Annotated in this window: 60 protein-coding genes (2 of these 60 only partly in view); 23 read left to right on the top strand and 37 right to left on the bottom strand. The window is 56.1% G+C overall.

Annotation, left to right across the window (positions count from 1 at the left end; all coding sequences use genetic code 11):
* Positions 1–104: the 5' end (the start) of a glycosyltransferase gene (locus ACIOYV_RS19770; protein ID WP_401326242.1), read on the bottom strand. 598 nt of this gene lie to the left of the window's left edge; only the first 104 of its 702 coding nucleotides appear in the window; the start codon lies at positions 102–104; the stop codon falls past the left edge of the window.
* Positions 105–291: 187 nt separating this feature from the next.
* On the opposite strand from ACIOYV_RS19770, the gene ACIOYV_RS19765 reads away from it, so the two are divergent.
* The 3 genes from ACIOYV_RS19765 to ACIOYV_RS19755 all read left to right on the top strand — a co-directional run bounded on the left by ACIOYV_RS19765 (position 292) and on the right by ACIOYV_RS19755 (position 2682).
* Positions 292–1515, top strand: a complete 1224-nt coding sequence (locus tag ACIOYV_RS19765) for a zinc-dependent alcohol dehydrogenase (protein ID WP_093543579.1) — start codon at positions 292–294, stop codon at positions 1513–1515.
* 341 nt (positions 1516–1856) lie between these two features.
* The gene (locus ACIOYV_RS19760) at positions 1857–2114 is read left to right on the top strand and encodes a hypothetical protein (RefSeq protein WP_093543576.1); all 258 of its coding nucleotides are present in this window, start codon (positions 1857–1859) and stop codon (positions 2112–2114) included.
* Between the two features lie 37 nt (positions 2115–2151).
* Positions 2152–2682, top strand: a complete 531-nt coding sequence (locus ACIOYV_RS19755) for a cupin (protein ID WP_093543574.1) — start codon at positions 2152–2154, stop codon at positions 2680–2682.
* A gap of 10 nt (positions 2683–2692) precedes the next feature.
* On the opposite strand, the gene cydB is transcribed toward ACIOYV_RS19755, so the two are convergent.
* The 11 genes from cydB to ACIOYV_RS19700 form a co-directional block, all read right to left on the bottom strand.
* A complete protein-coding gene (gene cydB, locus ACIOYV_RS19750; protein WP_401326238.1) occupies positions 2693–3694 on the bottom strand; it encodes a cytochrome d ubiquinol oxidase subunit II in 1002 nt (333 codons plus the stop codon).
* Positions 3691–5082: a cytochrome ubiquinol oxidase subunit I gene (locus ACIOYV_RS19745; RefSeq protein ID WP_401326235.1), complete on the bottom strand. Its 1392-nt coding sequence runs from the start codon at positions 5080–5082 to the stop codon at positions 3691–3693. Before ACIOYV_RS19745 ends, cydB begins: the two co-directional genes overlap by 4 nt.
* A 173-nt stretch (positions 5083–5255) precedes the next feature.
* Entirely contained in the window at positions 5256–5489 is a 234-nt protein-coding gene (locus ACIOYV_RS19740; protein WP_401326232.1) for a DUF2934 domain-containing protein, read from the bottom strand.
* 166 nt (positions 5490–5655) lie between these two features.
* The gene (locus tag ACIOYV_RS19735; RefSeq protein ID WP_093543565.1) at positions 5656–6156 is read right to left on the bottom strand and encodes a ferritin-like domain-containing protein; all 501 of its coding nucleotides are present in this window, start codon (positions 6154–6156) and stop codon (positions 5656–5658) included.
* A 152-nt stretch (positions 6157–6308) separates the two neighbouring features.
* Positions 6309–7238: a ZIP family metal transporter gene (locus ACIOYV_RS19730; protein ID WP_401326229.1), complete on the bottom strand. Its 930-nt coding sequence runs from the start codon at positions 7236–7238 to the stop codon at positions 6309–6311.
* Between the two features lie 221 nt (positions 7239–7459).
* Complete coding sequence (locus ACIOYV_RS19725; protein ID WP_401326226.1) at positions 7460–8344, bottom strand: manganese catalase family protein; 885 nt, start codon at positions 8342–8344, stop codon at positions 7460–7462.
* Positions 8345–8473: 129 nt separating this feature from the next.
* Positions 8474–8701, bottom strand: a complete 228-nt coding sequence (locus ACIOYV_RS19720) for a PLD nuclease N-terminal domain-containing protein (RefSeq protein ID WP_093543558.1) — start codon at positions 8699–8701, stop codon at positions 8474–8476.
* A 91-nt stretch (positions 8702–8792) separates the two neighbouring features.
* Positions 8793–9239 carry a DUF421 domain-containing protein gene (locus tag ACIOYV_RS19715; protein ID WP_093543555.1) on the bottom strand — a complete coding sequence of 149 codons (447 nt, stop codon included), beginning with the start codon at positions 9237–9239 and terminating at the stop codon, positions 8793–8795.
* 7 nt (positions 9240–9246) lie between these two features.
* Entirely contained in the window at positions 9247–9765 is a 519-nt protein-coding gene (locus ACIOYV_RS19710) for a hypothetical protein (RefSeq protein WP_401326223.1), read from the bottom strand.
* A complete protein-coding gene (locus tag ACIOYV_RS19705) occupies positions 9765–10271 on the bottom strand; it encodes a CinA family protein (protein ID WP_093543550.1) in 507 nt (168 codons plus the stop codon). Before ACIOYV_RS19705 ends, ACIOYV_RS19710 begins: the two co-directional genes overlap by 1 nt.
* 13 nt (positions 10272–10284) lie before the next feature.
* Complete coding sequence (locus tag ACIOYV_RS19700) at positions 10285–10533, bottom strand: hypothetical protein (RefSeq protein ID WP_093543547.1); 249 nt, start codon at positions 10531–10533, stop codon at positions 10285–10287.
* A gap of 360 nt (positions 10534–10893) precedes the next feature.
* Here ACIOYV_RS19700 and ACIOYV_RS19695 point away from each other — a divergent pair, with 360 nt between their 5' ends.
* From ACIOYV_RS19695 to ACIOYV_RS19680, 4 genes are all read left to right on the top strand, one after another.
* A complete protein-coding gene (locus ACIOYV_RS19695) occupies positions 10894–11391 on the top strand; it encodes a short chain dehydrogenase (RefSeq protein ID WP_401326219.1) in 498 nt (165 codons plus the stop codon).
* 55 nt (positions 11392–11446) lie between these two features.
* A complete protein-coding gene (locus ACIOYV_RS19690) occupies positions 11447–11767 on the top strand; it encodes a hypothetical protein (protein ID WP_401326216.1) in 321 nt (106 codons plus the stop codon).
* A 254-nt stretch (positions 11768–12021) separates the two neighbouring features.
* Positions 12022–12204 (top strand): hypothetical protein, encoded by a 183-nt coding sequence (locus tag ACIOYV_RS19685; protein WP_093543540.1) that lies wholly within the window; start codon positions 12022–12024, stop codon positions 12202–12204.
* 86 nt (positions 12205–12290) lie between these two features.
* Positions 12291–12965 (top strand): HAD family hydrolase, encoded by a 675-nt coding sequence (locus ACIOYV_RS19680; RefSeq protein WP_401326213.1) that lies wholly within the window; start codon positions 12291–12293, stop codon positions 12963–12965.
* A gap of 113 nt (positions 12966–13078) precedes the next feature.
* On the opposite strand, the gene ACIOYV_RS19675 is transcribed toward ACIOYV_RS19680, so the two are convergent.
* The 5 genes from ACIOYV_RS19675 to ACIOYV_RS19655 form a co-directional block, all read right to left on the bottom strand.
* Positions 13079–14344 carry an APC family permease gene (locus ACIOYV_RS19675; protein WP_401326318.1) on the bottom strand — a complete coding sequence of 422 codons (1266 nt, stop codon included), beginning with the start codon at positions 14342–14344 and terminating at the stop codon, positions 13079–13081.
* Between the two features lie 217 nt (positions 14345–14561).
* A complete protein-coding gene (locus ACIOYV_RS19670; protein ID WP_401326327.1) occupies positions 14562–14975 on the bottom strand; it encodes a hypothetical protein in 414 nt (137 codons plus the stop codon).
* A complete protein-coding gene (locus ACIOYV_RS19665) occupies positions 14899–15282 on the bottom strand; it encodes a hypothetical protein (protein WP_401326210.1) in 384 nt (127 codons plus the stop codon). The genes ACIOYV_RS19670 and ACIOYV_RS19665 overlap by 77 nt, the downstream gene beginning before the upstream one ends.
* Before the next feature lie 90 nt (positions 15283–15372).
* Positions 15373–15795, bottom strand: a complete 423-nt coding sequence (locus ACIOYV_RS19660) for a hypothetical protein (protein ID WP_401326207.1) — start codon at positions 15793–15795, stop codon at positions 15373–15375.
* 65 nt (positions 15796–15860) lie between these two features.
* Positions 15861–16226, bottom strand: coding sequence for a DUF6957 family protein (locus tag ACIOYV_RS19655; RefSeq protein ID WP_401326315.1), 366 nt, complete (start codon positions 16224–16226; stop codon positions 15861–15863).
* Between the two features lie 253 nt (positions 16227–16479).
* On the opposite strand from ACIOYV_RS19655, the gene ACIOYV_RS19650 reads away from it, so the two are divergent.
* Positions 16480–16962, top strand: coding sequence for a helix-turn-helix domain-containing protein (locus tag ACIOYV_RS19650; RefSeq protein ID WP_401326205.1), 483 nt, complete (start codon positions 16480–16482; stop codon positions 16960–16962).
* A 412-nt stretch (positions 16963–17374) separates the two neighbouring features.
* Here ACIOYV_RS19650 and ACIOYV_RS19645 read toward each other — a convergent pair whose 3' ends face one another.
* Positions 17375–17842 carry a hypothetical protein gene (locus ACIOYV_RS19645; RefSeq protein ID WP_401326202.1) on the bottom strand — a complete coding sequence of 156 codons (468 nt, stop codon included), beginning with the start codon at positions 17840–17842 and terminating at the stop codon, positions 17375–17377.
* Between the two features lie 468 nt (positions 17843–18310).
* Between ACIOYV_RS19645 and ACIOYV_RS19640 the strand changes: the two genes are divergently transcribed.
* Complete coding sequence (locus ACIOYV_RS19640; RefSeq protein WP_401326199.1) at positions 18311–18646, top strand: hypothetical protein; 336 nt, start codon at positions 18311–18313, stop codon at positions 18644–18646.
* 118 nt (positions 18647–18764) lie between these two features.
* The gene (locus tag ACIOYV_RS19635) at positions 18765–19316 is read left to right on the top strand and encodes an arsinothricin resistance N-acetyltransferase ArsN1 family B (protein WP_401326196.1); all 552 of its coding nucleotides are present in this window, start codon (positions 18765–18767) and stop codon (positions 19314–19316) included.
* 25 nt (positions 19317–19341) lie between these two features.
* On the opposite strand, the gene ACIOYV_RS19630 is transcribed toward ACIOYV_RS19635, so the two are convergent.
* The 7 genes from ACIOYV_RS19630 to ACIOYV_RS19600 are packed head-to-tail and all read right to left on the bottom strand — an operon-like array spanning position 19342 to position 24219.
* Positions 19342–20415, bottom strand: coding sequence for an ArsO family NAD(P)H-dependent flavin-containing monooxygenase (locus ACIOYV_RS19630; RefSeq protein WP_401326193.1), 1074 nt, complete (start codon positions 20413–20415; stop codon positions 19342–19344).
* A gap of 29 nt (positions 20416–20444) precedes the next feature.
* On the bottom strand, positions 20445–20867 hold the full coding sequence (gene arsC, locus ACIOYV_RS19625) for an arsenate reductase (glutaredoxin) (RefSeq protein ID WP_401326190.1): 423 nt from the start codon (positions 20865–20867) through the stop codon (positions 20445–20447).
* Between the two features lie 20 nt (positions 20868–20887).
* Complete coding sequence (gene arsH, locus ACIOYV_RS19620; RefSeq protein WP_401326187.1) at positions 20888–21601, bottom strand: arsenical resistance protein ArsH; 714 nt, start codon at positions 21599–21601, stop codon at positions 20888–20890.
* 47 nt (positions 21602–21648) lie between these two features.
* A complete protein-coding gene (locus tag ACIOYV_RS19615; RefSeq protein WP_401326184.1) occupies positions 21649–22119 on the bottom strand; it encodes an arsenate reductase ArsC in 471 nt (156 codons plus the stop codon).
* 16 nt (positions 22120–22135) lie between these two features.
* The gene (locus ACIOYV_RS19610; RefSeq protein ID WP_007247284.1) at positions 22136–23419 is read right to left on the bottom strand and encodes an arsenic transporter; all 1284 of its coding nucleotides are present in this window, start codon (positions 23417–23419) and stop codon (positions 22136–22138) included.
* 24 nt (positions 23420–23443) lie between these two features.
* Positions 23444–23800 carry a metalloregulator ArsR/SmtB family transcription factor gene (locus ACIOYV_RS19605; RefSeq protein WP_060708143.1) on the bottom strand — a complete coding sequence of 119 codons (357 nt, stop codon included), beginning with the start codon at positions 23798–23800 and terminating at the stop codon, positions 23444–23446.
* Positions 23797–24219, bottom strand: coding sequence for an arsenate reductase ArsC (locus tag ACIOYV_RS19600; protein ID WP_401326180.1), 423 nt, complete (start codon positions 24217–24219; stop codon positions 23797–23799). Before ACIOYV_RS19600 ends, ACIOYV_RS19605 begins: the two co-directional genes overlap by 4 nt.
* 141 nt (positions 24220–24360) lie before the next feature.
* On the opposite strand from ACIOYV_RS19600, the gene arsN2 reads away from it, so the two are divergent.
* Positions 24361–24813 (top strand): arsenic resistance N-acetyltransferase ArsN2, encoded by a 453-nt coding sequence (gene arsN2 / locus ACIOYV_RS19595; protein WP_401326177.1) that lies wholly within the window; start codon positions 24361–24363, stop codon positions 24811–24813.
* Positions 24814–25241: 428 nt separating this feature from the next.
* On the opposite strand, the gene ACIOYV_RS19590 is transcribed toward arsN2, so the two are convergent.
* The gene (locus ACIOYV_RS19590; protein ID WP_401326174.1) at positions 25242–26108 is read right to left on the bottom strand and encodes a DNA adenine methylase; all 867 of its coding nucleotides are present in this window, start codon (positions 26106–26108) and stop codon (positions 25242–25244) included.
* Between the two features lie 62 nt (positions 26109–26170).
* A complete protein-coding gene (locus tag ACIOYV_RS19585; RefSeq protein WP_401326171.1) occupies positions 26171–27742 on the bottom strand; it encodes a hypothetical protein in 1572 nt (523 codons plus the stop codon).
* Between the two features lie 753 nt (positions 27743–28495).
* Here ACIOYV_RS19585 and ACIOYV_RS19580 point away from each other — a divergent pair.
* On the top strand, positions 28496–28915 hold the full coding sequence (locus ACIOYV_RS19580; RefSeq protein WP_401326168.1) for a transcriptional regulator: 420 nt from the start codon (positions 28496–28498) through the stop codon (positions 28913–28915).
* A 64-nt stretch (positions 28916–28979) separates the two neighbouring features.
* Here ACIOYV_RS19580 and ACIOYV_RS19575 read toward each other — a convergent pair whose 3' ends face one another.
* Positions 28980–31331, bottom strand: a complete 2352-nt coding sequence (locus tag ACIOYV_RS19575) for a glucose/quinate/shikimate family membrane-bound PQQ-dependent dehydrogenase (RefSeq protein WP_401326165.1) — start codon at positions 31329–31331, stop codon at positions 28980–28982.
* 182 nt (positions 31332–31513) lie between these two features.
* Here ACIOYV_RS19575 and ACIOYV_RS19570 point away from each other — a divergent pair, with 182 nt between their 5' ends.
* The 10 genes from ACIOYV_RS19570 (at position 31514) to ACIOYV_RS19525 (ending at position 42432) form a co-directional block, all read left to right on the top strand.
* Positions 31514–31975, top strand: a complete 462-nt coding sequence (locus ACIOYV_RS19570) for an Lrp/AsnC family transcriptional regulator (protein ID WP_265041271.1) — start codon at positions 31514–31516, stop codon at positions 31973–31975.
* A 177-nt stretch (positions 31976–32152) separates the two neighbouring features.
* Positions 32153–33835 carry a flavin monoamine oxidase family protein gene (locus ACIOYV_RS19565; RefSeq protein WP_401326162.1) on the top strand — a complete coding sequence of 561 codons (1683 nt, stop codon included), beginning with the start codon at positions 32153–32155 and terminating at the stop codon, positions 33833–33835.
* A gap of 12 nt (positions 33836–33847) precedes the next feature.
* Positions 33848–34642 (top strand): carbon-nitrogen hydrolase family protein, encoded by a 795-nt coding sequence (locus ACIOYV_RS19560; RefSeq protein WP_163911249.1) that lies wholly within the window; start codon positions 33848–33850, stop codon positions 34640–34642.
* A gap of 48 nt (positions 34643–34690) precedes the next feature.
* Complete coding sequence (pqqF, locus tag ACIOYV_RS19555; RefSeq protein WP_401326160.1) at positions 34691–37123, top strand: pyrroloquinoline quinone biosynthesis protein PqqF; 2433 nt, start codon at positions 34691–34693, stop codon at positions 37121–37123.
* Between the two features lie 157 nt (positions 37124–37280).
* On the top strand, positions 37281–37355 hold the full coding sequence (gene pqqA, locus ACIOYV_RS19550) for a pyrroloquinoline quinone precursor peptide PqqA (protein WP_009045898.1): 75 nt from the start codon (positions 37281–37283) through the stop codon (positions 37353–37355).
* Positions 37356–37428: 73 nt separating this feature from the next.
* Complete coding sequence (gene pqqB / locus ACIOYV_RS19545; protein WP_054044159.1) at positions 37429–38340, top strand: pyrroloquinoline quinone biosynthesis protein PqqB; 912 nt, start codon at positions 37429–37431, stop codon at positions 38338–38340.
* A gap of 128 nt (positions 38341–38468) precedes the next feature.
* Positions 38469–39221 carry a pyrroloquinoline-quinone synthase PqqC gene (pqqC, locus tag ACIOYV_RS19540; RefSeq protein WP_054044160.1) on the top strand — a complete coding sequence of 251 codons (753 nt, stop codon included), beginning with the start codon at positions 38469–38471 and terminating at the stop codon, positions 39219–39221.
* Complete coding sequence (pqqD, locus tag ACIOYV_RS19535) at positions 39218–39493, top strand: pyrroloquinoline quinone biosynthesis peptide chaperone PqqD (protein ID WP_054044161.1); 276 nt, start codon at positions 39218–39220, stop codon at positions 39491–39493. The genes pqqC and pqqD overlap by 4 nt, the downstream gene beginning before the upstream one ends.
* 4 nt (positions 39494–39497) lie before the next feature.
* Positions 39498–40640, top strand: a complete 1143-nt coding sequence (gene pqqE / locus ACIOYV_RS19530; RefSeq protein WP_401326312.1) for a pyrroloquinoline quinone biosynthesis protein PqqE — start codon at positions 39498–39500, stop codon at positions 40638–40640.
* Positions 40606–42432 carry a prolyl oligopeptidase family serine peptidase gene (locus ACIOYV_RS19525; protein WP_401326155.1) on the top strand — a complete coding sequence of 609 codons (1827 nt, stop codon included), beginning with the start codon at positions 40606–40608 and terminating at the stop codon, positions 42430–42432. Before pqqE ends, ACIOYV_RS19525 begins: the two co-directional genes overlap by 35 nt.
* Before the next feature lie 134 nt (positions 42433–42566).
* Here the strand turns inward: ACIOYV_RS19525 and ACIOYV_RS19520 are convergent, their stop codons facing one another.
* The 4 genes from ACIOYV_RS19520 to ACIOYV_RS19505 all read right to left on the bottom strand — a co-directional run bounded on the left by ACIOYV_RS19520 (position 42567) and on the right by ACIOYV_RS19505 (position 45014).
* Entirely contained in the window at positions 42567–42725 is a 159-nt protein-coding gene (locus ACIOYV_RS19520; RefSeq protein WP_007904205.1) for a YqaE/Pmp3 family membrane protein, read from the bottom strand.
* An 83-nt stretch (positions 42726–42808) separates the two neighbouring features.
* Complete coding sequence (locus ACIOYV_RS19515; RefSeq protein ID WP_401326152.1) at positions 42809–43129, bottom strand: helix-turn-helix domain-containing protein; 321 nt, start codon at positions 43127–43129, stop codon at positions 42809–42811.
* On the bottom strand, positions 43122–43478 hold the full coding sequence (locus tag ACIOYV_RS19510; RefSeq protein ID WP_401326309.1) for a type II toxin-antitoxin system RelE/ParE family toxin: 357 nt from the start codon (positions 43476–43478) through the stop codon (positions 43122–43124). The genes ACIOYV_RS19515 and ACIOYV_RS19510 overlap by 8 nt, the downstream gene beginning before the upstream one ends.
* A gap of 252 nt (positions 43479–43730) precedes the next feature.
* Positions 43731–45014: an aspartate aminotransferase family protein gene (locus ACIOYV_RS19505; protein WP_401326150.1), complete on the bottom strand. Its 1284-nt coding sequence runs from the start codon at positions 45012–45014 to the stop codon at positions 43731–43733.
* Positions 45015–45183: 169 nt separating this feature from the next.
* Between ACIOYV_RS19505 and ACIOYV_RS19500 the strand changes: the two genes are divergently transcribed.
* Positions 45184–46104, top strand: a complete 921-nt coding sequence (locus ACIOYV_RS19500; RefSeq protein ID WP_401326147.1) for a LysR family transcriptional regulator — start codon at positions 45184–45186, stop codon at positions 46102–46104.
* Between the two features lie 227 nt (positions 46105–46331).
* Here the strand turns inward: ACIOYV_RS19500 and ACIOYV_RS19495 are convergent, their stop codons facing one another.
* The 5 genes from ACIOYV_RS19495 to ACIOYV_RS19475 all read right to left on the bottom strand — a co-directional run.
* Entirely contained in the window at positions 46332–47789 is a 1458-nt protein-coding gene (locus ACIOYV_RS19495) for an acyl-CoA dehydrogenase C-terminal domain-containing protein (protein ID WP_401326144.1), read from the bottom strand.
* A gap of 251 nt (positions 47790–48040) precedes the next feature.
* A complete protein-coding gene (locus ACIOYV_RS19490; RefSeq protein WP_401326141.1) occupies positions 48041–49837 on the bottom strand; it encodes an acyl-CoA dehydrogenase C-terminal domain-containing protein in 1797 nt (598 codons plus the stop codon).
* Between the two features lie 90 nt (positions 49838–49927).
* Positions 49928–51214 (bottom strand): GGDEF domain-containing protein, encoded by a 1287-nt coding sequence (locus ACIOYV_RS19485; protein ID WP_163911231.1) that lies wholly within the window; start codon positions 51212–51214, stop codon positions 49928–49930.
* A gap of 315 nt (positions 51215–51529) precedes the next feature.
* The gene (locus ACIOYV_RS19480; RefSeq protein ID WP_401326137.1) at positions 51530–53638 is read right to left on the bottom strand and encodes a cytochrome-c peroxidase; all 2109 of its coding nucleotides are present in this window, start codon (positions 53636–53638) and stop codon (positions 51530–51532) included.
* A 228-nt stretch (positions 53639–53866) separates the two neighbouring features.
* Positions 53867–54543 carry the end of a phenylacyl-CoA dehydrogenase gene (locus tag ACIOYV_RS19475; protein WP_054044171.1) on the bottom strand. It continues 1129 nt past the right edge of the window, so 677 of the gene's 1806 nt are visible here — the last part of the coding sequence; the start codon falls outside the window, past its right edge; it ends in the stop codon at positions 53867–53869.

Here is a 54543-nt window from a genome sequence, read left to right as displayed (position 1 = left end):
GGCTGGCCCGTCAATGCAGGATGCTCAGCGGCGAACAGAACAGATGTTAGGCACGCAGTGATGTGGTGCTCTTCATTGCGGGCAGGTATTACAACACCGATCATTAACGTCACCTCCGACTACCTGAGTTACTGGCTCCTGCAGTCGACCTACTTGCGCTCCATTAGGTTTAAAAAATTACGAGCTCGCCTACACAAGCGACCGCTAGTCATTTTCGTCGATTTCACTCTGAACTTACTTTCTTCGATCCTCCTCTCCCACTTACCATCCAGCTGAAGTAGGTAAGACGTTATGAGAGCACTCACCTATCACGGCGCGCACAGCGTCAAAGTCGACACGGTTCCCGATCCGGTTATCGAAGAAAGTGATGACATTATTCTTCGAGTTACCGCGACGGCGATATGCGGATCCGACCTCCATCTCTATCGAGGAAAGATTCCAACTGTCGAGCATGGCGATATCTTCGGGCATGAGTTCATGGGGATCGTCGAAGAGGCGGGATCTGCGGTCACCGCCGTACAACCAGGCGACCGCGTGGTAATTCCATTTGTAATCGCCTGCGGCAGCTGTTTCTTCTGCGCGATGGATCTGTTTGCGGCCTGCGAAACAACAAATACGGGGCGCGGAGCGATCATAAATAAAAAGGCGATACCACCAGGAGCCGCGCTGTTCGGCTTCAGTCATATGTACGGCGGTGTGCCTGGCGGGCAAGCCGAATACGTGCGCGTACCGAAAGCCAACACCGGGCCGTTCAAAGTGCCGGGGACGCTGTCGGATGAAAAGGTTCTTTTCCTTTCAGACATCCTTCCAACTGCTTATCAGGCTGTAACGAACGCAGGGATTGGTAACGGTTCAAGCATCGCCATCTACGGTGCAGGCCCCGTCGGATTGTTGAGCGCGGCGTGTGCAAGGATGCTCGGTGCCGACCAAATTTTTATGGTCGATCACCATCCTTACCGCTTGGCTTACGCGCAGAAAACATATGGTGTAATTCCGATCAACTTCGATGAGGACGACGATCCTGCAGATACGATCATTCGGCAAACCAAAGGAATGCGGGGAGTTGATGGCGTAGTGGATGCGGTTGGGTTTGAAGCAAAAGGTAGTACGACGGAAACCGTTCTCGCGACACTCAAGCTTGAGGGAAGTAGCGGTAAAGCTTTACGCCAGTGTATCGCTGCAGTCAGACGCGGGGGCGTTGTAAGCGTACCAGGCGTCTATTCTGGGTTCATTCATGGCTTCCTTTTCGGTGACGCTTTCGACAAGGGGCTGACCTTCAAAATGGGTCAAACCCATGTGCATCGCTTCCTACCTGAGCTCCTCGATCACATCGAGACAGGTCGTCTCTCACCGGAAGTCATCATCAGCCATCGCATGTCACTGGAACAGGCCGCCGAGGGATATAAGATTTTCGATAAAAAAGAGGAGGATTGCCGAAAGGTGATTCTGACTCCCGGAACAAATCATGTAGTTGAACCGGAGATCGATGCAAGCACGACCGCCATGACTAACTAGAGCTCATAGAGCATCAAGGATGAGACTCTCCGGGACTTCATCGGGGGTCTCGTCTTGGCGTTTGTGGTTAGTTTAAAGTGAAAGTCATCGCCTCCACGCGATCAGTCCGTCTCATGTTGTTTCATGACGCCTGACGAATTTCTACCAATCTAACGCCATCGATTGAACCCTACTCCGCTGGTTCAATGGCCCCTGCGTGACAGCAATCGCATCCTTAGAGACGGCATCAAGCAAGGAACCATCACTCCATGGCGTTGAACTCATCTGTCGTGGGTGTCGTCTAGCACACAAATGAAGCACAAAAATGATGCTTGAAATACTTGGCGTCAGAGGACATATCCATGACCAAGCGCGCACGTTTGAATTACTTAAACGACACCCTTTTCGGCCCCATCGCCAAAACTATTGATTGCGACGTACTCATCACTCCCATCACGCCAGGTGCCTTCCAGGTGCAGGTGCTATCCCCAGTACCTGATGATCTACACAAGGCTCACTCCTTGACCATGACTCTCTCTTCGGGAGAACGCTTGAACGGTACGGTGGCCCACGCCCGCACATTGGATAATGCTGATTTGGAGTTGCAGATCGATGTATGAAATTCCATTGCCACATCAGGGTTTCGGAGATCCTTGAATGAACAAACTGCGAGCTGAGACAGCTACCGTGCAAACCCTGATGTTTGAACGCAACCAATGGGTTCCCAACAACCCGCGCCTGCCGGTACTCATTTACCCCAACGCGATTGCAATTCAGGGCGATGACCCGGCTGCGCTGTTCGAGCAAACCTTCATCGCCAATGGCTGGCCATCACAATGGCGATATGGGATTTACAGCTACCACCACTACCATACCGAAGGTCATGAAGTGCTTGGCATCGCCAGCGGTCGAGCTCGACTGATGCTGGGCGGCCCGGGTGGTCATGTACTTGAAGTCACAGCAGGCGATGTGTTGCTACTGCCTGCCGGCACCGGCCATTGCAATTTAGATTCAAGTGAAGATTTTCTAGTCGTCGGTGCCTATCCGCCGGGCCAGCGTGCAGATATCTGCCGCGAACCCCCTACTAAGGCACAACTGGCGAACATCGACACGCTGTTGTTTCCCGACCAGGATCCAGTGCAAGGCTCGCAAGGCGCCCTACACCGGTATTGGGCTGGCCAAGGTTGAGATATTCCAGTCAATCACGAATGGCGCGAACCTTTCCGCTGAACACTCTGAAGCCGTAGGTGTTGTAGAGGAGCGTCACCGGGATCAGCACGGCGAACCCGACCAGCATAAAAAACTGACTGGTGGGACTTGAGGCTGCTTCTTGCAAGGTCAGGTTAGGCGGGACAATCAATGGAAAGAGTGCTGCGATCATCAATGCGAATGCAAAGATGAAAATCCCCAGCGCGGCGAATAGCGGCAGATATTGCCGGCGGCTTCGAAAGCTCAAGGTGAAGCTGATCAGCAATGCAGCGAGCAATATTGCCGCTGGCGACCAGACAAGCCTATTTGAAAACCGATGCACATATTGAGCATCCAGCGTCGCTGTCCAGATCACCAACACGGCCAAAAGTATCATGGTCACGATGGCCAACGCCTTTGCCTGCCGACCTGACCGATATTGCAGATCCTCTACAGTGCGCCAATACAGCCAGCACGCGCCTAACCATGTATAGCCCACGACAAGCACCGCGCCACAATACAACGGAAACAAGCCCAACCATTCCCAGCCGTTACCGCTGTACTGCCCGTCTTGATTAGGTACGCCTTGAACTAGCGTTCCCAACACAATTCCCTGAGTTGCCCCAGCTAGCAGTGAACCGATCAGCAGCAACCCATCGACCATGCGCTTCATACGATAGCTTTTCGAGTAATCGCGAAATTCCAGCGCGACCGCGCGAAGAATCAACGCCAGAAACATAGTGATAAACGGCCAATAAAGCGCCGGCAGCAGGACGGCATAAGCCAGCGGAAACAACGCCAGCAGACCGCCACCACCGAGCACTAGCCACGTTTCGTTAGCGTCCCAAATCGGAAGGATAGTCACCGCCATGGCACGTCGGTGCTTGCTGCAACGAGTAAGGCCCAGCAGCACCCCCACACCAAGATCAGTGCCATCCAACAGCACGTAGTTCAATACCGAAAACCCCAGCGCCGCAGCTGACAGTAGTGTTGTCCAGTCATTGTCCATCATCGATGTTCGCCCTCAGGATCACCCGTCTCGTCGGCCAAAGAGGGTTGAGGCCCAGGCTCGTCTTCGTGAGGTGGCTCCCGCAAAAGTCGCAGCAGTACCCAGAAACCCACGCCGAAGATCACCAGATAAAACGCCAAAATTGTCCACGTTGCTCCTACCACCTGCTGACGAGACACCGAAGACAGACTGTCAGCAGTTCGCATCAATCCATAGACAGTAAAGGGCTGACGGCCAACCTCTGTCACAACCCAACCACTTAGCATTGCCAGAAATCCAGCAGGCGCCATCAGCACACTCCCTCGGAGCATCCAACGCGCAGAGTACAAGCGATGCCGCCAGCGTAATACCAGACTGGTTAACCCCTGCCCCAGCATCAACAGCCCCAATCCGACCATGACACGGAAAGCGAAGAACACGGGTGGCACAGGTGGTATGTCCTCAGGCGGGAATTCATCAAGCGCTTTAATAGTGCCGCGCAGGTCGTGCCGCAAGTACAACGACGCTACGCGCGGAATCGCTACTTCCCAATGGTTGCGTCGCTCAGCCATATCTGGAATGGCGAATAAACGTAATGGTTCACCCTCTTCTTCCGCCGGTCGTGTCCAGGAAGCTTCGATGGCGGCAACCTTTTGCGGCTGAACTTTAAGGCTGTGCTCACCATGCAGATCGCCCACCAGTAGTTGCACAGGCGTCAGCAACGCAACCACCCACAACGCCATGGAATAGGCAAGCCGGGCTCGCGGGTTCTGTGGCACACGCAACAACTGCCAAGCGCTAACACCGGCTACCAGCGAGGCGCTGCCTATAATCGCGGCCAATGTCATATGCACAAGCCGGTAAGGGAACGAAGGATTGAAGATGATCTCCCACCAGTTTTCGGCAATAAAACGTCCACCGGCTCCAATTGAATAGCCGGCTGGTGTTTGCATCCAGGAGTTGGCTGACAGGATCCAAAACGCGCTGATCAAAGATCCAAGTGCGACAGCGCAGGTGGCGAAGAAATGCAGCCTAGGGCCCACCTTCTTCAACCCGAACAACATGATGCCGAGAAAACCCGCTTCCAAGAAAAATGCCGCCAGTACCTCGTAGAACATCAACGGCCCAAGAATGTCTCCCGCCTGGGTCGAGAGGCGTGCCCAATTCAATCCGAATTGGTACTCCAAAATCAGACCCGACGCTGTGCCTACCGCAACGTTGAACGCAAATACCTTTAGCCAGTAAAGGTAAACATCCAAGTAGATCCTTCGCCTGCGCCACAGCCACAGTGCCTCCAGCACCATGAGAAAATTCGCCAAGCCAATGGTGAAAGCCGCCAGCACGATGTGAAAGCTTATGGCAATCGCGAACTGGGCACGCGCTGCCATAAGCGCCGAATCAATCGCATCCATACAGCCCTCTAATGATTGGCCTGCATTTGCGGAAATTTTCGCAATGCAAGCTCGTAGCTTAGCTGCGCGAAGAGCCAAATGGATGCGTCGATACAGGCGTAGCACTTGTCCGAAAATATTGCCCGTTGACTCTTCCTGACTAATTGGCGGTCAAAAAATAGGGAAAATCGTTCTCACGCCGATTCTCGCTTCCTGGAACGTAAATTCACTTCATTTTTTTTCTTGCCGATTTTATAAAAAACATTATCGTTTCCATCGCACACGTCACTCTCGACGGAAGTTCGCTTGAGCGCTGTTTCAAGCTGCTCTCGAGCAAGAAACCAATAAAAAAGGTCAGCGTCCCCTGGGCAAGCATCCTTTACCCAGAGCGCATACGCTCTTTCGCGAATTACCGATTCATCAATCATCGTTTTCTCCTGCTTGGCTATCCTGGAGCTAGTTAGGAAAATTCGGCACCATGGATCAGCGCATCAAGCTCGCCAGAACTGAATCGAGCTTGAATTGATCATGATTTCTATCGAGGCTGGTCGACGAAATCTCGCCTTTGTCGACCAGCACTTTTGCTGATACCGTTTATTTAGAATCCATGGTCGATGCTTGATTACCACCTTGCTCCGCAATCTTGGTCAGTTTCTCGTCCGCACCTTTTTCTTCAGCAAGCGTTGCTGCTAATAAGGCTGCCGGGTCGTCGAGCTTTAGATGCTTGGCCATTGCTATCAGGGTGCCGTAGGCAGCAATTTCGTAGTGCTCCACCTTTTGCGCCGCACCAATCAATGCTGCGTCGAGGACAGCTCCCTTATCGATCTCTTCCAGCAGCTCTTTCGATTCTTCGACAAGTCCTTCCATGGCCACGCACTTCATGCGCTTCAGTTTGATACCGGTCAGCTCGACCAGTTGATCAATGCGCTCAATCTGCCCATGCGTCTCCTCTAGGTGCGCCGTAAACGCTTCTGCCAACAGTGGATTGGTCGCTGCTTTCGCCAAGCGCGGCAACGCTTTGGTGATTTGTTTTTCCGCACTGTAAACATCAGAGAGTTCATGGATAAACAAGTCTTCGACAGTTTTTCTAGCCATTTCTAAACTTCCTTCTGGTCAGTATTGGCGTCGCCTGGTGAGCGTCCGCATGGGATCGACATGCATGCAAAATTTGCCGTACATGAAGAATGACCAGCCTGATTTAAAAGGTGTTCCGAAAATTTTCAGGGTGACGGATAAAAGGCTCATCGCTAACCCAAAGCGGTATCCAGGAACATCATCACCCCAAAACCGAGCATCAGTCCTAAAGTCGCCGGGGTCTCATGACCGTTGCGATGAGTCTCCGGAATGACCTCATGAGACACCACGAAAATCATGGCTCCTGCTGCCAAGCCGAGCGCAATGGGATAGCCCAATGCAAAGCTGCTGGAAATGCCTAATCCAACAACGGCGCCAATGGGTTCCATCAATCCTGAACCCACCGCGATAAGCGCTGCACGAAGCGCTGAGATGCCTGTCACACGTAACGCCAGTGCGACAGCTAAGCCTTCGGGAATATCTTGAATAGCGATAGCTGTAGTTAGCGGGAGCCCAACCTTCATGTCGCCGTTTGCGAAGCTCACACCAATGGCCATGCCTTCCGGCAAGTTATGCAGTGTGATTGCCAGGACGAATAACCAAACACGATTGATGCGCTGCGCGTCCGGCCCCCTGCGTCCGCTTTTCTCATGTTCGTGTGGGACGAAACGATCAAGACCGACCATCAGCGCTACGCCCAACCCCAATCCCGCAACAACTACGCATGCTGCAAGTAACTGGTTGCCGCAAAGCGCCTGAGCTGCTTCGATACCAGGAAGAATGAGTGAGAAGGAACTGGCGGCCAGCATCATGCCGGCGGCGAAGCCAAGCATGATGTCTAGTGTACGAGCGGTGATATTCCGTAACGCGATTGCCGCGACAGCTCCAAAAGCTGTGGCGGCAAAGCCCGAAAGGCCACCCAAAAAAGCAAAGTAGAGATTTGCCTTGTTGGTGCCGACGAATGCGCCATAGCCGCTTATCAACAGAAAGACTGTAACGCCAATCAGAATTGACCAAAAGGCTCGCCCACCCCACCCGGAGTCCGAGAACCGGGCAAATAAGGAGCGAAGTGGCGCGCCTGATGAGGTCAATGGCTCGGGCATGGCAACCTCCTATTTTCTTGACTTCGTCTTCTCAGCGAATCCGGATAGCGACCGTAAGAACTGCCTGGATACACGCTGGGCGTCACGTTCAAAAGCGACGCTGGTGAAGTAGAACATCTCAGGAAGAGTTAGATTTTGATGCGCCGATTTTTTGATAACCATGGTTTAAGTCCCCTTGAATCAGATTAAAAACCGCACGCCAGATGGCGTGCGGTCACTACTCAAGGTTGTGGTTCACCTTGTACCCCAGCCCCCAAATCCGCACCCGTGATTGGGTTGCTGTCTGGGTCAGACATCGTCCTGGCTTTCATATCCATGAGCAGTTTCTCGTCCTCAGCGCTCAATTGCACAGAAGCGGTGCCGTCCCCACCATCCACAGCGGGTGCCGGCTCTTCCACGAAGTCCCAATCGTCCCCTTCGTTCCAAGGGCCGCGAGTGCTGCCTTCGCCCTGTGACATATTGAAGTAGACGTTGGTGAACTCCGGCATACCCGGCAGTTTGCCCTGGGGGAAATTTGGCTGGATGGCGTGCAATGCTTTTTCGAAAGATAATTGGTGGGCGATTTCACGCGTCATCAGAAATCCCAGGGCCTCCTTCACACCCGGATCGTCAGTGACATTCATCAAACGTTCGTAGACGATCTTTGCTCTGGCCTCGGCGGCAATATTGGAGCGCATGTCTGCAGTGGGTTCGCCGATGGTATCGACGTAAGCCGCCGACCAGGGAACGCCTGCGGAGTTAGTCAAGGGAGCGCCGGCGCCGTACAACAGACTTGTGATATGGGAATCGTTGCCAGCGCCATTAATGGCGCGATACAGCTCACCTTCTTCCTCGATACCTTCAGCCATACGACCCTTGGCTCCCTTATTCAACATCACGATGATCGAGCCGACGATCTCAAGGTGACTGAGCTCCTCGGTGGCGATATCCATCAGGAGATCCTTCCTGCCAGGATCATCTTCTGCCAATGCTTGCGTGAAGTAGCGTGACGCTGCCGCAAGTTCCCCTTGGGCTCCCCCGAATTGCTCCAGTAGAAGATTGGCCAACCCAGGATTGGGCTGAGCAACGCGCACGGTGTATTGAAGTCGTTTGTTATGTAGGAACATGACATTCTCCTCAGACAAATCAGATCTACAGTCCACTCGGTGAGAGACCGAATGACCCACATTTATCTGAAGTAAATGTGCTGAAGATAATTTCAAAAAACTTTCGCGCTATCGACCAACGGACGCTGGTTACCCTTTACTGTGTTCAGGCGACGAAGGCCCTTCTTTGATCCCACGAGGCCCTGCAACACCCCACACGATCAACCCAATCACGGGGAAGACTATGAGGCCGATAGCCCAACCTGCTTTGACTCCCACCGTTTTGTCGCTGCGAAACACGCTGACAATTGCCCAGAGATCAACGAGCAAAATCATCACCGCGACGGCAATCGCGAAATAGCTGGTAGCTTCCGACATGACTACGTCCTCCTCAGACTGATAATGCTTAGGCCCCTCGCATTTAGGGATGTTCAAGTAAATTTCGCCAACACATATCGAATCCAGCGCGTCAGTCTTCCTGAGCAATAACGGAGATTTTGCCGTTGCGCTCAAGGATAGCGAACTTGATCTCCTCCAGCTTCTCGATGCCTTGACTGGAACGCGCAGCCTCCATTACATCCGCTTCTAACAATCGCGCACGGCGAAGACGCTCGTGTAGAAGTTTTCCGTTCTCAACGATGATTGTCGGCTCGCCATCAATCAGCCGTGAGAGCCACCTCGAGCGCTGCTTGAGCAGAGATAAGCCAACATCGATGGCGACTAGGCTGACGATGACAATCAATGAATTGGTGAGCGAAAAATCATCGCCCAGCAGGGCTTGTTGAGTTGCCTCACCGATCATCAACAACAGTACGAAATCGAATGTGGTCAACTCTGCCAATGAGCGCCGGCCAGCGATTTTGAAGAGCACCATGAGCGCCAGATACATGGCACTCGCACGTAGTACCGAATCCATAAATCACCTAAGGGAAAATGAACTGTTCAAGGTTTACGCCGTTGGTGCCCGGTGAAGCAATTCGACTTCGAAAGAAGCCAAGGCCATCCCCGCGCAAGGTGATGTACAGCGTCGCTTGACCATCGAGGTCGGTCTGAAGCCAGAGCTTAATGCCCTGTGAAGAGCTTCTTGAACGCAGAGGTTCAGGTTGCAGGGTCTCGATACTGAATGCCTCCAGCAACTGACCTGCCAACTCCAGTTCCACTGCCGTGTTGGGCGTTGCGTTCACACTGATTTTCATGGGGTTGGTAGATCCATTGCGATGGAACATTTCATATTCCACCTCGATCTTGCCATCGTCACTGCGCACATCTCTTGAACTGATCAACCCTCTGGAGAACACCCCCATCAGTCCAAGCACCACGACTAACACCAACACGTACCAGCCAACTCGCTCGAATCGCCAAACCTTCAACTGATAGGCCATGTCTTCGCTTACGGGATAACTCCGGCTGCGCAATTCCGGATGGTCGAGATCATCGCTCATCAGAGTTCACCTTTCTCACCCTGCAGGACACGCTCATGGAAATGCGCCAACCACTGCAAAGCATACTCGGTGGCCTGTTTCTGCACTTCACAGCGTCCGCCTGAAAATCGGTGCTGGTGACTGAACACGTGACACTCATCAGTTGTTTGAAAGGCCCAGGCAAAGCAGATTGTGCCAGCAGGGATACCGTCTACGTCGTCCGGGCCCAGAATCCCGGTCGTAGCAATAGCTGCATGGGCGGTGCTGTCTCGCAATGCCCCTGTCGCCATTTCCCGAGCAACCTCCACGCTGGTTAGGTTGAATGTTTCAATGGTCTGCGGGTTGACATGTAATAGGCGCTGTTTCGCCTGAGGCGAATACACCACGTACCCACACTCGATGAAATTACCGCTGCCTTCGACCTCGGATAACAGCGTCACAATTTTACCGGCGGTACACGACTCCGCCGTGGTCAGCACCAAATCATTGTCGCGAAGGTATTGAACAGTGTCGGCGGCGATAGACATAATCTGAATGACCTCAGTGATAGTCCTCACCAGCGACCGCACGCAGATACGCCACGTCCGCAGCCCTTCGTAAATCGCGCCATTCGGCCAGAGTTAACATACCCAAGCGATCCATCTCATCAGAGAGGCGCAATAGCTCGTCGTGATAAGCGTCTGGGCAGTCCATGCGAAGTTCTCTATTTTCCAACGCACAATGCCAACCATCCAAGGCTTGTAATCTCAAATCCTGCTCAGGCGTCAGTTGGTTCTTGAAAGCATTCATTTCACTCACCCCCGATGCTTTCCCGGTTGAGCAACCGATCTCGATTTAGGTTCAAAAATTTTCAGAAAGAAGTGTTTTACAAAACTGATCAAAACGAAAGGAGGCCTTGCGGTAGGCCTTCCGTTTGACGCTCGTTAGGAAGTCCGTAGTTCGCGAGAGACGCCGGCACTTATCGTGACGGGGATTTCGCGGCGCTTCAGTCCATGCTCTACGTCGCTCTACGTCCGCTTGAGGATTTGAATCGAGTGTTCGATTTATCGGCTTACCAGTTATCGACATCCTGCCATTCAGTCATCTCGATGGAACATTGCGCCAAGTCGCATCCTCTATCGCAACACCAGCGAATCTGAGGGCTTCATCATGATAGACCCAGCAACCGGTATGAAGGCGGGCGAGCGCTACATTGTAGAAAGTCTTGAACGCACACGACATTTCCCAGGCTTCTTCCTTGACGGGAAATATTATCTTGGCCCCGAATTGATGACGGCCATAGGTTGGCTGGAAGGTCAGCAGTTTTATTACGATGAGCTTGACCCCACGGGTGAGCCGGTTTTTCCCAATCGACTTGCCGGCACGGTCGAAGACCTCACCCTCATTCTCGCAGACGGTGCGCGTTTACCTTTAAACGAAATGCCCTACGAAGCAGAGATCGATCCCTCTGACATTCCGATCAGTCGGAATCCATCGTCATCGGGACATCGCCCTACTTCAACAAGCGATCAACTCGGAGTTGAGGGCGTCCGGATGTCAGGTAAACATCCCTATCCAATACTCCTAGCGGCGGGCGCTGCGCTATTACTGGGAATACTGTTTGGGGTCAAACAAGCCAAACGCCTTCCTATTCGAAAGCTGAGGTAGTCGTCCTCCGTGAATTCCCTAGAGAAGCGCCCTTGGAAAGATCGGCGGTGAGAAAATGCATCCTGTGACCCCTGACGGTCGTTACTTCGTTGTCAAAGGGCAGCTGTGGCGCTGTTCAAACCCGTCATTGGAAGAGGACGTGCGCCAGCGTCTTGTCGATGAGCTCATGGCAGCTCGACGCGAGGTGAAGAGAGCAAAGGATTCGGAAGACGAATCGCAGATGAGGCGCGCACGGGAAAAGGTACAAGTGGCCAAAGTAGCGCTTGGTGAGCGGGGCCCTGTTTGGTGGGCTGATGGCAGTCCTGATTTCAATAGATTCCGGGTCACTAACTCCCCTTATGCTGAATGGTTCAGCTCGCTCCATGAGTCCGATTAACCTTCGGCGCCAGGTGAATATTCACTAAGCTCTGCCGGGTAATAAAAAGACGTTCAAGTGCCCTTTTTGTACTTAAACCAAAATCTGCTCGCGCTAAAACCTCGTCGGAAAAGCGGAAGCAAGGCAAAGGAACCTCAGCGCCATTCATGCTCTGCGGCTGCTGCATTTCGAAATTTGCGAAAGACGGAACGACTCAGACCATGTGCTTTCGAAAAATTGAGCGCTTCAAATTTAGAGGGTCGAGGAGAAATCTCATGACTGAAAAAAGCTCCGATTCATCAAAAAAAAGCAAAGCACTGGAGGATTCTGCTCTCGTCTCAGAGGTGTCAGAAACAGGCTTAACAGATGACGAACGCGTCGTTAGGGAAGATGAGTTTCTTGGCGACGAACCACGTGCGGAACCCGGCCCAGCCGACTTGGAAAGACTTAAGGATTAACTTCAGCTCCCTTGGTATTCGATGCGACCAATATTTCCAATACGCGACATCTACTACCTGAAATTTGCTTAATGGAGGTGTCATGTATGCGCCCGCAAACCTCATTCATTTTTGATCTAGATGGCACGTTGACTGATAGCGTTTACCAGAATGTTTTCGCGTGGAAAACTGCGCTCGATTCAGAAGACATACCGTTAGCCATGTGGCGAATTCACAGAAAGATAGGTATGAGCGGTGGGCTGATGCTCAAGATGTTAGCCCGTGAGACCGGCCTGGAAATCAAACCCGACCAGGCAAAAAGGTTGAGCGATAAACATGATAAAGCCTACAAAGATCTGCAGGGCCAGATTACCGCTCTCCCTGGCGCTGTAGAGCTTCTCGATACTCTAAACCACGATCAGCTCAAGTGGTGTATTGCGACCAGCGGTGGCATGGACACTGCGGCGATAAATCTGAAGGCATTGGGCTTGGATATAGCGGAGGTCAATCTCATCACCCGTGATGACGTCAAGTATGGCAAGCCCGATCCCGACCTTTTCCTCGCCGCTGCAAGCAAACTCAATGTACCCATCGAAGATTGCCTGGTGATCGGCGACGCCATCTGGGACATGCTTGCCGCACGACGCTGTAAGGCCACCGGTATAGGGCTGCTTTCAGGTGGTTACGACACAGGAGAGCTTGAACGTGCAGGTGCACTCCGAGTCTATGAGGATCCTCTTGCACTGCTGAAGCACCTTGACGAGATAGCTTCCCGTCCGTGAGCCATCGATAGGCAAGCGCCTTGAATTTATATGCTTCCCCCTGTCAGCGGAGACGTTCCCGCGTGCAGTCATGCCAGACGATTGATCGATAGACAGGGGAAGCGCTTACAAGATTAGCTAGGCTCGACTGGCGTGTGCAGTGCCACTCTTGCACAGGCAAAAAGCAGCATGCCTATCACGATCAAGCCTCCTCCTCGCATCCATGTCTCCAGACTTTGCTGACTGAGCAGTACCAGGCAGGAAACGATAGCAAGTACAGGAACCCACGTCGGCACCCGAAAGTGATTTTCCGCAACCTTGTCACGGCGCAGGATTAACACTGACAAATTAGTGCTGAGAAATACAAACAGCAGGAGCAGGACGACGGTTTCGGCCAATGTAGCTAGCGTTCCCGTCAGCGTGAGTGCGATTGCTACGAGGGTGGTGGCGATGACCGCGACCCAGGGGGTGCGTCGCTGAGGCAGTACCTTGCTCAAGACGTTCGGCAAAAGCCCTAGACAGGCCATGCCATAAGTAAGGCGACTCGCCATTATCATGGTTAACAGCGCGCCGTTGGCCACCGCGATCAATGCAATGAAGGCGAAGACGCGAGGCGGAATGTTTAAACCTGACGCCCGAACCACTTCAAGAAGAGGAGCCGAGGTTGCAATCAGTTTTTCCATGGGCAGTACGGAAGATGCCGCGACGCCGACAGCCATGTAGACGACTCCGGCGGTTAGCAATGCGGCAAATAATGCGCGCGGGTAAACATTTCGTACGTCTCGAATCTCTTCAGCGAGATTGGCGGATGTTTCGAATCCTACAAAAGAATAGAAGGCGATCAATGCCGCGCCCAAAACGGCTAACATCGGGCTGATCCCCGGCTTGAACTCCAGGCTGCGACCCAAATCCGCTTCGCCTGTACGGAAATACCATGCAGCGGCAACGACGACCACAAGAAGACCTGACAGCTCAATGACTGTCATCACCAGGTTGGCGCCCAAAGACTCTTTAATTCCCCTCGCATTTAGTAGCGCGATAACGAGAAGGAATATTAATGCTGCGATGTGAGGCGGTACATGGATGAACGCCGCTAGGTAATCTCCCGCAAACGCCAGCGATAACCCCGCCGCGCTTGTGACAGCTGCCGATAGCATGCAAAAGCCAACGAGAAAAGAAATGAGCGGAGACCGGAACGCCTTCTCTGCGAAAACCGACGCGGCGCCCGCGTGAGGATATTTTGTCACCAACTCTGCGTAGGAACCGGCAGTAAGCATCGCGAAAAACAGAGCGATTAGCAGGGGCACCCATATTGCGCCACCTACCTCGCCCGCAATTGTCCCAGCAAGAGCATAAACGCCCGCCCCGAGAACATCGCCGAGAATGAATAGAAAAAGCATCGGGGCGGTAACGGCGCGGCGCAGCGAGGTCTTGGGGGTCAAGGTCTTCACGTTCAACTTCCTGGCTTGAGGTTGCGAGAGCCGATTACCGAGGTGGAAGCTAGGCGGCTTCACTCTCAAGCAATGGAAATTCGCGCATCACTAAAGTTCACATATCTTGCCAAAGTGACGAGTAGAAGGTGTCGCCCGTATGAGCGCGGTGAAATTACGAGCAATGTCAGATATCGTCTATCTCTTCGCTAATTTCGAATTCGCCCCATGCGCCCAAGTAAATCCTCTTACACGGCATTTTAGTGATGAAGCCTTGCTCCAGAAGCAGGCTAGGCATATCCCTCATCAGCCTAGATATCCCACCACGTTCCGTCGTCGGCGGCATCAGTTTTTCGACGAGTAAATCCAAGTCGAAGTCCTGCGTTGCAACAAATGGCCCGGCGCGGTCGAACTGTTCAAACACACCTGATGCTACACAGATGACTTCCCCGGCTTTCACGATCATAACAATACCTTGAGGTTTTTCAGGAGGCTTCGCTCGCGACAAAAAGCGAACAAGATCATCACTGAAGTGACCGTGGCGTGGGATGGTGATGTCCCTGTGAAAGGCGCAGAAATGCCCGCAGGCTCTTACGCCCATTGCCTCTCTGGAACGTAGAGATGACGTACCTGGAGTTCACAGTGGTTAGTACCCAAAATCGGCCCTCGCGCTCCGCCTTAATGACGTCAGAAGTCCGGATCAGGTGACCGTCGCCGAACCGGCCATATTGGTCTTTACGGTTGTGACCAAACACGACGCCTAATCCAGCACGAGCCTTTATGGATACTCCGCAGAGATAGGCTGTTATCGGTTTGTCGAAGCCTTGCGCTTGTGCTCTTAGAATTCGTGCGAGATCGAAATCTGTATGTCGTTTTCCATGGAAATTCACATCCAAAGTGTTCAGCATAATTGCGCTCCTTTCGCAGCCCGTATGGCGTTGCCAGGAAATCCACACGGAACCATCCGCGCTGGTAGCGTGCAAGAATCCTGGTATGTCTTAGGCTGATCGAATCATGTTCACGTGATAGATCGGACGAAGGTTGTTCAGTACATCGCTACTAAAGCCAGGTTGGTGGGAGCTGTGATATTTGGAGCCTGTCTCGACCTCCAGCAGGCAGACAACACACTCGTGTTGGTCTTCGCCAAGCGTCACCTTCGTCAGTGTCTCCATGCGCCAAGCTCCCGTGCCATTCATGTGGCCGGGAGTGACTACTTGTACCTCTGTAATGATCGTCTCAGCGTCTTGGGAAATCAGGAGTTGCTGAAGTCGAGGTTCGCTGTCGACCATCAGAACCGCCTCTGAAATTCCACCCTGGGTTTTGGCCTGAACAGTTACGTGATACCAGTGATTACGAAGCACTTTGGATACCTGATGCCATTGGTACTGACCTTCACCGAACATGCCCGGCAGGCCGAGCATGTCGGAGTCGTGTGTTCTAAACATCGTATGTCCTTAGCCTGAATGGGTTCCGATACAGAGCGCAGTTAGAAGAGGGATAAAACGTCTTTCAGGCTTGCGGGTTGTTCGTGGCCAGGGCCAATCAATACGTAAACAGAGTTTCTGGTCTCGAACGCAACACTGTCGTGGAGACCGGTGCACATGCTTGATCGAACCCAATCACCCCGTTCGAAACGACCTTGGCTGTCCTCGGCCACGTTGTGAGCAAACAGGATCATCGGGAGCTGGCCTGCTGCATGACACTTGAAGAGGTCGTCGCGTGTGACTTCAATGCGAAATATTGTCCAGTCGCGAACTAGGCAGTAAGGCTTTTTAGGGAATCGTTCGACTGCTAAAGCTCGAGCTTCGGAAGTACCCTCCAGGCCTTCAAGGGGCGTTCTTGGCCCTTTCATAAAATCGGGCTCTCGGACGCTAGCCATAGGGTTCACCTCAATTAATAACCCGGAAATTGACAATTCAATCCCGCTTGTTTGCGCTTGCCCCGCGCAAAGAGTCGCTCCGCACGCCAGTTGCGTTGGCTTGGAGACGTCATTCGGATCACGGGAAGCCAGCCTGAAAGTGCCGGTCGCACCATAATGCGGATGATAGTCCGTGTTATGGTTCGCCGCAATATGGCCTCATCCTCGATTTGCTTGGGGAAATGTCATGGAGGCCGCAGAAGCCCTTGCTGTAGTAGTACGAGCACTGCGTAGAAGAAAGGGTTTCGCGCAGGAAAACCTGATCACAATTGACCGTTCCTACTGGGGCCGGATAGAGCGTGGTGAAGTTAACATCACGATTGATGTGCTCATTCGTCTTGCAGCGCTAATGGAAGTTGAGCCGGCCTCACTCATTCTCATGGCTACGTCCCTGCAATCTAATGAGCCGTTCGGGGAGGGCCTTAAACGCGTTTCCAAACAGATGAACAGAATTAGAAAAGAAAGTGTTGATCAGGAAATGGAGTCAATGGCACGAGCCGGAAAACTACCGCCTGGTCGACCCGTCCGATCCGATGCGGCGCGAAAGGCAGCGGAAGCTAATCGTTTGAGCAGCGCGGGCGTGTCTGTGTCAGAAATCGCAGAGAGACTGGAGCTGTCGAGATCGACTGTGCGCAGATATCTACAAACATCCACGCCCGAGCGACCTTGACTTCGAGTGACCTTTAGCACATCCCGAGTCATAGGAAGGCTTCCTGTGGAGAATTGCGGAGAGCACCTCGGCCCATCGGATCTCCATCAAGTTGTGGGCGCGTCATGGACGGATGTCCGGTCGACCGGTGGTAAAACAGAGGGTATCTGGACGGCAACCTCGGTCGTGATGATGTGTTGAGTATTCTGAGGATTGCTCAGGCCACTTCGGGCGCGATTGTTCCCTATAGGCCGGTTGAGCGAGGCGAATCGTTATCTATTCCGTTCATGCTGAGCACCTCGCGAATAGTGAAAATGGCCTTTCGCGTTCTCACCACAGAGCAACACCGCGACTTGCTCCGACGTGCGTGCCTTCTATTTCCTACTCCGCTCGACCCGATTGGCCAATAAAGACTGCTGATCAATGCGCCTTCTCAGGGTAGCCCGTCCAACGGATTGCTTTTGGTGAACATGCTAGCGATGATACGAGCATCAAGGAGAGCGTGATGCGGAAGCGGAACCCCGTCGCTTGTGGCATCTAGTGTGGTTGCGTCAGTGGGGTAATTCCGAACGTTCTGCGGCCATTTTCCGTCGTCATATGCGAGTTCGCAGAAAAGCTCCCAGTCGTACTGTGGAGCGTCTGTGACGATCACCAGGACGTCGTCGAACGAGGCTAGGAACTCGAGAAGCGCTGACCTTGCCTCAATGGTGGGTCGTACATAGCTACCACCCCACAGCTGTGGAAGCACGGTTTCCTTTACGAAATCACTGCAGTCTTCTTCTTGCCAAGCATCGAGCAATTCCACGTAGAATTCGTGCCCATCCTCAGCGACTAGCGCCAGCGATATCAGCTTCGCTGCCGCCGAGAGCTCGGTAAATTCGCAATCAAGAAAGACCATCATGTTGCTGGAACTCCGTTATGACTAGGCCTCGCCTAGATATGGTGCAGGAAGGTCAGCTGTGGGAAATGGCTCTCAAGCATTTTGGCTCAGGCGGGCTCCTCAAGGTAGTCATAGAAATGTGGAGTCACGTTGCTCCTCCGCCCAAGCCAGTCGTGGAATACCTGTCCACCAAACAGGTGAGTCAAGAAATCCTGAATATACTGAAAATTGCCCAGGAGCGAGTGGGTGCATTCGTTCCGGATCGGACACCGGTTCCAGACACCGTAACGCTGTACTCCCGGCACGCCAGTGACCTAGCGGACAGGCTCATCACTCTATTACCGAAGGCGCAGCTTTCGCGAGCCTGGAGGGGTTCCTGTCTAGAAATAGAGTTAGGTATCTGAATTCTGATCATGCTCCACGGCGTACCTTCGCGTTGCCACGCCTGTAGAATTTGTTGAGCTAATTGCTCCTACATTGAGATGTTTTATGAACGCTGATTTAACTGAAGAAGAAATGCGTCGCGCCTTGTTTGGTGAGGCTCAGCAGGAAGCGCAGGTTCCTGCTCCTCCGGTGCAGGAGCCTGCGCCGGAGGTTGTTTTTACCAAGCCGATAGCAACTCCTGCAGCCAAGAAAAAAGCGGCGAAAGCGTTTACGCCCCGGCTGCGGGTCACGCTCCGGGTTGGGAACGAGTTTGAGGGGAAGATGCACGAGCTGATCCATGAGGCAGACACGCTGAGTTCGTTGCTTGCTGAGCAAGATGCTGTGAGGGCTGCCAGGCACAAGTACAAGTACGTGGAAGTGGTATCGGTTAAATCGATGTAGAGGCTCTAGCTAACCGAATAAGGCGAATGGTAGCGCCCATAACATCTTCATATTTCGACCATGTCCAAGGCTGATCCAAAAAGGGTAATGTTCAACTTTCGAATCAGGGACGACCTACATGGCTTTGAAAATCCGTACGGCGGCAGTAGCAGATGCAGAAGCCATCCAGCGCATTTATGCCCCCATAGTTTCGAACACGGCGATCTCATTCGAAGAAACCCCGCCAAGCGTTGAGGAAATCTCCCAGCGAATAGCGACGACACTTCAGGCATATCCCTACCTGGTGGCCGAAGAAGGTGGGGAGATCAAGGGCTACGCCTATGCCAGCCAGCACCGCGCACGTCCGGCCTACCGATGGGCCGTTGACGTAACGGTGTACATAGCCGAATCGGCTCGCCGTCAGGGTATTGGCCGTGAACTCTATGAGACCTTGCTTCCGATCCTTGAAAAACAGTGCTTTCGCGCAGCTTATGCCGGAATCGCGCAGCCCAATGAAGGCAGTGTGGGGCTGCACGAGTCGCTGGGATTCGTCCATATCGGCACATATCCGGAGGTTGGCTTCAAGCTTGGGAAATGGCACGACGTCGGCTACTGGCGGCTCGGGCTGTGCCAAGTAACTCCTCCATTGGAGCCTATTCTCTTTCCCGAGCTTGAAGTCGTATCACAGTAGGCGCACTCGATTGCGTCGCGAGCGATCAGGCTTCGCTTGTGAGATAGCTTTGGACTTGGTTGACTACATCTCGAGCGGTACGGGTCACTCCGATCAATGTAGCGGAGGCTAGCCCCGTCCAATCGCCGTAGCCCACCAGCCACAGATTAGGTGAAGCAACACTCCGGTTTTCATTAACGGCGACTTTGCCGTCATCGCCAACGATACCCAGGTTGCTCAGGTGGTCGAGCGCTGGAGAAAATCCAGTACACCAGATGACGGCATCTATCTTCGTCTCGGCCCCCGATGGCCACACAACACCTGTTGAGGTGAAATGCGTAAATGGCCGCACCGTGTTCAGCACGCCGCGTTCGCGAGCTTCCTTTACCGGTGGCACCATCACAATGTCTCCCAGCCCTCCAACGGGCTGTTGAGGCTCCATCCCTTCTTGTTGCGCCTTCAATCTAGCAGTGGCCCGCTCGAACAGGACGCGGCCATCGACCTCATCTGGAAGATACTTTGGCGCTTGCTGAGTCACCCAAGTTGCGTGAGCCACTTTCGAAACTTCGGCGTAAATCTGGGCACCCGAGTTACCACCGCCGACGACCAGCACTGTTTTTCCCTCGAACTCACTCGGCCCAACGTAATGAGCGGAATGGATCTGCTGCCCCTCGAAAAGCTCCTTTCGTGGATAGGTTGGAATAACCGGACTGCTCCACGTGCCTGTTGCACTAATGACCGCTTTGGCATCCCAGAAGGTATTCCCGGAAAAAACGCGCAACCCGCCTTCGATGTTCTCGACATGGGTCACCCGCGTGGAACGGATGATGGGGAAGTCATATCGGCGTTCGTACTGAGTTAGATAGTCGACAACATCGTCCCGCCCAGGAGTCCCCTCGGATACTGCTGGCATGGGCCAGCCGGCAATTGAGCTCCAAGCAGACGGCGAGAATAGTCTCAGAGAATCCCACCCATGCCGCCAGGCCCCTCCCGGTGCCGACTCGGCGTCGAGTAATACGTAGGAAAGGCCTGTACGCCTCAAAAAATAGGCTACGGTGAGCGCGGATTGGCCACCGCCAATGACCACTACATCAAATTTCGAGTTTTGATTCACCAGCATCTCTCCAGGCCCATCTGCTTTACATCGGTTTAAACCCTGCGGCCATTCTCATCAATGACGACTTGTCCGTCTTCTTTGACGAAGCTGTCGCGCTGCTCCTGCGGCAGAAGGTCGAGGACTGCCTCTGACGGACGACACAAGCGTGTGCCCAAAGGCGTAACGACGATGGGGCGATTGATCAAGATGGGATGAGCCATCATTGCATCGATGAGCTGGTCATCAGTCAGTGACGTATCGCCGAGTCCCAACTCCTCGTAAGGAGTGCCTTTGATGCGAACGAGGGCCCGCACCTCGATACCCATATCTTTGATCAATCTGACAAGCGTGGTGCGGTCAGGTGGGGTCTGTAGGTACTCGATAACAACCGGCTCTTCTCCGCTGTTGCGGATCAACTCCAAGGTGTTGCGAGAGGTGCCGCATTCGGGGTTGTGGTAGATCGTGATCTGGCTCATATCGCTTCCTCGTGCTGACGTTAGATGGAGCGCTGGTTGACGCGTTTGGACAGCTCTTCGGCTGACTCTTTACGCTCGGAGTACCGATCAACTAAATAATCCTGGCGATCCCGCAAGAGCAGCGTGAACTTCATCAACTCCTCCATCACGTCCACCAGTCGGTCGTAATACGAGGACGGTTTCATACGACCTGCCTCGTCGAACTCGGTGAACGCCTTTGCCACCGAAGATTGGTTTGGGATGGTGAACATCCGCATCCATCGACCCAGTACGCGCAGCTGATTGACCACGTTGAAAGATTGCGAGCCGCCGCAGACCTGCATCACAGCAAGGGTTTTGCCTTGCGTAGGTCGTACAGCGCCAATCGCCAGCGGAACCCAGTCAATTTGGGCTTTGAATACTGCACTCATGGAGCCGTGACGCTCAGGGGAGCACCACACCTGTCCCTCAGACCATTGCATCAGCTCGCGCAGCTCAGCGACCTTGGGATGTGTATTGGGAGCGTCATCCGGAAGCGGCAGACCCGATGGGTCAAAGATCTTGGTTTCAGCACCAAACTCATTCAGCAGGCGTGCCGCCTCATGCGTGACTAGCCGGCTGAAAGAGCGCTCTCGCGTCGATCCGTACAAAAGCAGAATTCGAGGCTTATGGAGTGACGGTGTACGCGGCTCCAGTTGCTCCAACGACGGAATGTCGATCAGGTCGGTGTGTACGTTCGGCAATGTATCTTGCATATAAACTCCTACCACGGCGCCGGCTAGGACGCCGCCTCGGTTGATCTTTAAAGCGAACCGATGCGGTTCAGTTCAGCTTTCAGTTGGTCAGGGCTCATGGTCTTGAGCGGCAGTGCAAGAAACGCACTCACGCGTTCGTGAATTTTGGCCAGTGTGGCTTCAAACGCTGCGGTGATCTCGGCTTCCGACCCGCTAGCCTCAGACGGGTCGGCCAGCCCCCAATGCGCCTTCAAAGCTGGCCCAAAGAAGATTGGGCATGCTTCACCCGCTGCGCGGTCGCAGACAGTGATCACGATGTCTGGAGGCGAGCCCTCAAAAGCATCCGAAGCCTTGCTGCTCAAGCCCACCGTGGAAATACCCGTCGCCTCCAGCGTTTGCAATGCCCGTTGATTCACCCGGCCACTGGGAAAGCTTCCTGAACTGACGGCTTCTACACCCTTGGGCGCCAAGTGGTTGAAAAGCGCCTCGGACAGAATGCTGCGGCAGCTGTTGTGGGTGCACATGAACAAGACTTTCATCAGACGATTCCTTGATTCAGAAACTGAGGCGCAGTGCCAGGGCGGACAATGTGGCGACGAGGATGGGCACGGTCAGCACGATCCCGGTCTTGAAGTAGTAACCCCAGCTGATCGTTATGTTTTTCCGGGCTAGCACGTGCAGCCACAGCAGAGTGGCTAAGCTCCCAATTGGGGTGATCTTCGGGCCCAGGTCACAGCCGATGATGTTGGCGTAAACCATCGCTTGCTGGACTACACCATCGACTTCGGCGGCATGAATGGATAAGGCGCCTACCAGAACGGTGGGCATGTTGTTCATGATCGATGACAGCAACGCTGTTAGCAGCCCTGTACCAAGGGACGCGCCCCAAACGCCATAACCGGCGAACACGTTCAGGATCTGCGCGATGTGGTCGGTCAGGCCGGCGTTCTTCAGGCCATAAACAACTAGGTACATACCCAAAGAAAAAATCACCACCTGCCATGGCGCCTCTTTGAGCACCTTGCTTGTGTTGATGGCGTGACCACGAGCCGCGATGACGTAAAGAATGAATGCACAGACCGCTGCAATGGCGCTGATTGGCACCCCCAATGGCTCAATGACAAAGAAGCCGATCAGCAGTAGTGCCAGCACCCACCAACCAGCTACAAAAGTGGCCCGGTCGTGGATCGCCTCGTCCGGATTGTCCAGTTGGTTGAGGTCATAGGTCTTTGGTAGATCTTTGCGGAAAAACCACAGCAACATGGCTAATGTCGCCGCCACGCTGACGATGTTTACCGGCACCATGATCGAAGCATATTCGTTGAAGCCGATATCGAAGTAGTCGGCAGAAACGATGTTTACCAGATTGGAAACCACCAGCGGTAAGCTCGCCGTATCGGCAATAAAACCGGCTGCCATGACGAATGCCAAAGTAGCCGCAGGAGAAAAACGCAACGCCAACAACATCGCGATCACAATGGGTGTGAGGATCAATGCTGCTCCGTCATTGGCGAACAGGGCCGACACCGCTGCGCCCAGCAGGACGATAAATGCGAACAGCTTGCGAGTGCTCCCGCCTCCCCATCGGGCCACATGCAGCGCAGCCCACTTGAAAAAACCTGCCTCATCAAGCAGCAGACTAATGATGATGACCGCGATGAAAGTCCCAGTGGCATTCCAGACAATGCGCCAAACCTCTGGTATGTCGGCAAGGGTAACGACACCTGCCAGCAACGCCACGATGGCACCGAACATCGCACTCCAGCCAACCCCAAGCCCCTTGGGCTGCCAGATGACAAGGACGATGGTGGCGATAAAGATCAATACGGCAATCAGCATTTCATTAATCCGGTTGGGCGTGAATCAGCTACACACGGCTTGGTTGATCGGACGGTCGTTCATGCCGCAGAGGCGCTTAGCCTCGGTTTCCAGCCATTGCTGATTGGCGTCTACCACTTCCTTCAAAACTGCAGTCACCCACGCGGGCAAATCAGGATTCAGTCGGTAGTACACCCATTGGCCTTGGCGACGATCCAACAACAAACCGGCAGAGCGCAGCAGCGCCAAATGACGAGAAATCTTCGGCTGACTCAGGTCGAGTGCTGCCGTTAGCTCGCATACACACAGCTCACCTTCACTCACGACAAGCAGCGAAATTTTTGCTCGGGTGTCATCCGCCAGGCACTTGAATAAGGTGGTGGGGTTCATGGGTTCTGTCATAGATCCTCCAGGTGTTTGGTCTTGACCAAAACGAAGAGCTTGATGCGCTCGTGGATGTCGTGGAGCGTGTGGCGAAATGCGCCAGGATCATCGCTAGTTACTGGGTCAGGAAAATCCCAGGCAATGACTTCACCTGCACTGGGCATTGGTAGGCAATCGCTTGCGGATTTATCACAAAGAGTGATTACGTAATCGAATCGATCAGTTTGAAACTCGCTGATGGACTTGCTGCGCAGGCCCGTTGCATCGACTCCAACCGCCTCCAATGCTTGAGTCGTGCGCAGATCAACCTCAGACGGTTCAGATCCTGCGCTGAAGGCCTCGAAACGCGGGTCGATGTGCCGCAGCAAAGCCTCTGCAAGCAGGGAGCGGGCTGAGTTGGCAACGCACACGAAAAGCACTTTGATAGCAGGGCTCATGGTGGAACTCGATGTATATGAAAAATCGAATATACGCTTTGGTGAATATTCGGTAAAGCGAATATGATGTCTACTGTTTCGGCATATGCCCTAACGTTCCATGCGTGTCGGCATAACGGAGATGAGAGGATGGAGGGAGATATGATGATCCAGGCAACGGAAATAGCCGGAGGACAGAGGCAGCGCTTTCGCGATGCGCTGAAATTTGCTGACCTTCCAGCAGACGATATTGATCTTCCGGGCCGAACCTTTTTTGAGTTCAAACTGGACAGTGAGACGGTCGCATGGGGAGGATTTGAGACGCATGGTACGGACGGGTTGCTGCGTTCCCTGGTCGTAGTGCCGACACAAAGATCGAAAGGGGTCGGTGTCACGGTGCTTCGGGTCATCGAAGCGAAAGCCGCCGAGCAGGGAATAGCTCGATTTCATTTGCTGACAACAACAGCGTCAGACTTTTTTGAGCAGCAGGGCTATGCAGTAAATCAACGAGGCTCAGCGCCACCTCTGATTTCTCAGACGGAACAGTTCAGGGGGCTTTGCCCTGGCGCGGCTTGCTACATGTGCAAGGCATTATCTGCGCATGCACGAAAGTAGCTGATCACCTTGGAGATTGCTTCAACTGCCGTCCTACAGTCGAGCGCTGGCGGTACGTTGCTCTGAGATACAATTTTAATGTCCCCAATCGGGCACATTAACCATCATCTTTAGGCTTAATGGCCCTATTTGGGTACATTACGCTGAGCAACGGAGTGCGACCAATAATGACGATGTCCACCGCTGCACGCACGGATAGACAGAGCTTGTGGTATGAGCAGTTCGCTGCTTAAAGTGGGAAGAGTGTTGTAAGTCCGATCCAAGGAGGTATGAAATCTTGGCAGACTCTCGTACGTCGAGGATTCCCGTGTCGCGCTGCTTGGCTTACTTACCATCGCCCAAATAGTCGGAAGCCAGTTTGTTGCCCAAGCGGGCATTAGATATGATGCCTGTGCTCAGAGGTTTTTCGGAATTATGGTCGGCTTCGTCTACGATACCTTCCGGTTCAAGCCGCTCTCAGGCGCTAAAATAGTCGGCCCATAGATCATTACTTCCGAACCTTTTTTCTTAAGTTGAGCTGTATAGCTCAAGAAATACTCGTCCTGCCGGTAGTTGGTGTAGATCTCTTTTATCTCGCTTACGTTGTCGTACGAAACGATCCAAGGCTTGTCGATGTAGCCGAGCGCGTTAGCGATCTGTACGTGATCGTCGTGTACGTAGAAGTTTCGGTAGAGACCAGATCCCTTGATGTAATAGGGAGGATCGAGATAGGTGAGGGATTTCTTTGGAAGAGTTGGAATTATATTATTAATGAAGCCAAGAGCGTCTTCATTGTAAATCTTGATTCGATTCTTATACTTGCCGATTAGATCTATGCGCTTAATAAGTTCAGGTTTATTGAAGCGAACGTCTAACTTCCATTTACCTGCTTGCTCTTTCCCGCCAATAACGCCGGCCTTCAAAATTCCCGAACGATTAGTGCGGTTGAGGAAGAAGGTGGCCATGGCAAGATCCACGACTGAACAATCATCAGGATTATCAAGCACGGCCTTAAACCTATGCCAGTTTTCCATGGTGACAGGCGTGTCGATGATAGCCTTGCTGATATCATCTGTATGATGTACTACTGAATCCCAGAACGCGTAGATAGCCGGATCTAGGTCATTGATATGTATGACTGAAGCGTATTCGTGGAACATGAGTTCCAGAGCGACACCAGCTCCGCCCGCGTAAGGTTCTGCATAATGACCATCATGCAAGCCGTTCACTTCAAACACTTGCTTTATGAAGTGAGCAAATTTTCCCTTACCACCAGGGTAGCGTAGCGGTGTTGAAAATACCCTAGAAGCGCCCATGAATCTTAATCCAAGCTTGTCAAGCTGTACATGAGAACACATGCTAGGGCATTTTCCAATGCTTAGCGCCAGATGGCTTCCAGCATAGGCTGGTATTCTTCCGCAATGTCCTTCAGCTCGGATGGTAGCGGGGCGCTATGAGTCCCGTGCACGAACAGGTTGAAGTGATCTACCGATCCTGGCTGATCGTAGGAGCTGGCACGCTTGAAAATGGCCTTTGCCGCTGGGGCCGCTATTTTCTTTTCGGCTTCCAGATATTTAACTACCGACTGAACCTTCATGACCAACTTGTCACCGTTTGCTCCACCGCGAAGTTCATTGTTGGTGTCCCAGCGCAAAACAGTTTTACCTGCATCTTTCTGCATTCTCGCGTACTCATCGCAAGTTGTTTCAATAAACACACGGAAAGTTATTGCGACTGCGTTCGGGCACTCATCTACCCGCAAGACCGCCCGAAGTTCGTTATATATGGCATTGATGCGCGAGTTAGAGATCTTTAGCGACCAAGGCGTCAAGTATTTTCTAGCGCGTGCTTGCGGCTTTGCACGAATCCCCGGTGGAGTTTGAGGCTCAGGTTTTATATTTTCGGTGCCGTCCGGCTTGGCCGGCTGAGTCCCGCCTGATTGAGGGCCACTGGCTACACCTGGTCGAGTGTCGTTGCCACCACCTGGCTGCGCGTTAGTGCCTTTTTCATCGCCAGAGCCACCGTTGCCACCAGCGCTGTGACCGCCCCCTGTGCCCCCACCATTCGTCGTGTCCGGCTGTGCCGGTCTGACCTTTACCTTTGCGGCTTCAGCCAAACTGTCGGGCAGTATTTCAGGTGGAATATGCCCAAGGGTAACTACTTGGTTCTCATACTTACGCACGTCGTTCACGTTATATCCATGGGATACAAACATATCGAGCATGAACTCCAGCGCGGGCGCAATCTGATCGAGTGGCAGCTGTGGTGTCAGTATCTTATTTTCGACTTTTAACCGGAAGGTGTTCTGCCCGAGCGTAGACGAGAAGATCCGCGTAAGGGTCGTTACGTCGATCTCGAAGACGTCCAGAGCCGCCTTGTTCGTGAAGATGTGCTGGTTGTCGACGATCAGGTTTCTGATCTGGCGGCCAATAGATTCAATGCCAGTCTGGCGTGCCCGGCGCTCGTCTCGAATGTCACTGTCCCAGCCAACCCGTCCTGCCCCCCGATTCTCACCCGTATGCTTTAGCTCAATCCATACATCCCCGTCAGCGCGGGTAGGCACTACGCTGCATTGCAGGCTTTCAGGCACCCCATCCGTCAAATTATGATGGGCTTTCAGAAAGCCTTTATAGCCGCGATCTGCAGGACAAAGGTCGGGACGCTGAAGGAGCTTGAGGGCTGTGAGCCGGCGATTCCCTTCAAGGACTATAAAGTTGCCGTCTTCGTCCGGTGTTACAAGCTGCAGCTCTGTAGGGTCGAGACCGTTCTCAACAATATGTTCGGCCAGGCGAAGAATTTTCTTGGCCTCCTCCGGATTGGAGAGCATCAGCTTGATCGCTTCACGCTGATTCTGGGCGACATCGTTGCCGAATCGCACGTTCTCCTGGTCGAGCTTAATTTGATCCAGGGAGATAACGCGTATATCCCGCATCATTGCGTCAATTTTCATAAATTATCCATTCGGCGATTCGGTGCTGGCGCAATGATAATACAAAGCGCGGACATAGGAGGGTCGCCGTTTCTTGGTCTAGCCGCCCTTTGTAGCTGGTCTGCGACGTAGGTGCGGTGTACACCGATTTCCCCCTCCTAGTTGGTAACATTTAGCATTGAGATTAAAAGGAAAGGAGCAGAAAGGTGCGCCCAAATAATGACAATTTCAGTGAAATTACGGTGCGATTTGGAAAACCCTGCAGCCGTCAATGAGGCGATAGCGCATGTCGCTCATCGCCGAATTGCGCCCGAAATTACCGTTGAGCAGACCGGCGACTACGAGATCCGGTGAGGCTTCAGGGATTTTCCGCAATTAGCTCGTCTCAGGTGAACGCTGCGCGGTGATTTAGATGTTTCCTAGCACACGAGAGGTGGGCGCATCCAAATACAACACTAGGGTTGTATTTAAAGAGCTGTGGCTACATGATCGTCAAACGGAAACAATCACTAGAAATCACTGGCAGTTGACCGGGGACATGACCGGACGGACAGTACACGAACGCACACTTTACATACCACATAACGGTTCGAGTCCTACTGGGCCCACCAAACAAAAAAGCCGCGTATTTACGCGGCTTTTTCGTGTCTGGCGTACCGGGCCCTCAACGCGCTTTTTCTGTCAGAAACTTCTGAATTATTTACAGCCCATTCACTTCGACTTTCCCACGCACTAAAGTTGAGAGCTAAAAAGGGGTGATTCTTGTATCTATACATGGAAAGCGGCCTGCCGAACGTATGGCTTAGCAACGGCTTCGTGGTGAAAGAGACCGCTTATGGCGAGTCTGTTGCCATCACAGATGTGAAAGGCCTACATGATGTAATATGCAAGGCTATAGCCGGGAAACCTTCGGTGCTGACAGGCGCTGAGTTTAGATTTTTGAGAAAGGAACTTGGGCTATCTCAAGAAAGCCTCGCTGAAATCGTTGGTCTGACGAGTCAGGCCGTAGCCATTTGGGAAAAAACCGACAAAATTCCGATGGTGAACGATCGGTATTTGCGGGGACTTTATCTTGAGGCTAAAACTGGCGAAGCGGATCTGATGTCGGCTATCAATACCATCAACAAACTGGACCACGAACTCTACAAACTGAATCTCGAGTTTGAAGGTGAATGGCACAAAGCATGCGCATGAACCTGGACACGTAAAAAAGCCGCGTATAAACGCGGCTTTTTCTTACCTGTAATTCCCCCCTTACTCAGGGCAACGCGTACGCAATCACATAGTCCCCCCGATCCGACGACTGTCGTGCGCCGCCTACCGTGAGCAAAATGTACTGCTTACCGGTTTTCGGCGAGACATACGTCATCGGCCCCGACTGACTGCCCACCGGCAACCGCGACTTCCAGATCTCATTGCCATTGCCCGTATCGAAAGCACGCAGATAAAAATCCTGAGTCCCCGCAAAGAACAACAACCCCGACTGGGTCGCCAGCGAAGCGCCCAGGGTCGGCATGCCGATCGGGATCTGCAAGTGCATGCGAATCCCCAGCGGTCCGGTGTCTTGCACGGTGCCGACCGGAACCTGCCACATCAGTTTGTGGGTCTTGAGGTCGATGGCGGACATGGTGCCGAACGGTGGTTTTTGGCAGGGGATGCCGGCGGCGGAGAGGAAGCGTTCGCGCATGGCGCCGAACGGTGTGCCCTCTTGCGGTACAACACCCATTTCGATGCCGCTGGCCCCGGCGGCGATCTTGTTGCGCGGGATCATGTAGTTGGCCAGGCCCAGGCGCATGTCGTTGACGAACATGTAGTTGGTGTTCGGATCAACCGAGACGCTGCCCCAGTTCATGCCGCCCAGGGAGCCCGGGAATTGCAGCGCGCGATCAAGGCCCGGCGGCGTGTAGACGCCTTCGTGGCGCATGCCTTTGAACTGGATGCGGCACATCAATTGATCGAACGGCGTGGCGCCCCACATGTCGGATTCGGTCAGGGTCTGGTTGCCGATTGACGGCATGTCCACCGAGAACGGCTGGGTCGGCGAGTAGCGCTCGCCGGGCACGTTGCCTTGCGGCACCGGGCGTTCTTCGACCCGAGCTATCGGCACGCCGGTTTCGCGGTTGAGCAGGAAGATCTCGCCCTGTTTGGTGACCTGCGCCAAGGCTGGCTGGGTGCCGCCCTTGTCGTCCGGCACATCGTAGAGCAGCGGTTGCGCCGGCAGGTCGAAGTCCCAGAGGTCGTGGTGGGTGGTCTGGAAGTGCCAGCGCACCTGACCTGTCTTCACGTCAATGGCGACGATGGACGAATTCCACTTGTCATCGAAGGCCGTACGTTGGCCGCCGAAGAAGTCCGGGGTGGCGTTGCCGGTGGGCAGGTAGACCAGACCGAGCTTGGCGTCGTAGGACATGGCCGACCACACGTTCGGCGTACCACGGGTGTAGGTTTCGCCAGCCGGCGGGCGTTTGGTGGTGTTCGGGTTGCCCGGATCCCACGCCCATACCAGTTCGCCGCTGCGCACGTCGTAGGCACGCACCACACCTGGCGGCTCGCCGGTGGAATAGTTATCGGCCACGCGACCGCCGACGATCACCACATTGCCGGCGACCAGCGGGGTCGAGGTTTGCTGGTAGTAACCCGGTTTGACTTCGCCCATGTCGGTTTTCAGGTCGACGGTGCCTTTGTCGCCAAACTCTTCGCAGGGCTTGCCGGTGTCGGCATTGATGGCGATCAGGCGCGCATCGCCGGTCGGCAGAAACAGACGTTTCGCACAGGCGGTTGGCTGGTTATCCGAAGACACAGGGGTTTCGGAGTAGCCCAGGCCACGGCAGCGTTGCCAGTTCGGCGCAGTGCCTTGGGGATCGAACTTCCAGCGCTGGGTGCCGGTGTCGGCGTCCAGGGCGAAGACTTTTCCGTAGGCGGTGCAGGTGTAGACCGTGTCACCAATTTGCAACGGAGTGTTCTGGTCTTCAGCGCCAGCGCCGGTGCTTTGCGGGATATCGCCTGTGTGGAAGGTCCAGGCCACCTGCAACTTTTCGATGTTGCCTTTGTTGATCTGGTCCAGCGCGGCGAAGCGATTGCCGGCGGTGGTATTGCCCCAGTGAGCCCAGTCCTTCTGCTCGGTACCCGGCGCGACCGGCGTTACCGCAGGTTCACTGCTGGCCTTGACCACATGGGTCGGCACAAACATGTAGGCCAGCGTGGCGACTACACCGACACCCAGAATACCGGCCAAGCCGTAAGCGCCACGCCCCGCCGTGGCGCCGGAAGCGCGTACCAGCGTAGGATAAATCAGCGCGACGACCAGGCCGATCACGGCGAACGTCAGCACCCGCGAAACCAGCGGCCAATAATCGAAACCGCTGTCCCACACCGCCCAGATCGCCGTCAGGATCAGCGCCAGACCATACAGCCAGGCACCTTGCGGCTTGCGCCGGGCAATCATCAGCCCGCAAATCAGCATCGCCAGGCCCATCAGCAGGAAGTACCAGCTCCCGCCCAACGTCACCAGATAAGCACCGCCACCCGCCAGGCCGAGCCCGATCAACGCGATCAGGACACCCAGCCCCAACAGCAACCATTTGCTGCCGGCGGCAGCCCCAGAATTATTCATGTCGGAAGTTTTCCCCATTTGTGACAAGGGCGAAATGATGTACTACCTAGTTACTTATGGCAATTTGTCGCAGGCAAAATGTTCTGAACGGTACAAAACCAGGCGCAAATAACCGCCACGAGCGCTGTGTGGGATGTGTCTGTAACATGCTGCCCATTGATGCATGCCGCTGGAGAAGCCCCTTGCCTGACACCCGTCCACCCGTGCTCGACGAAATCGACCGCCAATTGATCGCGGCTTTGCAAATCAACGCCCGCGAAAGCGTAGCCATGCTCGCCCGGCAACTGGGTATTGCGCGCACCACCGTAACTTCGCGATTGTCGCGGCTGGAAAAAGCCAAGGTGATCACCGGTTACGGCGTGCGCCTCGGACAGCGTGTGGTCGATGGCGGTTTGCAGGCGTATGTCGGGATTACGGTGCAACCACGCTCGGGCAAGGAAGTGTTGCGCCGGTTAAGTGCGATGGCTCAGGTTCAGCAACTGTGTGCGGTGAGTGGCGAATTTGATTATGTGGCGTGGTTGCGGACTGAGTCGCCGGAGCAGCTGGATCAGTTGCTGGATCAGATCGGCAGCGTGGATGGGGTGGAGAAGACCACCACTTCAATCATCCTGAGTAGCAAGATTGATCGGGGGCAGCCGGTTTAGACACTGTCCTCTCCCTCAATGGGCAATGTGCAGCAACAGATCGTCATATTGATCAATCAAATAGCAAAACGACGACACATTGCGTCTTATTAACGTGTTCTACGCTCTCTAGAATGGCTGCCATCTTTTCCTATACTCAGACGCGCATCCCGCGTCGGGTCGCCAGCAAGGTCAGCCATGAACAAGAACAATCGCCATCCTGCAGACGGTAAGAAACCAGTCACCATTTTCGGCCCGGACTTTCCTTTCGCCTTTGACGACTGGATCGAACACCCGGCCGGCCTGGGCAGCATTCCTGAGCATAACCACGGCGCCGAAGTGGCGATCGTCGGCGCAGGCATCGCTGGGTTGGTGGCGGCCTATGAGTTGATGAAGCTGGGCCTCAAACCCGTCGTCTACGAAGCCTCGAAGATGGGCGGTCGTCTGCGCTCCCAGGCGTTCAACGGGACCGATGGCATCGTCGCCGAATTGGGCGGGATGCGCTTCCCGGTGTCGTCTACCGCGTTCTATCACTACGTCGACAAGCTCGGCCTGCAGACCAAGCCTTTTCCGAACCCGCTGACGCCCGCGTCGGGCAGCACGGTGATCGACATCGAAGGCAAAACCCATTACGCACAGAAACTGGCGGATCTTCCTGCACTGTTCCAGGAAGTGGCTGACGCCTGGGCGGATGCACTGGAAGCCGGTTCGCAGTTCGCCGATATCCAGCAAGCGATCCGCGACCGTGACGTGCCGCGTCTCAAAGAATTGTGGAACACCCTGGTTCCGCTGTGGGACGACCGCACCTTCTACGACTTCGTCGCGACCTCCAAAGCCTTCGCCAAACTCTCGTTCCATCACCGCGAAGTGTTCGGTCAGGTCGGCTTCGGCACCGGCGGCTGGGATTCGGACTTCCCGAACTCGATGCTGGAAATTTTCCGGGTAGTGATGACCAACTGCGACGATCACCAGCACCTTGTCGTCGGCGGCGTTGAACAAGTCCCGCAAGGCATCTGGCGCCATGTGCCAGAACGCTGCGTGCACTGGCCCGAAGGCACCAGTCTCAAGTCTTTGCACCGAGGCGCGCCGCGCTCCGGGGTCAAAAAAATCGCCCACGCCGCTGACGGCCGTTTTGCGGTCACCGACAACAACGGCGACACCCGCGAATACGCCGCCGTACTGACTACCTGCCAGAGCTGGCTGCTGACCACCCAGATCGAATGCGACGAAACCCTGTTCTCGCAAAAGATGTGGATGGCCCTCGACCGCACCCGCTACATGCAGTCGTCGAAAACCTTCGTGATGGTCGACCGCCCGTTCTGGAAGGACAAGGATCCGGAAACCGGCCGCGACCTGATGAGCATGACCCTCACCGATCGCCTGACTCGCGGCACTTACCTGTTCGACAACGGCGACGACAAGCCGGGGGTGATTTGCCTGTCGTATTCGTGGATGAGCGACGCGTTGAAAATGCTGCCGCACCCGGTGGAAAAACGCGTGAAACTGGCGCTGGATTCGTTGAAGAAGATCTACCCGAAAGTCGATATCGCCGCGCGAATCATCGGCGACCCGATTACCGTGTCCTGGGAAGCCGACCCGCATTTTCTCGGTGCCTTCAAAGGCGCCCTGCCCGGCCACTATCGCTACAATCAGCGCATGTACGCGCACTTCATGCAGGACGAGATGCCGGCCGAGCAACGCGGGATTTTCATCGCTGGTGACGACGTTTCGTGGACGCCTGCCTGGGTTGAAGGCGCGGTGCAGACCTCGCTCAACGCGGTGTGGGGCATCATGAAACACTTCGGCGGTGAAACTCACGCCGAGAACCCGGGTCCAGGAGATGTGTTCAACGAGATCGGTCCGATCGCCCTGCCCGAGTAAGAGGAATCCGAAATGCGCGTAGCCCTTTACCAATGTCCACCGCTGCCCCTGGACGTCGCCGGCAATCTGCAACGCCTGCATCAACTGGCGCTGGAAGCCAAAGGCGCCGATTTGCTGGTGGTGCCGGAGATGTTCCTGACCGGCTACAACATCGGCGTCGATGCGGTCAGCGTCCTCGCCGAGGTGCATAACGGTGAATCGGCGCAACAGATTGCGCGCATTGCCAAGACTGCCGGGATCGCCATTCTGTATGGCTACCCCGAGCGCACCGAAGACGGCCAGATCTACAACTCGGTGCAGTTGATCGACGCGCATGGCGAACGGCTGTGCAACTACCGTAAAACGCATCTGTTCGGTGACCTCGATCATTCGATGTTCAGCGCCGGCGGGGATGATTTCCCGCTGGTTGAGCTCAATGGCTGGAAGCTTGGTTTCCTGATCTGCTACGACATGGAGTTCCCGGAAAATGCTCGGCGCCTGGCCATGGCCGGTGCCGAGCTGATCCTGGTGCCGACGGCGAACATGATTCCCTTCGATTTCGTCGCCGATGTCACCGTCCGCGCCCGCGCCTTCGAAAACCAGTGCTATGTGGCTTACGCCAACTACTGCGGCCATGAAGGCGAGATCCAGTATTGCGGCCAAAGCAGCATCGCCGCACCGGATGGCAGTCGCATCGCCCAGGCTGGTCTGGATGAAGCGCTGATTGTCGGTGAGCTGGATCGGCAGTTGATGGTCGATTCGCGCGCAGCCAATCGCTACCTGATTGACCGCAGGCCTGAGCTTTACGGCGCGCTGAACAAGCGCTGAGTCCCTGTTATCCGCTAGCATTAGCGCTTCTCTGTACTGGAAGTGCTCATGCCTGCGCTGAATCATCCCCGCCCCCACACTGAAACCCTGGCCAACGGCCTGCGGGTGACGCTGCGTCATGCCCCCGATTTGAAGCGCAGTGCTGCGGCGTTGCGGGTGGCTGCCGGCAGTCATGACGTGCCTTTCGCGTGGCCAGGGCTGGCGCACTTTCTTGAGCATCTGTTGTTTCTCGGCACCGAGCGTTTTCCTTCCGGCCAAGGGCTGATGGCATACGTCCAGGGGCACGGCGGGCAGGTGAATGCACGCACCAGCGAGCGCACCACGGATTTCTTTTTTGAGTTGCCGCCGCAGACATTGGCCGGAGGGTTGGAGCGACTGTCAGACATGCTCGCTCACCCGCGTATGAATCTGGACGATCAATTGCGGGAACGGGAGGTTTTGCAGGCCGAATTTGTGGCCTGGTCCCAGGATGCGGCAGCGCAACAGCAACTGGCTCTGTTCAATGGGCTGTCCGCGGCGCACCCGTTGCGGGCGTTTCATGCCGGCAATCGCGACAGTCTGCCAGTGCCGCAACCTGAGTTTCAGCAGGCGTTGAAAGACTTCTATCAGCGGTTTTATCAGACCGGGCAGATGACCTTGAGCCTGGCGGGCCCGCAAACCATTGATGAACTCAGGACGATGGCAGAGGCGTTCTCCGCCACTATTGCCATAGCTGAAAAAGCCCCTCAGGCAATGCCCACAGCGTTAATGGATTCTTCCGACAATAGTTATCAACAGGTCAGCGAATCGCGCCTGGATCTGCTGTTCACGTTCGAAGAGCTCCCAGAGTCGTCTTCCGAAGCGTTGGCATTCTTGTGCCATTGGTTGAACATCGCGAAATCCGGTGGTTTGTTGGATACGCTGCAAAAACGCGGACTGGCAGGCAGCCTGAAAGCCGCGCCGCTGTATCAGTTCGCCGGGCAAGCCTTGCTGCATATCGAATTCACATTGCTCGCCCAAGCAACACAAGCCGCCATTCGTGAACAATTGATGGATTGGCTGGGGTTCTTTGCCGCCCAACAAAACTGGAGCAGGTTACGCGACGAGTACACAGCCCTGCTGCAACGCCAGCAGCAAGTCAGCGGCGCTTTGCAATTGGCTCAGCGAGACACTGAACAACTCGGAACCGAGCTATCCGAACAAGGTGTCGCCACCCTCAAGGACATCCTGAAACAAATCGGCGCTGTGGATAACTTCAACGGCGAATGGCAACTGCCGGCACCCAACCCGTTTTTGCGTTCCGAGGCGCCCGCCGCCAATGCCGGATTGATTCGTGGCCAGACCAGCGCCCATCGCGGCCTGCGCACGTTTTCCCAGGATCGCTCTCGCGGTCGTCGTGAACGCTCGTCGATGCAATTCAGCACCGCGCTGCCGGGCAACACCGATGAAGGCGCGATTTACCTGCGCTGGCGCCTGGATTCGGCACCGGATAGCCGGTTGCAATCGAACCTGGAAAACCACCTCCAGCCATTGCGCGAAGATGCTCGTCAGGCCGGTGTGGATTGTTCCTTCAGCGCAGTGGGCAATGAATGGCTGCTGAAGATGACCGGCCTGCAAGAGCCGATGCCGACCGTTCTCGAACACGCGCTGACCGCTCTGACAAAACTTGATGCTGATTTCCCACAAACAGAATCGACAAGCCCGGCATTGATGCCGATTCGGCAGTTACTCAAAGTGCTGCCTGAGCGTTGTCTTGAAAACTCCGCCGTTTCAGCCGACCTGCCACAACTCTGGTCGAATGCCCGTTGGGATGGCCTGGCCATCGGCCTGTCCGCCCAGACCCAAGCGGCCATGGGTGTAGCGCTGAGTCGTATCCCCGGTGTTGCGGAGAATCAACTGACACCGCCGCCCTCAATCAACTCACAGCATGTGTGGAACACCGTCGACACCGGCTCCAGCGAATACGCGCTGCTGCTGTTCTGTCCGACCGCCACCCAGGAAATCTCCGACGAGGCTGAGTGGCGTCTGCTCGCTCATTTAATCCAGACACCGTTCTACCAGCGCCTGCGGGTCGAGCTACAACTGGGTTATGCGGTGTTCAGCGGACTACGCCAGATCAACGGCCAGACAGGTTTGCTGTTTGGCGTGCAATCCCCGAGCGTTGCCGCCGCGGATCTGCTGGAACACATCCAGCACTTCCTGAACGGACTGAGCGATCTGATACAGAGCATCGAAGACGCGACGTACCTCGCACAGCGCCAAGCCCTCGCTGATCAATTCGACAGCCAGGCCTTGCCCAACGTCCAGGCCGCCGACCTGCTGTGGCAAGCCAAGCTCGCAGGCCACTCGTCGGATTACCTGACGCAACTTCCTGAAGCAATTTTAAAGATCGACCGACAAGCACTGCTCGCCGCCGCGCAACGGCTGAACAACGCCGAAGGTGGCTGGCGCGGCCTGGCCAGCGACGCTTGTCCGGGTGCGCCTTGGCAAGGGGCAAAATGATCATTACCGAGGCTGCAATTAGCTTTCTCAAAGTTTCACGGGCAACGGCTCTGTAATTTTGAGTAACATAGCCACCTAACTATCTGAACATCTCCGGCTGGAGGTGGACTATATGTATAGGTCTCAACTGTCTCATCCACCTGAAAGGAGCACTCTTATGTCTTGGTCCAAACCTGCTTACACCGACCTGCGTATCGGCTTTGAAGTCACCATGTACTTCGCAAGCCGCTAAGTTTGTCTTGCAGCACAGCGCCTCGGTCTGCCGGGGCGTTTTTATTTTTAGCGTTCAAAATGATGGAGCGGCCATGTTTGTCCAGATTCTAGGTTCCGCCGCCGGCGGTGGTTTCCCGCAGTGGAATTGCAACTGCGTGAACTGCGCAGGCTTTCGCGACGGCAGCCTGAATGCCAAAGCGCGCACCCAGTCGTCGATCGCGATTTCCGATGACGGCGTGAACTGGGTGCTGTGCAACGCTTCGCCGGACATCCGTGCCCAACTCCAGAGCTTCACCCCGATGCAACCGGGCCGCGCCCTGCGTGACACCGGTATCAGCGCGATCATCCTGATGGACAGCCAGATCGACCACACCACCGGTCTGCTCAGCCTGCGTGAAGGTTGCCCGCATCAGGTCTGGTGCACCGACATGGTCCACGAAGACCTGAGCACCGGTTTTCCGCTGTTCACCATGCTGACCCACTGGAACGGCGGGCTGAACTGGAACCGCATCGAACTCGACCAGAGTTTCAGCATCCCGGCCTGCCCGAACCTGCGTTTCACTCCGCTACCGCTGCGCAGTGCTGCCCCGCCCTACTCGCCGCACCGCTTCGACCCGCACCCCGGCGACAACATCGGCCTGATCGTCGAAGACCTGAGCACCGGCGGTAAACTGTTTTACGCACCGGGCCTGGGCAAAGTCGACGCGCCTTTGCTGGAGATCATGGCCAGCAGCGATTGCCTGCTGGTGGACGGCACTATGTGGGATGACGATGAAATGCAGCGCCGTGGCGTCGGCACCCGTACCGGTCGCGAGATGGGCCATCTGGCGCAGAACGGCCCCGGCGGCATGCTGGAAGTGCTGGAACAACTGCCCGAGCAGCGCAAAGTACTTATCCACATCAACAACACCAACCCGATTCTCGATGAGAATTCGCCGGAACGAGCGGAGCTGGTTCGGCGCAATGTGGAAGTGGCGTATGACGGCATGGGTATTGTGTTGTAGCTAATGGCCTCTTCGCGGGCAAGCCTCGCTCCTACGGGTTAGTGCTATCCCTTGTAGGAGCAAGGCTTGCCCGCGAAGGCGTCAGATCCGACACCAACGAATTAACCGGTCGTACCCGGAGAACCGAAATGACTGACACCGCAATGTCCCCCACCGAGTTCGAAGCCGCCCTGCGCGCCAAGGGCGCCTATTACCACATCTACCACCCGTACCACGTGGCGATGTACGAAGGTCGGGCGACCCGCGAGCAAATCCAGGGCTGGGTCGCCAACCGCTTCTACTATCAGGTGAACATCCCCCTGAAGGACGCCGCGATCCTCGCCAACTGCCCGGACCGCGAGATCCGTCGCGAGTGGATTCAGCGTTTGCTGGACCATGACGGCGCCCCTGGCGAAGACGGCGGCATCGAAGCCTGGTTGCGCCTGGGCCAAGCCGTCGGCCTCGACCCGGATCAACTGCGCTCCCAGGAACTGGTGCTGCCCGGCGTGCGTTTCGCCGTGGACGCCTACGTCAATTTCGCCCGCCGGGCCAGTTGGCAGGAAGCCGCCAGCAGCTCGCTGACCGAACTGTTCGCGCCGCAGATCCACCAATCGCGCCTCGACAGCTGGCCGCAGCATTACCCGTGGATCGACCCGACCGGCTACGAGTATTTCCGCACGCGTCTGGGTCAGGCCCGTCGCGATGTCGAGCACGGTCTGGCGATCACCTTGCAGCACTACACGACGCGGGAAGGCCAGGAGCGCATGCTGGAAATTCTCCAGTTCAAACTGGACATTCTTTGGAGCATGCTCGATGCCATGACCATGGCCTACGAGCTGAATCGCCCGCCGTATCACAGCGTGACCGAACAACGGGTCTGGCATAAAGGAATCACCTTATGAGTTTCGATCGCAGCAAGACCCCAACCTGGCGTACCGGCTACCGCTTCCAATACGAACCGGCGCAAAAAGGCCACGTGCTGCTGTACCCGGAAGGCATGATCAAACTCAATGAAAGCGCCGCGCTGATCGGCGGTTTGATCGACGGCGAGCGGGATGTCACGGCAATCATCGCCGCACTCGACGCGCAGTTCCCGGGCGTGCCCGAGCTCGCTGAAGACATCGAGCAATTCATGGAGGTCGCCCGTGCTCAGCACTGGATCGAACTTGCCTGATTCCGTGTCGGACAAGTTACCGCCAAAACCCGAAATCGGCCTGCCGCTGTGGCTGCTAGCCGAGCTGACCTATCGCTGCCCGCTGCAATGCCCCTACTGTTCCAACCCGCTGGATTTCGCCGAGCAGGGCAAAGAGCTCAGCACCGAGCAGTGGATCAAGGTGTTCCGCGAAGCGCGGGAGATGGGCGCGGCGCAGTTGGGCTTCTCCGGCGGCGAACCGCTGGTGCGTCAGGACCTCGCCGAGCTGATTGCAGAGGCGCGCAAGTTGGGTTTCTACACCAACCTGATCACTTCCGGCATCGGCCTCACCGAACAGAAAATCAGCGATTTCAAGAAGGCTGGCCTGGACCATATCCAGATCAGTTTCCAGGCCAGCGACGAACAGGTGAATAACCTGCTGGCTGGCTCGAAAAAGGCCTTCGCACAGAAGCTGGAAATGGCCCGCGCCGTGAAGGCCCACGGTTATCCGATGGTGCTGAACTTCGTGACCCATCGGCACAACATCGACAAGATCGACCGGATTATCGAGCTGTGCATCGCGCTTGAGGCGGACTTCGTCGAGCTCGCGACTTGCCAGTTTTACGGTTGGGCGCAGCTCAATCGTGTCGGCCTGTTGCCGACCAAGGAACAACTGGTCAACGCCGAACGTGTGACCAATGAATACCGCGCCAAACTGGAAGCCGAAGGGCATCCGTGCAAGCTGATTTTCGTCACCCCGGACTATTACGAAGAACGCCCGAAAGCCTGCATGAATGGCTGGGGCAGTATTTTTCTGACAGTCACGCCGGACGGAACCGCCCTGCCCTGTCACGGCGCCCGACAGATGCCGGTACAGTTTCCCAATGTGCGCGACCACAGCATGCAGCATATCTGGTACGACTCGTTCGGCTTCAACCGCTTTCGCGGTTACGACTGGATGCCCGAGCCGTGCCGCTCCTGCGATGAAAAAGAGAAGGACTTCGGTGGCTGTCGCTGCCAGGCGTTCATGCTCACCGGCGACGCCAGCAATGCCGACCCGGTGTGCAGCAAATCGGAACATCACGGCGTGATTCTCCAGGCCCGCGAAGAAGCCGAGCACGCGACCCAAACCATCGAACAATTGGCCTTTCGCAATGAACGAAACTCACGCCTCATCGCCAAAAGCTGAACCCTTCAGCGCCATCAAGGCCGTCGCGGCCGGCATCGACTTTGCCGAGCTGCTGGTCGGTCGTCATGGCCTGTTCTGGAACGAATACCGTCCCGAGGACGCCGCTTGCCGGATCTGGCACTGGCGCGACGGCCAGGCTGCATGCCTGACGCCGCCGGGGTTCAGTGCGCGCAGCCGCGTGTACGAATATGGCGGTGGAGCGTTTTGTCTGACGGATGACGGGATAGTTTTCGTCAACGAGGTGGATCAGCAGTTGTACCGGCAATCACTGAAGGGCGAGACGCCTGAAGTGCTGACGTCGAGTGACTGCCGTTACGGTGATCTGCAGTTTGCGAATGGCCAGGTATTGGCGGTTGAAGAAAACCATGACCAGCATCGGTTGGTGGCTATTGACCTGGTGGACGGTACCCGGCATTTGCTGGCGGAAGGTGCAGATTTCTACGCGGCGCCAACCCTGAGTCCGGAAGCTCGCCGCCTCGCCTGGATCGAGTGGAGCCGGCCAGATCAGCCGTGGACCGCGACCCGTTTGATGGTTGCCGAGCGCCAAGTCTCGGGCAGTTTCGGCAAGCCTCGCTGCGTGGCGGGTGATGGGGTTCAAGAGTCACTGCAACAACCTCGTTTCGATGAACGTGGTCGCCTGTATTGCCTGACGGATCGCGGTGGCTTTTGGCAGCCGTGGGTGGAATCCGCCGAAGGCTTGAGCCCACTGGCCAGCGCTGCGGCCGATCACGGTCCTGCGCCGTGGCAACTCGGTGGCAGCACGTGGTTGCCACTTGGCGACGATCGTTATCTGGCGAGCTGGACCGAAGGTGGTTTTGGCCGACTGGGCCTTTGCGGCGGCACACCTGAGGATTTCACCGGGGACTACAGCCGTTTCCGAAGTCTCGCGCTGGATGATCAGTTTATTTACTGCATCGCAGGCTCGCCGATCAGCTCCTCAGCAGTAATTGCCATCGACCGCAATACGCGGCAGGTCAAGGTCCTGGCCGGTGGTATCGCACCGCTGCCCGCCGAACAGATCAGCCTCCCGCAAACCCTGCGCTACCCCAGTGGTTCGGGTGAGGCCCACGGCTTCTTCTACCCAGCGATGACCGGTGCGGCGAAACCGCCGCTGGTGGTGTTCATCCACGGCGGCCCGACCTCGGCCTGTTACCCGATGCTCGACCCGCGCATCCAGTATTGGGCGCAACGGGGCTTTGCCGTGGCCGACCTCAACTATCGCGGCAGCAGCGGCTACGGCCGTGATTATCGCCAGGCGCTGCACTTGAGCTGGGGCGACGTAGATGTGGAGGACGCCTGCGCGGTGGTCACTTACCTCGCCGAACGCGGCCTGATCGATGGCGATAAAGCCTTCATTCGTGGCGGCAGCGCCGGTGGCTACACGACCCTTTGCGCACTGGCCTTTCACAAGGTCTTCCGCGCCGGGGCCAGCCTGTATGGCGTCAGTGATCCGGTTGCACTGGCCAGGGCCACGCACAAATTCGAAGGCGACTATCTGGATTGGTTGATCGGCGATCCGCAGCAGGATGCCGAGCGTTACGCCGAACGCACGCCGCTATTGCACGCGAGAAATATCTCGGTGCCGGTGATTTTTTTTCAAGGCGAGCTGGACGCAGTGGTAGTGCCGCAGCAAACCCGCGACATGGTCACGGCGCTGGAGGAAAACGGCATTCTGGTTGAAGCCCACTATTACGCGGACGAGCGTCATGGGTTTCGCAAGGCGAGTAACCAGGCGCATGCGCTGGAGCAGGAGTGGTTGTTTTATCGGCGGGTGATGGAATTGACGGACTGAAGACTGCGATCAGAGCAGAAGTTGCGGCGCCTCATTCGCGAGCAAGCCCGCTCCCACATTGGTCTGCGGTGGACGCAAAACCCTTGTAGGAGTGAGGCTTGCCCGCGAAAGCGATCTACCTGTCGCCGCGAACCTCAGCGCTTGGCAATGATGTACACCGCATGCACGATCCCCGGAATGTAACCGCACAACGTCAGCAGAATATTCAGCCAGAACGCTCCGGCGAAACCGACTTGCAGAAACACACCCAGGGGCGGCAACAGAATGGCAATGATGATTCGAATAAAGTCCATGGGTCAGCTCCTGATTGAAGATGGCTCGCACGAGCCACACAACCAATCGACCTGTGCCGTTCGTCAGGGTTCAGTGCAGTTCTTCAGGCCAGTATCTCAAGACCGTATTTCTGAACGATGCTCAACAACTTCAGAGCCATACCGCTCGGGTGCTTATCCCCCGCTTCCCATTGCTTGACCGTCGAGGCGCTGGTGTTCAGATAACGCGCAAATACCGGCTGGCTGACGTTATTGCTTTCGCGAAGCGCCTTGATCTGTTCCGCCGGGATTGCGTCGGGCACTTTTGCCAGGCAGGACTCATCGAATTCGCGCATTGTCGCTTTGCTGATCGCGCCAATGGCGAATAAGGCACTGGCTGATTCGTGTATTGATTCAGACAATTCGCTTTTGAATTTTTTACTCATGAGATATCTCCACAAATTCCTTCATATCCAGCAAGCGCTGGATCTCCATCTCAGTCAGCCCTCCGTACGTCTTGGCTAACTCGCGCAAATCGGCTAAATGCCTCGGGCTTATATTGCTCTGGTCCTTCTTGGCATACAGAAACTGATAGACCCAGTAACGATTGCCTTTGGCCAGGACAATCGAGCGATGGCGATTGGCATTCAAACGCTTTTTCCAGACCCCGCCGCCGAGATTGTCCGCCTGACCAATAAGCACTTCACTGAATGCCTCCCGTAGCTCCTCATCACTAATCCAGGCTTTACCAGCCTGTATCGCAAAGCGTTTCGCTTTGAATAACCTAGGTAGCATCGGTATCCCTTCCAAAAACATACCACTCAGTGGTATAGATTTCAAAGCCTGTTACCCAATAACAGAGCTTCTCCCACACCGGCACTCCCTGCCGACGCCGCCTAAAAAGCCACCGATCCAGCCATCTCTCAAGCACCAATGCCCTATGGCAAAACGCAGAGACAAAAAAACGCCCCACGCCAAAAGAATCAGGCATGGGGCGATGCGTTATTACCGCGAGACGGTTCGGGGATTCGTGTAGGACGGTTCTGATCAGACGGCAATCCCTTTGCGGCATTGCAGTTGCGCGGTGCGTACACGGGAAAACGCTCGGGCCAGGCGCAGGAGCATTTCGTCGATGTTGGCTTTGCTGACGGTGAGGGCCGGGGTGAAGCGCAGGCAGTCGGGTTGCGGGGCGTTGAGCAGTAAGCCTTCGTGAAATGCGGCTTTGACTACCGCTTCTGCTGAATCGTCGGACAACGTCAGCCCCCAGAACAGCCCTTGTCCTCGCAGTTCGCCGTGATCATAGCGATGGGCCAGGCGCCCGAGGCCTTCGCCAAGGTACCGACCGGTTTGCTGCACATGCTCGAAAAAGCCTTTGTCCTGCACGCTATCGAGAACGGCCAGGCCAGCAGCGGTCATCAGTGCATTGCCGTGATGGGTGCCGGTCATTTCGCCGGTGTCGAAGCAGCACGCCTTGCCCCGGGCCAGCAATGCGGCCAGCGGCACGCCACCGCCCAGGCCTTTGCCGAGGACAACGATATCGGCGCGCACGCCGTAGGATTGTTCCGCGAGCAAGCTGCCGCAGCGACCGATCCCGGTTTGGACTTCATCGAGGATCAGCAGGATGCCCAGCTCGCGACACAAGCGCTCGACGCCCTTGAGGTAGTGCTCGTCAGCCGGGATCACCCCGGCTTCGCTCTGGATCGGCTCCAGCATGATGGCGACGGTTTGGGCATCCACAGCCGCGTGCAGCGCGGGGAGGTCATTGAATGGTACATGGCTGAAGCCCGGCAACTGCGGTTCGAATCGGTTGATCAGCGTCGAACTGTCCGACGCCGAAATCGTCCCGAGACTACGTCCGTGGCAACCCTTGTTGGCCACGATGATCCGCGAAGCCCCGCCGCGATGCAGTTGGCCCCATTTGCGAGCCAGTTTGATCGCCGTGTCGCAGGCTTCACTGCCACTATTGAGCAGGTACGCCTGGTCGCTGCCTGTGCTGGCGCAGAGACGTTCAGCGAGGTTGAGCAAGCCACGGTTATGCAGGCCGAAGCCAGGATTGATCAGTGCCCGGGCCTGATCCGAGATCGCGTCGACCAGCACCGATGGACTGTGTCCCAGGCTATTGGCCCCGCCACCCTGTGAAAAATCCAGATAAGCGCGGTCATCGCTGTCCCACAACCACGAGCCCTGGCCTCGGACAAAAATCTGCTGGGGCCGCTCGACGCTGGGCATCAGGCACTCACTGGAAAGATTGTCACTGCGTGCCGGCAATGAAGCATCCATCACCAAGTCATCAAGACTGGGTGGATTACGCCGCAAACTGAAGAGATTCATCACAGAAAACCTCGCTTGAGGTTTTTTGTCTTTCCTATGTAAACACCAACACGGTAATCGGTATTCATCGCGCTTTCCGGCCCTGTAAGCCTTGTGAATGCGGTTAGACTAGGCTCAGGCACGGCGCTGAGCCATTTCGATTTCACAGCATTTTCGATAAGTATTACTTATGGATTTCAAGCAACTGCGTTATTTCGTCGCGGTCTACGAAGAAGGCCATGTGGGCCGGGCCGCCGAGCGACTTTCGATCTCCCAACCGGCGTTGTCACAGCAGATCCGTCACCTCGAACAGAACCTCGAGGTGAGCCTGTTCGAACGCAGCAGCAAACGCCTGCTGCCGACGCTGGCGGCGCACACGTTGTACAACCACGCACTTCCCCTGCTCGACGGATTGCAACGGGCACGGGAAGCATTGGGCAACTTCAAGGGCCAGGCGCTGCGCACCTTGGCCATTGGCGTATTGCAAACCGTCCACACCAGCCTGGTGCCGCAGATGCTCGAACGGGTGCGCAAGGCGCAGCCGCATCTGGTGGTGCAGATCTATGAGCTGACCGGTATGGAGATCGAGCGACGCTTGCTCAACGGTTCCTTGGATATCGGCATCAGCTACCTGCCACCCCGCCAGCCGGGGCTGCATGGCGTGATGTTGTACGAAGATGAACTGACTCTTGTCATCCCGGCGGATCATCCATTGCGGGAATTCAAGAAAGTCTCCATGAGTCAGGCGGCGGAGTTGCCGATGCTGCTGTTGGGCGAAGAGTTTCAGTTACGGCAGATCTGGCAAGCGCAATTGGCCAGCCTGGGCCGACGCCCGCAGGTGCAGGCCGAACTGAACAATATGGCGGGGATTCTCGACAGTCTGCCTCACACCCGATTGGCTACGGTCCTGCCGGGGCGCTCGCAACAGGCGCATGGTAACCACGAACTGCTGTGGAAACCGCTGACCGAACCGCGCGTGCCGCTGAAAGTCGGGTTGGTGTGTCGAGATGTGCAGCGGCAACAGGCGTCGCTGGCCTTGTTGCAGACATTGCTGGAAGAAGTGCTGAATGGACCCGACGAGCGTTTGAAAGGCCCGGCAGCAATGCCTTGAGCACTTTTCTGCGGGCAAAAGAAAACCCCGCCGAAGCGGGGCTTTGCAGACTGTTTCCCTGACATCCATTTCACTCCGCCATCCTGGCAGAATCCTACGTGTCCGTGTTGTTGCTTTGCGCTTCCTGCGCGACGTCCATGTGAAGTAGATTAGCTCTGGATCCAATCCGCGCATATGGGAAAACAGCAGTACGTCATGTAAGAGAATGCTTACATGACGTTGATGGGTCAGAACTGCGATGCGTCCAGCAGGAACAGCGACTCACTACCGGCCTTCACCGACGCGCTCAGCGAGTGAATACGCGGCAGCAGACGGGCGAAATAGAACCGCGCCGTACCGAGTTTGCTCGCGTAGAAATCGTCCTGCGCTTCTTTGCCAAAGGCTGCCTTGGCCATCAATGCCCACATGTAGGCGTAGGAAACGTATCCAAATACTTGCAGATATTCGACCGAAGCCGCGCCGATTTCATTCGGGTTGTTTTTCGCCCGGTCCAGCAGCCACGAAGTCAGCTCATCGAGAGTGGTCACCGCGTCGTTCAATGGCTTGGTGAATTCCGCCAGGTCAGCACTGGCCGTTGCCGTGAAGTGACGAATCTCGTCGGCGAACAGGTTGTAGAACGCCCCGCCGCTGCCAACGATCTTGCGTCCTACAAGGTCCAGCGCCTGAATGCCGTTGGTGCCTTCGTAGATCTGGGTGATGCGCACGTCACGCACCAGTTGTTCCTGGCCCCACTCACGAATGTAACCGTGGCCGCCGAACACTTGCTGACCGTGGACGGTGGTTTCCAGACCCAGGTCGGTCAGGAATGCCTTGGCCACTGGCGTCAACAGCGCAACCAGATCTTCCGCACGCTTGCGGGTGGTCGCGTCTTCGCTGAACTTGGCGGTGTCCAGTTGCATCGCCACGTACGTCGAGAAGGCACGGCCGCCTTCGTTCGAGGCTTTCATGGTCAGCAACATGCGACGCACGTCCGGGTGGACGATGATCGGGTCAGCGACTTTGTCTTTGTTTTGCGCGCCGGTCGGCGAACGGCTTTGCAGACGATCGCGCGCGTATTCGACGGCGTTCTGGTACGAGCGCTCGCCGGTGATGAAGATCTTGGTGCCGCTGACTTTGTAGGAACCGTCGGCCTGAGGTTCGGCCTTGGTGCGGATGATTCCCAAGTCTGTGCCGGCGTGCGGCTCGGTCAGGCACATGGAGCCGGCCCAGACACCGGCGTACATGTTCGGCAGGTACGCGGCTTTCAGCTCGTCGCTCGCGTGTGCGTTGATCGACAGGCAGGCACCGGCGGTCAGCATCGGGTAAAGGCCAAACGACAGGCTGGCGGAGTTGACCATTTCTTCGACCTGGGCCGAAACCGCCTTGGGCATGCCCATGCCGCCGTAGGCCGGATCGCCACCGACGCCGACCCAACCGCCTTCAGCATAAGTCTGATAAGCCTGTGGGAAACCTGCCGGCGTGGTGACGGCACCGTCCGCCCAATGGCAACCTTCTTCGTCAGCCGCACGGCTCAGAGGCGCGATGCTTTTGCTGGTGACCTTGCCGGCCTCTTCAAGAATGGCTTCGACGGTTTCGGCATCGACGGTATCCGCCAGCGCCGGCAACTCGGCCCAGAGTTTGGCGACCTCGAAAACTTCATTGAGGACGAAGCGCATATCGCGCAGGGGCGCTTTGTAGTCAGCCATGGCAAACCTCGCAGGATCTAAACGGGTGATTCGTGGGAATGGTGTTTTCGTTGGGTTCGAGTGTAACCCAACAACTTTTACGACACATAGGGTCAGCTCATGACTGATTTGTAATGTTTAGTCATTGGCGTGTATCTGGTAAACGCATTCGCGGGCAAGCCTCGCTCCTACAGGTCCTCGGCGTGCGCAAACATCGCGAACAACACCGAACCTGTAGGAGCGAGGCTTGCCCGCGAAGCTCTTAAATACGATTAAAGCGCAAACAACCCCGCCGGCAATTTCATCAAGCAATCACTCCCCGCCTCGATCGCCGCCCGATGAGCGGCGGTGCGTGGCAGCAATCGCTTGAAATAAAACTCGCAGGTCGCCAATTTGCCCTGGCAATAATCGGCATCGCCGCTACCGTCGTCGAGTTGCGCCTGAGCCACCAGCGCCATACGCAGCCACAGGTATCCGAGGATGATGTAGCCGCTGTACATCAGGTAATCCACCGACGCCGCGCCGACTTCATCCGGATTTTTCATCGCGGCCATGCCGATCTTGGTAGTCACCTCGCCCCACTGCTGATTCAAACCATTGAGCTGAGCGACGAAGCTGCCGAGTTGCGGATGCTCGCCGTTTGCGACGCAGAACTTGTGAACGATTTTGGTAAAGCCACGCAACAGTTTGCCTTGGCTGCCAAGCACTTTGCGCCCCAGCAGATCCAGCGCCTGAATACCGTTGGTGCCCTCGTAGATCGGCGCAATCCGGCAGTCACGTACCAGCTGCTCCATGCCCCACTCGCGGATGAAGCCGTGGCCGCCAAACACCTGCATGCCATAGTTGGTCACTTCCAGCCCGGTATCGGTCATGAACGCTTTGCAGATCGGCGTCAGGAACGCCAGCAAGTCCTCGGCATCCTGACGCGCCGTTGCATCTGCACTCAAATGCGCAACATCCAGCAACTGCGCGGTGAAATAGGTCAGCGCGCGGTTACCTTCGTTGAAAGCTTTCATGGTCAGCAACATCCGCCGTACATCCGGATGCACGATGATCGGGTCGGCGACTTTTTCCGGGGCTTTAGGTCCGGTCAGCGAACGCATTTGCAAACGATCGTTAGCGTATTTGATCGCGCCCTGGAAGCTCGCCTCGCCCAGACACAAACCCTGCATGCCGGTGCCCAGGCGCGCATGGTTCATCATGGTGAACATGCAGTTCAGGCCTTTGTTGGCCTCACCGATCAGGAAGCCCTTGGCATCATCAAAGTTGAGCACGCAGGTGGCCGAGGCCTTGATGCCCATTTTGTGTTCGATGGAGCCGCAGGAAACGCCATTGCGCTCGCCCGCGTCACCTTCGGCATCGGGCAGGAATTTAGGCACGATAAACAGCGAAATGCCCTTGGTCCCGGCCGGCGCATCCGGCAGTTTGGCCAGCACCAGATGAATGATGTTGTCGCTCATGTCGTGTTCGCCGGCGGAGATGAAAATCTTGCTGCCGGAGATCGCGTAGCTGCCGTCGGCCTGGGGCACGGCGCGGGTTTTGATGATGCCCAGGTCGGTGCCGCAATGGGCTTCGGTCAGGCACATGGTGCCGGTCCATTGGCCTGCGGTGAGTTTGCTCAGGTAGGTCTGTTTTTGCGCTTCGGTGCCGTGGGCGTGAATCGCCGACATCGCGCCGTGGGTCAAACCGGGGTACATGCCCCAGGACGTGTTGCTGGAAGCGATCATTTCGCTGATAACCAGTCCCAGCGAAAGAGGCAGACCCTGGCCGCCATACACCGGATCAGCCGCCAAACCGTGCCAGCCGCCCTCCACGTATTGTGCGAAGGCTTGCTTGAAGCCTGTAGGCGTTGTCACCACGCCATTGTCGAAATGGCAGCCCTCTTCGTCGCCGCTGCGATTCAGCGGTGAGAGAACGTTCTCACAGAATTTCGCGCCTTCTTCGAGGATTGCACTGACCATGTCCGGGCTGGCATCGGTGGCGCCCAGCGCGGCGTAGTTGCCGTGAAAGTCGAAGACGTGGTCGATCAGGAAGCGCATGTCGCGCAGGGGAGCTTTGTACTCAGGCATGGTCGTTTCTCCGGCAGCAGATTGTTCAAACCTACTGCCGTGTCCCACGCCTCACAATCACAGTCCAGACGCTGAATGCGCCATCATCACTCAACCCGCAGCGCCGTCCATGCGCACCGCGCCACGGCGGCTTTGACCGAACGCGACCACGCAGTTACGCCCGGCACCCTTGGCGCTGTAGAGCGCCTCGTCTGCGGATTTGAGCACTTGTTCCGGCGTGCGCTGTTCCAGGCGTTCGGCGACACCGATGCTGACCGTGACCGACACGCTGGAGGCAGCGGAACCGGCTCGACGTTGGCGACCTTGTTGATCGTCCTGAGGGCGGTCCGGGTTGCGCAGTTGAATGTTGTAGGAGGCAATCGATTCGCGGATGACCTCCAGGTGCGGCATGCACTCCTCAAGCGTCTTGCCCGCGAATACCAGAGCGAATTCCTCACCCCCATAGCGATACGCCCTACCGCCACCGCTGATTTTCGACAGTTTGCTGGCGACCAGTCGCAGCACCTGATCGCCGACATCGTGACCGTGGGTGTCGTTGAATTTCTTGAAGTGATCGACGTCGCTCATGGCCAGCACGTAATTGCGCCCGAGTCGCTGCATGCGTTCGTTCAATGCGCGGCGGCCCGGCAGACCGGTGAGTTCGTCGCGGAAGGCCATTTGATAGGCTTCATGGGCAACGGCCGCGGCAATCATCAGCATCACCTGGCTGCACATGATGTTCAGGGTAAACGGCAGGATGAAGGTCTTCGGCAACATCCAGAACAGTCCCAGCAAACCCACCAGTTGCGCGGCGTGCAAGGGCCTCGGGTTGCGCCAGTATTGCCAGGCCAGCAATACAAACGAGGCGATAAACACCGGGTAGGACAACTGAATCAGGCTCATCCACGCGCCGTGCAATGCAGGCCAGCGGATCTCCGACAGCCACATCAGCAGCGCCTGTGGGTAACTTTGCTCAACGCCCAGCGCCACACTGCCAAACGCCAGCAACACGGCGAAGCGCGCGACCATGTCCTGGAACAGATGGGTACGCTCCTGCCACGCCGCGAACAGGCCGAACAGCAACGGTAGCAGCAGACAGCAGAGGTGGAATACCACTGCCGCGTCTTCGCGAACCTTGCCGTTGTCGCGGTAATAGTCGGTCTGGGTGTCGAGCAGGAAGTAGGCGATGTACACGGTGACCATCAGAAACAGTTCGCGCTGGCGTCGGTATACCGCGCAATACGCGCCGCCGAGCAACAGCACCAGGGTTGGCAGCACGTTGAACAGCGAAGTGAAGAAGACGTTGAGATCCTTGATGTACGCAGCCGAAAGCCCAGCGAGCAATAGCAGTAATGAGGGCAAAAAGTGGCTGAAACGTACAGCGGAAGAACGCGGCAAGGGTAAAGCTCCGACCCGGCATAGCAGTTGATGGCATTGTGCCTGCAAAGCGCACGATTAAGCACACGAAATGTGACGCAGGTCACGTGAACGTCTCTTTAACGGCAGAAATGCTGAGTTTCTGAGGGAGTAACGGAGGTTTTTTAATGACAGCGAAACCTGTGGCGAGGGAGCTTGCCCCCGCTGGGGAGCGAAGAGCTCCCCGCATTTTTTCAGTTACACAGTGTTTGTAGGCTTGCGACTGCTTCGCAGCCGAACGGGGGCGAGCCCCCTCGCCACAGAATTACATTCTTACAGCAGCATCAGTGCACCCACTCAAAGATCGTTGTAGAACGCCTGCAACGGCCCCTCGCTGACGCTGCGACCTTCTGCTCCGATCGGTTTGAGGGAAATCGGGGCATCGAGCGCCTGCCGGGTCGAAATCTTCGGACTGACGGGCCGCGCCGTCACCGCGTTTTCGTCACCCACATGGCCTTGCGGGATGACCAGTGACGGGTGATCGAACGGCGCCTGCTCCCAGGCAACGCGTGGATCGGTCAGCCCGACTTCCATGAATTTCACCAGCGCATCCACCTCATCGGGGGTCAAGTTCAGCGAAGTCATGTCCGGATCAAGGTTCGAGGCGTTGTGCTGATTCGCCGACGGATGTTCGAAGCCGCTGGTGTTGCTCGCATCCTCACCGCGCCGGTCGCCGCCACGGTTGTAGAACTCCATCACCTGTTTCAGCGTCGCCCGGCTGCCGTTGTGGAAATACGGCCCGGTCAGCGCGATGTTGCGCAGCGTCGGCGTCTTGAAGGCGCCATCGACCGCATCACGGAAACCGACATTGGGCTTGAGCGTTGCGTCGCAGGGCAATGCGGCACTCAACGGTGTTTCGAAGGTGCAGACGTCGACATCCAGCGGGTCAGGCACGTTGCCGCCCTGCAACAGGGTGTTGTACTCACGGGTGAAGGACAACGGATTGCCCCACGCGTCCGAGCCGCCGAGCGCCAGGTCTTCCGAGGTCGGACGCACACCGGTGTTGTAGAAGCCGTTGTCATAAAGCGTGGTGAGGTTGTCGGCCATCAACATGCGCTCGATGCGCTCACGCGGATGGAACAGCAAACGGCTGCCAGCGTTAGTCAGCTCCGCGCCGCCGTGGCAGGCGATGCATTTGCCCTTGCCGAGGAACAGGTTCATGCCTTGGACCTGCTGGGCATTCATTGCCTGCTGATTACCCTGCAAATAAGCATCCAGCGGGGCTTGGTCCGAGATCAAAGTCGATTCATACATCTGAATCGCCAGCCCGAAGAACAGCGGGAAGTTGGCCTCCATCTGGGTGTACGGCGCGTCACCCAGCAACACTTGTTGCGTGGCATTCCACAGCCGTGGCTGGAATGCAGCCTTGATCAGTTCACGGTAAGTCGGCCGGCGCGCACCGGAAACCGGGGCCAGCACCGAATCGTTTGAGGAAATCCGTTGTTGCTTGAGCATCAGCGTGTCGAGCATACGTCGACCGATATCTGCGAAGGTCCGCCCGCCGCAGGACATTTCCACCGGACTGCCCGGAGGCCCCACGGCTTGCGAAGCCGCCGAAGCATCCTTGAGTGCCAGCCGCACTTTGGTCGCTACGCCGCTGCGATCACTGGTGACGAAAATTCCTGCATCCGGATCGCGATTGCCGAACGGCGAGAAGCCGTTGAACACGTTGTTCGCACGACCATCCCAGAAATTTCTCACGTTGAACGCGGCGTTGATCACCGTCGGCGCATTGCGCCCGGTACTGCGACGCACGTTGATACCGCCGACCTGAAAAATGCCGTCCGGTTGCTGCGTGCACTTGTCGAAACGCGGTTGATGCGGCTTGACGAAGTTGGCGTCGAATACACCTTGGGAGCCGATCACGTCGTCGGTGGAATAGATGATCGGTGAATTGCGATCCAGCGGATCGGCCAGCACGTGGGTCGGGAAGTCGGTTTTCTTCAGCGTGTAGTTCGGGCCGCCCTTGCCTCCGGATTTGGTGGCGTAGGAAGCCACGTCGCCGGGGATGTCAGACGCTACAAACGGTTTGTTGAAGATCGACGCCACATTGGCATTGGTGTGCGCCTGGCCAGGGTTGATCTGGTTGGTGATCCGGTGATCGACCCCGGCGTGATAGTGGCAGGACGCACAAGCAGTTGAACCATCGCTACCGATCTCCATGTCCCAGAACAACGCCTTGCCTAGCAGGATCGCTGCCGAGCGGTTGAGGACATAATCAGTCATCAAGTCGACTTTGCGTCCGCCTTCGGTTCCCGATGGATCGGGTGGCGTCATGCCGCGCAGTGATTGCAGGGTGGGGACCTCAGGGGCAGGAACATCAATCTCTGGCACTGTCGCGGCCAAAATGCCCTGGACGGGCAGCACGAACAGGCAGGCCAAACCAACCATTCGGACGATGTTCATGTGTTTCACCCTGACGACATTGTTGAGTCGATTTATTGTTTCCAGGGGTTTTGCAATTAATCTGCCAGTACGCTGAAGGCCCGGCCTGTCTGGCTTTACCCGGCCAATAAGCTTATGCCTGGGCGTTAAAACCGGGGATTGGGTCCCAACAATGGGGGCTCGAATTCAAGGCAAAAAAAAGCCGCTGCTCCCGAAGGAACAGCGGCCTTTGAAGGACAGCGCTAAGGCTTAGTAGCCCAGTGCGAAGTCTTCTTCTTTCATGTCCATCAGGTTGTTGGCGCCCGACAGCATGGTCACTACGTGAGTGCGGGTACGCGGCAGGATGCGCTGGAAGTAGAAGCGCGCAGTCTGCAGCTTGGCGGTGTAGAACGCCGTTTCGGTGGTGCCGGCAGCCAGTTTCTCGGCAGCCAGGCGCGCCATGTCAGCCCAGAAGTAGGCCAGGCAGGCGTAACCGGAGTACATCAGGTAGTCCACGGAGGCCGCGCCGACTTCTTCGCGATCTTTCATGGCGGCCATGCCGACCTTCATGGTCAGTTCGCCCCACTCTTTGTTCAGCGCAGCCAATGGCTCGACGAACTCTTTGACCGCTTCGTTGCCTTCGTTGGTCTGGCAGAACTTGTGGACGATCTTGGTGAAGCCTTTCAGGGCCTCGCCTTGGGTCATCAACACTTTACGGCCCAGCAGGTCGAGTGCCTGGATACCGGTGGTGCCTTCGTACAGCATCGAAATGCGGCTGTCGCGAACGTTCTGCTCCATGCCCCACTCGGCGATGAAGCCATGGCCGCCGTAGATTTGTACGCCGTGGTTGGCGGATTCGAAGCCGACTTCAGTCATGAAGGCTTTGGCGATTGGAGTCATGAAGGCCAGCAGTGCGTCGGCTTTCTTCTTCTCTTCTTCGTCCACGC

This window comes from Pseudomonas sp. NPDC087342 (assembly GCF_044744265.1).
Classification (GTDB): Bacteria; Pseudomonadota; Gammaproteobacteria; order Pseudomonadales; family Pseudomonadaceae; genus Aquipseudomonas; species Aquipseudomonas nunensis.
The sequence above is the reverse complement of the archived record's forward strand: the minus strand, read 5'-3'. Positions and strand labels throughout refer to the sequence as shown.

What these genes read in the sequence shown, in the direction of transcription:
- ACIOYV_RS19760 (WP_093543576.1), top strand. Translation starts at nt 1,857, where the DNA reads ATGACCAAGCGCGCACGTTTGAATTACTTAAACGACACCCTTTTCGGC.
- ACIOYV_RS19580 (WP_401326168.1), top strand. Translation starts at nt 28,496, where the DNA reads ATGGAAAGCGGCCTGCCGAACGTATGGCTTAGCAACGGCTTCGTGGTG.
- ACIOYV_RS19500 (WP_401326147.1), top strand. Translation starts at nt 45,184, where the DNA reads ATGGATTTCAAGCAACTGCGTTATTTCGTCGCGGTCTACGAAGAAGGC.
- ACIOYV_RS19480 (WP_401326137.1), bottom strand. Translation starts at nt 53,638, where the DNA reads ATGAACATCGTCCGAATGGTTGGTTTGGCCTGCCTGTTCGTGCTGCCC.
- pqqD (WP_054044161.1), top strand. Translation starts at nt 39,218, where the DNA reads ATGAGTTTCGATCGCAGCAAGACCCCAACCTGGCGTACCGGCTACCGC.
- ACIOYV_RS19510 (WP_401326309.1), bottom strand. Translation starts at nt 43,478, where the DNA reads ATGCTACCTAGGTTATTCAAAGCGAAACGCTTTGCGATACAGGCTGGT.
- ACIOYV_RS19495 (WP_401326144.1), bottom strand. Translation starts at nt 47,789, where the DNA reads ATGGCTGACTACAAAGCGCCCCTGCGCGATATGCGCTTCGTCCTCAAT.
- ACIOYV_RS19520 (WP_007904205.1), bottom strand. Translation starts at nt 42,725, where the DNA reads ATGGACTTTATTCGAATCATCATTGCCATTCTGTTGCCGCCCCTGGGT.
- ACIOYV_RS19665 (WP_401326210.1), bottom strand. Translation starts at nt 15,282, where the DNA reads ATGCTGAACACTTTGGATGTGAATTTCCATGGAAAACGACATACAGAT.
- ACIOYV_RS19715 (WP_093543555.1), bottom strand. Translation starts at nt 9,239, where the DNA reads ATGGATTCGGTACTACGTGCGAGTGCCATGTATCTGGCGCTCATGGTG.
- ACIOYV_RS19600 (WP_401326180.1), bottom strand. Translation starts at nt 24,219, where the DNA reads ATGAGCCCTGCTATCAAAGTGCTTTTCGTGTGCGTTGCCAACTCAGCC.
- ACIOYV_RS19710 (WP_401326223.1), bottom strand. Translation starts at nt 9,765, where the DNA reads ATGAGCGATGATCTCGACCATCCGGAATTGCGCAGCCGGAGTTATCCC.
- ACIOYV_RS19670 (WP_401326327.1), bottom strand. Translation starts at nt 14,975, where the DNA reads ATGGGCGTAAGAGCCTGCGGGCATTTCTGCGCCTTTCACAGGGACATC.
- ACIOYV_RS19755 (WP_093543574.1), top strand. Translation starts at nt 2,152, where the DNA reads ATGAACAAACTGCGAGCTGAGACAGCTACCGTGCAAACCCTGATGTTT.
- ACIOYV_RS19765 (WP_093543579.1), top strand. Translation starts at nt 292, where the DNA reads ATGAGAGCACTCACCTATCACGGCGCGCACAGCGTCAAAGTCGACACG.
- arsH (WP_401326187.1), bottom strand. Translation starts at nt 21,601, where the DNA reads ATGCAAGATACATTGCCGAACGTACACACCGACCTGATCGACATTCCG.
- ACIOYV_RS19725 (WP_401326226.1), bottom strand. Translation starts at nt 8,344, where the DNA reads ATGTTCCTACATAACAAACGACTTCAATACACCGTGCGCGTTGCTCAG.
- ACIOYV_RS19740 (WP_401326232.1), bottom strand. Translation starts at nt 5,489, where the DNA reads ATGATTGATGAATCGGTAATTCGCGAAAGAGCGTATGCGCTCTGGGTA.
- ACIOYV_RS19575 (WP_401326165.1), bottom strand. Translation starts at nt 31,331, where the DNA reads ATGAATAATTCTGGGGCTGCCGCCGGCAGCAAATGGTTGCTGTTGGGG.
- ACIOYV_RS19735 (WP_093543565.1), bottom strand. Translation starts at nt 6,156, where the DNA reads ATGGCTAGAAAAACTGTCGAAGACTTGTTTATCCATGAACTCTCTGAT.
- ACIOYV_RS19660 (WP_401326207.1), bottom strand. Translation starts at nt 15,795, where the DNA reads ATGCTCGGCCTGCCGGGCATGTTCGGTGAAGGTCAGTACCAATGGCAT.
- ACIOYV_RS19655 (WP_401326315.1), bottom strand. Translation starts at nt 16,226, where the DNA reads ATGAAAGGGCCAAGAACGCCCCTTGAAGGCCTGGAGGGTACTTCCGAA.
- ACIOYV_RS19505 (WP_401326150.1), bottom strand. Translation starts at nt 45,014, where the DNA reads ATGAATCTCTTCAGTTTGCGGCGTAATCCACCCAGTCTTGATGACTTG.
- ACIOYV_RS19585 (WP_401326171.1), bottom strand. Translation starts at nt 27,742, where the DNA reads ATGAAAATTGACGCAATGATGCGGGATATACGCGTTATCTCCCTGGAT.
- ACIOYV_RS19645 (WP_401326202.1), bottom strand. Translation starts at nt 17,842, where the DNA reads ATGATGGTCTTTCTTGATTGCGAATTTACCGAGCTCTCGGCGGCAGCG.
- ACIOYV_RS19705 (WP_093543550.1), bottom strand. Translation starts at nt 10,271, where the DNA reads ATGTCTATCGCCGCCGACACTGTTCAATACCTTCGCGACAATGATTTG.
- pqqC (WP_054044160.1), top strand. Translation starts at nt 38,469, where the DNA reads ATGACTGACACCGCAATGTCCCCCACCGAGTTCGAAGCCGCCCTGCGC.
- ACIOYV_RS19720 (WP_093543558.1), bottom strand. Translation starts at nt 8,701, where the DNA reads ATGTCGGAAGCTACCAGCTATTTCGCGATTGCCGTCGCGGTGATGATT.
- ACIOYV_RS19515 (WP_401326152.1), bottom strand. Translation starts at nt 43,129, where the DNA reads ATGAGTAAAAAATTCAAAAGCGAATTGTCTGAATCAATACACGAATCA.
- ACIOYV_RS19565 (WP_401326162.1), top strand. Translation starts at nt 32,153, where the DNA reads ATGAACAAGAACAATCGCCATCCTGCAGACGGTAAGAAACCAGTCACC.
- arsC (WP_401326190.1), bottom strand. Translation starts at nt 20,867, where the DNA reads ATGAGCCAGATCACGATCTACCACAACCCCGAATGCGGCACCTCTCGC.
- ACIOYV_RS19630 (WP_401326193.1), bottom strand. Translation starts at nt 20,415, where the DNA reads ATGCTGGTGAATCAAAACTCGAAATTTGATGTAGTGGTCATTGGCGGT.
- arsN2 (WP_401326177.1), top strand. Translation starts at nt 24,361, where the DNA reads ATGATGATCCAGGCAACGGAAATAGCCGGAGGACAGAGGCAGCGCTTT.
- ACIOYV_RS19640 (WP_401326199.1), top strand. Translation starts at nt 18,311, where the DNA reads ATGAACGCTGATTTAACTGAAGAAGAAATGCGTCGCGCCTTGTTTGGT.
- ACIOYV_RS19685 (WP_093543540.1), top strand. Translation starts at nt 12,022, where the DNA reads ATGACTGAAAAAAGCTCCGATTCATCAAAAAAAAGCAAAGCACTGGAG.
- pqqB (WP_054044159.1), top strand. Translation starts at nt 37,429, where the DNA reads ATGTTTGTCCAGATTCTAGGTTCCGCCGCCGGCGGTGGTTTCCCGCAG.
- ACIOYV_RS19610 (WP_007247284.1), bottom strand. Translation starts at nt 23,419, where the DNA reads ATGCTGATTGCCGTATTGATCTTTATCGCCACCATCGTCCTTGTCATC.
- ACIOYV_RS19635 (WP_401326196.1), top strand. Translation starts at nt 18,765, where the DNA reads ATGGCTTTGAAAATCCGTACGGCGGCAGTAGCAGATGCAGAAGCCATC.
- pqqF (WP_401326160.1), top strand. Translation starts at nt 34,691, where the DNA reads ATGCCTGCGCTGAATCATCCCCGCCCCCACACTGAAACCCTGGCCAAC.
- cydB (WP_401326238.1), bottom strand. Translation starts at nt 3,694, where the DNA reads ATGATGGACAATGACTGGACAACACTACTGTCAGCTGCGGCGCTGGGG.
- ACIOYV_RS19695 (WP_401326219.1), top strand. Translation starts at nt 10,894, where the DNA reads ATGATAGACCCAGCAACCGGTATGAAGGCGGGCGAGCGCTACATTGTA.
- ACIOYV_RS19745 (WP_401326235.1), bottom strand. Translation starts at nt 5,082, where the DNA reads ATGGATGCGATTGATTCGGCGCTTATGGCAGCGCGTGCCCAGTTCGCG.
- ACIOYV_RS19590 (WP_401326174.1), bottom strand. Translation starts at nt 26,108, where the DNA reads ATGGGCGCTTCTAGGGTATTTTCAACACCGCTACGCTACCCTGGTGGT.
- ACIOYV_RS19680 (WP_401326213.1), top strand. Translation starts at nt 12,291, where the DNA reads ATGCGCCCGCAAACCTCATTCATTTTTGATCTAGATGGCACGTTGACT.
- ACIOYV_RS19490 (WP_401326141.1), bottom strand. Translation starts at nt 49,837, where the DNA reads ATGCCTGAGTACAAAGCTCCCCTGCGCGACATGCGCTTCCTGATCGAC.
- ACIOYV_RS19615 (WP_401326184.1), bottom strand. Translation starts at nt 22,119, where the DNA reads ATGAAAGTCTTGTTCATGTGCACCCACAACAGCTGCCGCAGCATTCTG.
- ACIOYV_RS19675 (WP_401326318.1), bottom strand. Translation starts at nt 14,344, where the DNA reads ATGCTTTTTCTATTCATTCTCGGCGATGTTCTCGGGGCGGGCGTTTAT.
- ACIOYV_RS19730 (WP_401326229.1), bottom strand. Translation starts at nt 7,238, where the DNA reads ATGCCCGAGCCATTGACCTCATCAGGCGCGCCACTTCGCTCCTTATTT.
- ACIOYV_RS19560 (WP_163911249.1), top strand. Translation starts at nt 33,848, where the DNA reads ATGCGCGTAGCCCTTTACCAATGTCCACCGCTGCCCCTGGACGTCGCC.
- ACIOYV_RS19525 (WP_401326155.1), top strand. Translation starts at nt 40,606, where the DNA reads ATGAACGAAACTCACGCCTCATCGCCAAAAGCTGAACCCTTCAGCGCC.
- ACIOYV_RS19650 (WP_401326205.1), top strand. Translation starts at nt 16,480, where the DNA reads ATGGAGGCCGCAGAAGCCCTTGCTGTAGTAGTACGAGCACTGCGTAGA.
- ACIOYV_RS19605 (WP_060708143.1), bottom strand. Translation starts at nt 23,800, where the DNA reads ATGACAGAACCCATGAACCCCACCACCTTATTCAAGTGCCTGGCGGAT.
- ACIOYV_RS19690 (WP_401326216.1), top strand. Translation starts at nt 11,447, where the DNA reads ATGCATCCTGTGACCCCTGACGGTCGTTACTTCGTTGTCAAAGGGCAG.
- ACIOYV_RS19700 (WP_093543547.1), bottom strand. Translation starts at nt 10,533, where the DNA reads ATGAATGCTTTCAAGAACCAACTGACGCCTGAGCAGGATTTGAGATTA.